The sequence below is a fragment of the Macellibacteroides fermentans genome (assembly GCF_013409575.1).
In the GTDB taxonomy this organism is placed as follows: Bacteria; Bacteroidota; Bacteroidia; order Bacteroidales; family Tannerellaceae; genus Macellibacteroides; species Macellibacteroides fermentans.
In genome coordinates this window covers 519,045-576,715 of sequence record NZ_JACCCY010000001.1, presented here as the reverse complement: position 1 = coordinate 576,715, position 57,671 = coordinate 519,045, and the positions used below count along the sequence as shown (strand labels likewise).

44 protein-coding genes (2 of these 44 cut by a window edge) are annotated in these 57,671 nt (G+C 43.6%); 23 read left to right on the top strand and 21 right to left on the bottom strand.

Annotation, left to right across the window (positions count from 1 at the left end; genetic code table 11):
* Window positions 1-784 carry the beginning of a TonB-dependent receptor gene (locus F5613_RS02375; protein ID WP_179398538.1) on the bottom strand. 1,529 nt of this gene lie to the left of the window's left edge, so 784 of the gene's 2,313 nt are visible here — the first part of the coding sequence; the start codon lies at window positions 782-784; the stop codon falls past the left edge of the window.
* A 278-nt stretch (window positions 785-1,062) separates the two neighbouring features.
* Window positions 1,063-1,422, bottom strand: a complete 360-nt coding sequence (locus F5613_RS02370; RefSeq protein ID WP_179398202.1) for a hypothetical protein — start codon at window positions 1,420-1,422, stop codon at window positions 1,063-1,065.
* A 158-nt stretch (window positions 1,423-1,580) separates the two neighbouring features.
* Here F5613_RS02370 and F5613_RS02365 point away from each other — a divergent pair, with 158 nt between their 5' ends.
* Window positions 1,581-2,069, top strand: coding sequence for a glutathione peroxidase (locus tag F5613_RS02365; protein WP_179398537.1), 489 nt, complete (start codon window positions 1,581-1,583; stop codon window positions 2,067-2,069).
* Between the two features lie 21 nt (window positions 2,070-2,090).
* Here F5613_RS02365 and F5613_RS02360 read toward each other — a convergent pair whose 3' ends face one another.
* The 13 genes from F5613_RS02360 to F5613_RS02300 all read right to left on the bottom strand — a co-directional run bounded on the left by F5613_RS02360 (window position 2,091) and on the right by F5613_RS02300 (window position 16,451).
* Window positions 2,091-3,080, bottom strand: coding sequence for an isoaspartyl peptidase/L-asparaginase family protein (locus F5613_RS02360; protein ID WP_179398536.1), 990 nt, complete (start codon window positions 3,078-3,080; stop codon window positions 2,091-2,093).
* Window positions 3,081-3,093: 13 nt separating this feature from the next.
* Entirely contained in the window at window positions 3,094-3,357 is a 264-nt protein-coding gene (locus tag F5613_RS02355; protein ID WP_179398535.1) for a DUF456 family protein, read from the bottom strand.
* Between the two features lie 422 nt (window positions 3,358-3,779).
* The gene (locus tag F5613_RS02350) at window positions 3,780-3,968 is read right to left on the bottom strand and encodes a hypothetical protein (RefSeq protein ID WP_179398534.1); all 189 of its coding nucleotides are present in this window, start codon (window positions 3,966-3,968) and stop codon (window positions 3,780-3,782) included.
* Window positions 3,969-4,088: 120 nt separating this feature from the next.
* Window positions 4,089-5,267, bottom strand: coding sequence for a mannonate dehydratase (gene uxuA / locus F5613_RS02345; protein WP_179398533.1), 1,179 nt, complete (start codon window positions 5,265-5,267; stop codon window positions 4,089-4,091).
* Window positions 5,268-5,295: 28 nt separating this feature from the next.
* Window positions 5,296-6,108, bottom strand: coding sequence for an SDR family oxidoreductase (locus F5613_RS02340; protein WP_179398532.1), 813 nt, complete (start codon window positions 6,106-6,108; stop codon window positions 5,296-5,298).
* Window positions 6,109-6,112: 4 nt separating this feature from the next.
* Window positions 6,113-7,177, bottom strand: coding sequence for a LacI family DNA-binding transcriptional regulator (locus tag F5613_RS02335; protein ID WP_179398531.1), 1,065 nt, complete (start codon window positions 7,175-7,177; stop codon window positions 6,113-6,115).
* A 176-nt stretch (window positions 7,178-7,353) separates the two neighbouring features.
* Window positions 7,354-8,019 carry a DUF975 family protein gene (locus F5613_RS02330; protein ID WP_179398530.1) on the bottom strand — a complete coding sequence of 222 codons (666 nt, stop codon included), beginning with the start codon at window positions 8,017-8,019 and terminating at the stop codon, window positions 7,354-7,356.
* Window positions 8,020-8,166: 147 nt separating this feature from the next.
* The gene (locus tag F5613_RS02325) at window positions 8,167-11,238 is read right to left on the bottom strand and encodes a T9SS type A sorting domain-containing protein (RefSeq protein ID WP_179398529.1); all 3,072 of its coding nucleotides are present in this window, start codon (window positions 11,236-11,238) and stop codon (window positions 8,167-8,169) included.
* Between the two features lie 134 nt (window positions 11,239-11,372).
* Entirely contained in the window at window positions 11,373-12,146 is a 774-nt protein-coding gene (locus tag F5613_RS02320) for a prephenate dehydrogenase (protein WP_079684341.1), read from the bottom strand.
* A complete protein-coding gene (locus F5613_RS02315; RefSeq protein WP_179398528.1) occupies window positions 12,143-13,216 on the bottom strand; it encodes a bifunctional 3-deoxy-7-phosphoheptulonate synthase/chorismate mutase type II in 1,074 nt (357 codons plus the stop codon). Before F5613_RS02315 ends, F5613_RS02320 begins: the two co-directional genes overlap by 4 nt.
* 17 nt (window positions 13,217-13,233) lie before the next feature.
* Window positions 13,234-14,418, bottom strand: coding sequence for a pyridoxal phosphate-dependent aminotransferase (locus F5613_RS02310; RefSeq protein WP_179398527.1), 1,185 nt, complete (start codon window positions 14,416-14,418; stop codon window positions 13,234-13,236).
* Window positions 14,393-15,235: a prephenate dehydratase gene (locus tag F5613_RS02305; protein WP_079684338.1), complete on the bottom strand. Its 843-nt coding sequence runs from the start codon at window positions 15,233-15,235 to the stop codon at window positions 14,393-14,395. Before F5613_RS02305 ends, F5613_RS02310 begins: the two co-directional genes overlap by 26 nt.
* 289 nt (window positions 15,236-15,524) lie before the next feature.
* Window positions 15,525-16,451, bottom strand: coding sequence for a hydrogen peroxide-inducible genes activator (locus F5613_RS02300; protein WP_179398526.1), 927 nt, complete (start codon window positions 16,449-16,451; stop codon window positions 15,525-15,527).
* A 126-nt stretch (window positions 16,452-16,577) separates the two neighbouring features.
* On the opposite strand from F5613_RS02300, the gene F5613_RS02295 reads away from it, so the two are divergent.
* Complete coding sequence (locus F5613_RS02295) at window positions 16,578-17,060, top strand: Dps family protein (protein WP_179398525.1); 483 nt, start codon at window positions 16,578-16,580, stop codon at window positions 17,058-17,060.
* Window positions 17,061-17,148: 88 nt separating this feature from the next.
* Here the strand turns inward: F5613_RS02295 and F5613_RS02290 are convergent, their stop codons facing one another.
* Window positions 17,149-18,036, bottom strand: a complete 888-nt coding sequence (locus F5613_RS02290) for an AraC family transcriptional regulator (protein WP_179398524.1) — start codon at window positions 18,034-18,036, stop codon at window positions 17,149-17,151.
* Window positions 18,037-18,132: 96 nt separating this feature from the next.
* Here F5613_RS02290 and F5613_RS02285 point away from each other — a divergent pair, with 96 nt between their 5' ends.
* The 10 genes from F5613_RS02285 (at window position 18,133) to F5613_RS02240 (ending at window position 31,986) form a co-directional block, all read left to right on the top strand.
* Window positions 18,133-19,608, top strand: coding sequence for a rhamnulokinase (locus F5613_RS02285; RefSeq protein ID WP_179398523.1), 1,476 nt, complete (start codon window positions 18,133-18,135; stop codon window positions 19,606-19,608).
* Between the two features lie 7 nt (window positions 19,609-19,615).
* A complete protein-coding gene (locus F5613_RS02280) occupies window positions 19,616-20,872 on the top strand; it encodes an L-rhamnose isomerase (protein WP_179398522.1) in 1,257 nt (418 codons plus the stop codon).
* Between the two features lie 4 nt (window positions 20,873-20,876).
* A complete protein-coding gene (gene rhaT / locus F5613_RS02275; protein ID WP_179398521.1) occupies window positions 20,877-21,899 on the top strand; it encodes an L-rhamnose/proton symporter RhaT in 1,023 nt (340 codons plus the stop codon).
* Window positions 21,900-21,918: 19 nt separating this feature from the next.
* The gene (gene rhaD, locus F5613_RS02270) at window positions 21,919-22,728 is read left to right on the top strand and encodes a rhamnulose-1-phosphate aldolase (RefSeq protein ID WP_179398939.1); all 810 of its coding nucleotides are present in this window, start codon (window positions 21,919-21,921) and stop codon (window positions 22,726-22,728) included.
* 58 nt (window positions 22,729-22,786) lie between these two features.
* The gene (locus tag F5613_RS02265) at window positions 22,787-24,553 is read left to right on the top strand and encodes an alpha-L-rhamnosidase-related protein (protein ID WP_179398520.1); all 1,767 of its coding nucleotides are present in this window, start codon (window positions 22,787-22,789) and stop codon (window positions 24,551-24,553) included.
* A gap of 32 nt (window positions 24,554-24,585) precedes the next feature.
* On the top strand, window positions 24,586-27,237 hold the full coding sequence (locus tag F5613_RS02260) for a family 78 glycoside hydrolase catalytic domain (RefSeq protein ID WP_179398519.1): 2,652 nt from the start codon (window positions 24,586-24,588) through the stop codon (window positions 27,235-27,237).
* A gap of 169 nt (window positions 27,238-27,406) precedes the next feature.
* Window positions 27,407-28,078 carry a hypothetical protein gene (locus F5613_RS02255; RefSeq protein ID WP_179398518.1) on the top strand — a complete coding sequence of 224 codons (672 nt, stop codon included), beginning with the start codon at window positions 27,407-27,409 and terminating at the stop codon, window positions 28,076-28,078.
* A 153-nt stretch (window positions 28,079-28,231) separates the two neighbouring features.
* Window positions 28,232-28,513 carry a hypothetical protein gene (locus tag F5613_RS02250; protein WP_179398517.1) on the top strand — a complete coding sequence of 94 codons (282 nt, stop codon included), beginning with the start codon at window positions 28,232-28,234 and terminating at the stop codon, window positions 28,511-28,513.
* 43 nt (window positions 28,514-28,556) lie between these two features.
* The gene (locus tag F5613_RS02245; RefSeq protein WP_179398516.1) at window positions 28,557-30,857 is read left to right on the top strand and encodes a hypothetical protein; all 2,301 of its coding nucleotides are present in this window, start codon (window positions 28,557-28,559) and stop codon (window positions 30,855-30,857) included.
* Between the two features lie 43 nt (window positions 30,858-30,900).
* On the top strand, window positions 30,901-31,986 hold the full coding sequence (locus tag F5613_RS02240; protein ID WP_179398515.1) for a 6-bladed beta-propeller: 1,086 nt from the start codon (window positions 30,901-30,903) through the stop codon (window positions 31,984-31,986).
* A gap of 24 nt (window positions 31,987-32,010) precedes the next feature.
* Here F5613_RS02240 and F5613_RS02235 read toward each other — a convergent pair whose 3' ends face one another.
* The gene (locus F5613_RS02235) at window positions 32,011-33,174 is read right to left on the bottom strand and encodes an IS4 family transposase (RefSeq protein ID WP_179398514.1); all 1,164 of its coding nucleotides are present in this window, start codon (window positions 33,172-33,174) and stop codon (window positions 32,011-32,013) included.
* A gap of 119 nt (window positions 33,175-33,293) precedes the next feature.
* On the opposite strand from F5613_RS02235, the gene F5613_RS16595 reads away from it, so the two are divergent.
* From F5613_RS16595 to F5613_RS02220, 4 genes are all read left to right on the top strand, one after another.
* Window positions 33,294-33,428, top strand: a complete 135-nt coding sequence (locus F5613_RS16595) for a hypothetical protein (protein WP_262890343.1) — start codon at window positions 33,294-33,296, stop codon at window positions 33,426-33,428.
* Window positions 33,429-34,165: 737 nt separating this feature from the next.
* The gene (locus F5613_RS02230; protein WP_179398513.1) at window positions 34,166-36,646 is read left to right on the top strand and encodes a TonB-dependent receptor domain-containing protein; all 2,481 of its coding nucleotides are present in this window, start codon (window positions 34,166-34,168) and stop codon (window positions 36,644-36,646) included.
* A gap of 45 nt (window positions 36,647-36,691) precedes the next feature.
* Window positions 36,692-37,714 carry a sensor histidine kinase gene (locus F5613_RS02225; RefSeq protein WP_179398512.1) on the top strand — a complete coding sequence of 341 codons (1,023 nt, stop codon included), beginning with the start codon at window positions 36,692-36,694 and terminating at the stop codon, window positions 37,712-37,714.
* Window positions 37,711-38,472, top strand: coding sequence for a LytR/AlgR family response regulator transcription factor (locus F5613_RS02220; protein ID WP_179398511.1), 762 nt, complete (start codon window positions 37,711-37,713; stop codon window positions 38,470-38,472). Before F5613_RS02225 ends, F5613_RS02220 begins: the two co-directional genes overlap by 4 nt.
* A gap of 326 nt (window positions 38,473-38,798) precedes the next feature.
* Here F5613_RS02220 and F5613_RS02215 read toward each other — a convergent pair whose 3' ends face one another.
* Window positions 38,799-41,936: a GH92 family glycosyl hydrolase gene (locus F5613_RS02215; protein WP_394353426.1), complete on the bottom strand. Its 3,138-nt coding sequence runs from the start codon at window positions 41,934-41,936 to the stop codon at window positions 38,799-38,801.
* Between the two features lie 10 nt (window positions 41,937-41,946).
* Window positions 41,947-42,855 (bottom strand): AraC family transcriptional regulator, encoded by a 909-nt coding sequence (locus F5613_RS02210; RefSeq protein ID WP_179398510.1) that lies wholly within the window; start codon window positions 42,853-42,855, stop codon window positions 41,947-41,949.
* 99 nt (window positions 42,856-42,954) lie between these two features.
* Between F5613_RS02210 and F5613_RS02205 the strand changes: the two genes are divergently transcribed.
* The 4 genes from F5613_RS02205 (at window position 42,955) to F5613_RS02190 (ending at window position 50,546) form a co-directional block, all read left to right on the top strand.
* Complete coding sequence (locus F5613_RS02205) at window positions 42,955-44,700, top strand: class I mannose-6-phosphate isomerase (protein ID WP_179398509.1); 1,746 nt, start codon at window positions 42,955-42,957, stop codon at window positions 44,698-44,700.
* Window positions 44,701-44,717: 17 nt separating this feature from the next.
* Window positions 44,718-45,818: an ROK family protein gene (locus F5613_RS02200; protein WP_179398508.1), complete on the top strand. Its 1,101-nt coding sequence runs from the start codon at window positions 44,718-44,720 to the stop codon at window positions 45,816-45,818.
* 24 nt (window positions 45,819-45,842) lie between these two features.
* Window positions 45,843-48,218, top strand: a complete 2,376-nt coding sequence (locus F5613_RS02195) for a GH92 family glycosyl hydrolase (RefSeq protein ID WP_179398507.1) — start codon at window positions 45,843-45,845, stop codon at window positions 48,216-48,218.
* 126 nt (window positions 48,219-48,344) lie between these two features.
* Window positions 48,345-50,546, top strand: coding sequence for an alpha-L-rhamnosidase-related protein (locus F5613_RS02190; protein WP_179398506.1), 2,202 nt, complete (start codon window positions 48,345-48,347; stop codon window positions 50,544-50,546).
* A gap of 43 nt (window positions 50,547-50,589) precedes the next feature.
* Here the strand turns inward: F5613_RS02190 and F5613_RS02185 are convergent, their stop codons facing one another.
* Complete coding sequence (locus F5613_RS02185; RefSeq protein WP_179398505.1) at window positions 50,590-51,384, bottom strand: formate/nitrite transporter family protein; 795 nt, start codon at window positions 51,382-51,384, stop codon at window positions 50,590-50,592.
* A 74-nt stretch (window positions 51,385-51,458) separates the two neighbouring features.
* Here F5613_RS02185 and F5613_RS02180 point away from each other — a divergent pair, with 74 nt between their 5' ends.
* Complete coding sequence (locus F5613_RS02180) at window positions 51,459-52,457, top strand: DNA/RNA non-specific endonuclease (protein ID WP_179398504.1); 999 nt, start codon at window positions 51,459-51,461, stop codon at window positions 52,455-52,457.
* A gap of 315 nt (window positions 52,458-52,772) precedes the next feature.
* Here F5613_RS02180 and F5613_RS02175 read toward each other — a convergent pair whose 3' ends face one another.
* Window positions 52,773-54,146 carry an aminopeptidase P family protein gene (locus tag F5613_RS02175; protein WP_179398503.1) on the bottom strand — a complete coding sequence of 458 codons (1,374 nt, stop codon included), beginning with the start codon at window positions 54,144-54,146 and terminating at the stop codon, window positions 52,773-52,775.
* 172 nt (window positions 54,147-54,318) lie between these two features.
* Between F5613_RS02175 and F5613_RS02170 the strand changes: the two genes are divergently transcribed.
* Window positions 54,319-57,432 (top strand): glycoside hydrolase family 2 TIM barrel-domain containing protein, encoded by a 3,114-nt coding sequence (locus tag F5613_RS02170; RefSeq protein WP_179398502.1) that lies wholly within the window; start codon window positions 54,319-54,321, stop codon window positions 57,430-57,432.
* Window positions 57,433-57,575: 143 nt separating this feature from the next.
* Window positions 57,576-57,671, top strand: partial view of an IS1182 family transposase gene (locus tag F5613_RS02165; RefSeq protein ID WP_246303316.1) — the 5' portion only. The gene runs 1,566 nt beyond the window's last position; the window shows 96 of its 1,662 coding nt (coding positions 1-96); it begins with the start codon at window positions 57,576-57,578; its stop codon lies off the right edge, out of view.

Here is a 57,671-nt window from a genome sequence, read left to right as displayed (position 1 = left end):
TCGAAGAACTCCCGCCAATCGATTGAATTGTATGATTTATTTCTCCACTGTTACGTAAAGGCTCCTTTGTAATAATATTAATTGTACCTGCAATTGCAGATGATCCAAACAGAGCAGAACCTCCTCCGCGCATTACCTCTACGCGTTCAATCATGTTTGCTGGTACCTGTTCCAATCCATAAACCCCGGATAGGGCACTAAATACAGGTCTGGAATCAATCAGTATCTGCGAATAAGCTCCATCTAATCCATTTATTCGTACTTGGGTAAATCCACAATTCTGGCAATTATTTTCGACACGTAGCCCTGGTTGAAAATTAAGCCCTTGTGCTAATGTGGGAGAGTTTGTTACAGTAAAGGCTTTCCCATCTAATATATTCACCAATGATGGTGCCGTTCGTCTGGATGTTTCACTTCTGTTTGCAGAAACAACTACACCATCTAAAGCAATGTGATCTTCTTCAATTTCGAAATTTACTTCCATGGTTTTACCTTTTTTCAGTGCAATCTCTTTCGAAACCGCTTTATAACCTAAAGCTTTAACCTCCAATGTAAATTCTCCTTCCGGCAAATTTTTCAAAAGATAATGCCCTGAAGCGTCTGTCGTTGTTCCAATGGTTGTGCCTTTTATAACAATATTGATATATGGTATGTGCTCGTTGGTCTTTTTATCTACCACATGTCCGAATATGTTTGCATCCGACTTATTATATTCCGGATCAATGTTTTTAGCATTTATGTGTGTAATTATGATGCAAAATAATATAACTATATAATGTTTCATATGAATTGTATTTAGTTTATGGGATATAACTTCTTGCACGAGATTGCCTCTTACTTAGCGGATTCTCTATGCCCGTTACAAACCATTAATATTCTATTAAATTTGAATATTGTTTGAATACCTGTTGTAAATAATTGATAAGTCGTCTTGTTTGTAAAACCAATACACCAATCAACTTAATCATATAAGAACATATATGATATGTTCAATATGCATTCGACAAGTTTAATCTGTCTGAATAATTATACTTTCAGAAACAGGGTGATCGGCAAAACTAGTTATAAATTAGAGGGAGGGGCTCTCAGATTAAATGCATCCGTAGGAGAAAGAATAAACATATTGTTTACGGAAGGAAACAATAGTATAGTTTCATTTACATAGGTAGGTGTAAGCTGAATTGAACAATAAATATCTCCTTCAGCCTGGATGGATGAAAACTGTTGATAAAGCTGCAACTGCTGACCTGTATGTTGGTGATCAGAAGGAGGATTGGTTTGTTTATTATAGGGATGTGAATGGACTATAGTTACTCCATTTACAATGTGTACATGGGTAAAAGATATGATGCATGCAAGATACCCGATAAATAATATCGGTAACACAATCTTAAGATATTTAATCCATGTTGCTTGTTTCATCTCTTTTGTCCTTGATCCTTTAACCAAAAATGTAAGGGTTAAGTTTGTTATTTTGCGTGTTGTTAGCATAAATTGTGTTTTGTAAATCTTTTTTTGCTTAATAATGATCGCATGCGATATGTTTATTTGCATATTTGTATTGTAAGCGATATGTAAGTATGGAAAAGATATTTTATTCATTTAGTGCTCTCTCTTTAAAGGGTAAAGAGATTTGCATGGATCTGTACAAGAATAAGGTTGTTGTAGTTGTAAATACAGCTAGTAAATGTGGTTTTACCCCTCAGTATGCTCAGTTAGAGGAGCTATACAAAAAATACAAAGAAGATGGCCTGGTTATTTTAGGATTTCCTTGTAATCAATTCGGCCAGCAGGAACCTGGTACGGATAAAGATATTTCAGAAGGGTGTCTTGTTAATTATGGAGTAAGCTTTCCAATGTTTTCAAAAATAGAGGTTAATGGTCCCAATGCACACTCGTTGTTTAATTATCTAAAAGACGCACTTCCTGGTTTCATTACAAATAAAATCAAATGGAATTTTTCAAAATTTGTAATAGACAGACATGGTAAACCTGTAAAAAGATTTGCACCAATCACATCTCCTTTAAAAATGGAAGCACTTATTGTTTCTCTACTAAAAGATGAATAAGATCAACCATCTTATCTAATCTTATTTTAGAACTTTACCGATTCCGATCTTCTTAATGATATTGCTATTCCCTGTTTCTTTTTTAATAAAACCTCGAAACATGCCGTTACTGTTGAATGACATGGCAATATTCCCATTCCGGTCGACGGCGATTAGCCCTCCGTTACCCTCTTTTTCATTCAACTCTTCAAAAATTATATGATCGGCTGCTTCTTGAATAGATTCCTTTAGCAGTTTAACCCGCAAACATAAATTATATGCAACAATATGGCGGATAAAGTATTCACCATGTCCTGTACAGGATACGGCAGAACTGGCATTATCAGCATAGGTTCCCGCTCCAATTAATGGAGAATCACCAATTCTACCCCATTGTTTTTTAAACATACCACCCGTGCTCGTCCCAGCTGTAAGGTTGCCCTTGCTGTCAAGAACGACACAACCCACAGTACCGTTTTTTTTGCTTTCTTGCTTTAGTTTATCAATCCATTGCATTGTTTTTGGGGTGGCAAAATACATATTATCATCAACCATCTCAAGGCCATGTTCCAAAGCAAAGCGATCAGCTCCGGCGCCGCTTAACATTACATGCTGAGTTTGAGTCATCACTGCATGTGCCGCCTTGATCGGATGCTTGGTAAGTTTCACCCCAGCCACGGCTCCAGCCATTAAATCTTTTCCACGCATTATTGATGCATCTAATTCAAATTGACCGTCGGCTGTACATGTTGCACCAATACCTGCATTGAAAAGTGGATTTTGTTCGAAATAACTAACCACTGACAACACAGCCAATTCGCCATCACCTCCTTTGGCAAGGATTTCATTTCCTATTTCTAAAGCAGAATCAAGAGCTGCATAATATGCTGCTGCATGAATTGAATCTTTTTCAAGATCCTTCATGTTTCCCGCACCTCCATGGACTACCAATACATAATCAACTTTTTGAGCCTTGACTTGAATGGATAAAGACGTTAATAAGGCAGCTAGTAAAAAATAATTACGCAGCATATGCAATTATGATTTAAAGTGAACGATTCATTTTTAAAATTTTTCTACTTCCAAATACCGGAAGCACTGTATCAATTAAAGTTACAATAACGACAAGTGCACCCCATAACAAGACCTCCCTCCAAGAAAGTACCTCAGTAAAAGAGGAGGAAAACTTCAGAACAACCAAGCCCAACCAGCTTAAAGGTGGTCCGGGTAAGATTGGCAGCAGACAGCCTGCCAGTCCGACCAAAAGCATTAACGATCCAATAATAATTAGTAAAATATCCAGAGTCATTTCAATACTATTTACACATAATAGACGGTTTTAGAGTTGAGACAAGATATCTTCGAAAGATTGTTTTTGACAGAATCTCACCAATTATCCATTTCGTTGCTTTCGGAGATAGTGTAAGTGTCAAGTAGATAACATGTTAGTATTTTACGGATACTATTGGAAATACCTAACGGATTTTTAAATTCGCATTCTTTGTTTAAAACGTACCATTCCAGGTTGTATAATGCCTTATTCTCAAAAGAATAGAGCGATACATCACTGATGGTAACCCTATATTTTCCATCTTTAATATCTATTCTAACTTTGTAACTTACAGCTTCACTAATGTATTCCCTATAATTACACCGACCTCCCAGTACAGATATTTTAGATACTTCGCCTAATAAGGTCTTGTCATCGAATTCTTTAAAATTAGTAATATTTTAAAGTTCTATAGCCTTCTTTATTTCTTTTGCAGATAAATTGGTCTCGAATATATTAATCCACGTTACCTTACAATTGGAAATACGGTAATTATCTAAATCATAAGTATCAATTTTGCCTTTGGTCATATTCTGCGACGATAGAACTGTTGATATAAACAGCGTCAAAAAGAGAATCATGTATTTCATAGCGTATCAGTATTAATTTAAAATACAAATATATTGATTGTTGCTTATATTATGATTTAGTTTTGATTTATTATAAAAAAATATCGGGCAAATCAATAGTTTAAGATTTGCCCGATAATTTTACCTTGTTTTAGTCAATGATTTGGCTATACCTAATTCGAGTCCCCGGAGTTCGGCCAAACCTCTAAGTCGGCCAATACAAGAATAACCAGGATTGGTTTTCTTCTTCAGGTCGTCAATCATTTGGTGTCCATGGTCCGGTCGCATTGCGATAGAGCATTTTCTTCGTTGCTGAAGTTCAAAAAGAGCTTTCATAACTCCGTACATATCCACATCACCTTCTAAATGGTTTGCTTCGTAAAAATTACCTTCTTCGTCACGTTGAGTACTGCGGAAGTGAACAAAATCAATTCGGTCACCATAACGTTCCATAATTCCAGCAAGGTCGTTGTCACTTCTTACACCGAATGATCCCGTACATAAACATAGTCCGTTACTCTGATTAGGAACAGCTTCGATAAGTTTTTTGAAATCATCTTCAGTACTTAAAATACGAGGCAAGCCCAAAATAGAGTAGGGGGGGTCGTCGGGATGAATAACCAGACGAACGCCTGATTGATCAGCAACAGGTGCTATCTCGCTGAGAAAGTAAATAAGATTTGCACGCAGACGATCTGCATTTACCTCTTTATAGCGGTCAAGAGCCTGTTGAAATTGTTCTACAGTAAAGCTCTCTTCCGAACCGGGTAAGCCTGCAATCATGTTGCGGGTAAGAAGAGCCTTATCCGCTTCGCTCATTTCCGCAAAGCGCGTTTTCGCTTTTTCTTTTTCAGCTTCTGTATAATCAGCTTCTGCACCAGGACGCTTCAGAATAAATAGATCAAAAGCCACAAAAGCAGCACGCTCAAAGCGTAATGCCTTGGATCCATCTGGCAATGTATAGGCCAAGTCGGTGCGTGTCCAATCTAATACAGGCATAAAATTATAGGTGACAACCCTGATATTACAAGCCCCCAGATTACGTATACTTTCTTTATAATTGTCAATATATTGTTGAAAATCGCCAGTCTGGGTTTTGATGTGTTCGTGCACAGGGACACTTTCAACAACAGACCATCGTAATCCTACGGATTCAATCAATTCTTTTCTTTTCATAATCTCGTCTACACTCCACACCTCACCGTTAGGGATATGGTGTAAAGCTGTTACGATGCCGGTAGCTCCCGCCTGTTTAATGTCCCAAAGGCTAACGGGATCATTGGGTCCGTACCACCTCCAAGTTTGTTCGCAAAGATACATGTTACAAGTTTTTTTAAGTTCGTATTTATTAGATCGAAAATGCATCGAAACCGCCGTCAACAGGAATCACAACACCCGTAACAAATGCAGAAGCGTCACTCACAAGCCATTGCAAAGTGCCTAACAACTCCTCGGGTTCACCAAAACGGTTAAACGGAGTATGTGCCAGAATAGTTTTACTGCGGTCAGTATAAGATCCATCGGGATTTAATAGTAAGTCCCGGTTTTGTTCAGTAATAAAAAAACCCGGAGCAATAGCATTCACTCGTAAACCCGGACCGAATTTGGTGGCAAGTTCACCAGCCATGTATTTAGTGAAATTGCTAACAGCTGCTTTTGCTGCTCCGTATCCGGCTACGCGAGTAAGAGGACGAAGCGCCGATTCGGAAGAAATGTTTATAATACATCCTTTTTTACTATTTACCATAGGTTCTGCAATAACCATTGTAGGAAGTACGGTCCCAAAAAGATTCAGGTCCACCACCTTTTTAAATGCATCTATCTGAAGATCAAAGATAGTTTTATCGGGAGCAATGGTTGCACCAGGCATATTTCCTCCGGCAGCATTGATCAATACATCGATGCGTCCATATTTTTGCATGATATTCAACTTGTTTTGCTCCAAAATCTCCTTGTTAAGAACATCTGTTTCAAGAAAAAGAGCATCGTATCCTTTGGCAATCATTGAGTCTACCAATTCGTTTCCTAGCTTGGCATTTCTATCCAGAATTACAACTTTGGCTCCTTCGGATGCCAGATGGTTGGCCATGCTTGTGCCTAACACACCACATCCGCCGGTAATGATCACCACACGATCTTTAATGGAAAAAAGATTACTCATAGTTTTAGATATAATTATTGTAGTAACTGATATTTTCTTTTATTAAAATGTCGATAGGCATGAAGTTCATCTTCTTTACCTTTTCTTTCAAAATAAGATGTCTGAATAGATCTCTGACACAATTAACGCCTTGTACTTCTGGGCGTTGGGCAATAAGGTGTGTTACTAATCCGTTGTTAAGATAGGCCACATTTTCATCCAGAATATCGTATCCGATTAGCTTAAAGTCTTTTTTCTTCCGCGCTTTAAAGTAGTCCCCCAATACATGGACTCTCGAATTGAAAATAATACCAGCCTTCACATCACCGTGCAGCAGGAAAAATGAATCCAGGATATTTCGGTTGCCTTCGTTGTCGTCTGCATGGATATGAACCGGATAGATAGTGCCCCGGAAATGATTTTCATCCAGATAGGTCCTGAATCCTTCTTCCCTTTTAAGCACCTGAGTTGAACAACTATCTCCTTTGCGAATAAAGCGGAAAACAGCTAGTTTATCGTCCGGACCGATCTGCTGATACATCAATTTAGCTGCAATATAACCCGAATTGAAAGAATTTGTACCGTAATACGCAAGACAATGCGTATTTTCTATAAAGGCATCAATCAGTACGTATGGAATTTGCATTTTATCCAAGCGGGTTGTGAACCGGAGTACACTTTCCTTAAACAGTGTGGCTATTACGATACCGTGAAATTCCATACCTTCAAGTATCTCCATTTGTTTGTCAAAACTATCTTTATCATATTGATCGAAAAATACTCTTTCAATCTCAATGTGATAACCAGAAAGCTCCTCTTCTGCTCGCTCAATTCCCTGATTAACAATTTCCCAGTAGTCTCCTTTGGAAAATGCAGGAATAAGCATGACGAACTTGTAAGTTTTTTTTGAAGCAAGAGCACTTGCCACTATATTTGGTCTGTAATCTACTTTTTTTAGAACCTCTTCAACTTTAACCCTTGCTTCTTCCGAAACCTTGCCACGATTATGAATAATCCGATCTACCGTACCTGTGGAAACGCCAGACATAATGGCTATATCTTTGATTCTGTAACTTCCTTTTTTTCTCATGCAGTTTTATCTTCTATATAAATTAAAGTTAACTTATATTGCCATGTGTTCGTACACATGGCAAATATAAAGCAAAATATTAGTATCACAAATTAAATGAAAGAATATTAGCTGTATTCATAAAAAAAGCTCCTGCCAACGTCGTAGCAGGAGCTTTTGGATAAATTAGAACTTATTTATTCTTCTATCTTAACTGCATCAAAAACATCGGCAGCCATTGGTGCTGATAATACTCTATAAGAAGCAGCATACATCATATATATCAATGGGTAGGCAACAAATATACCTACTACGAATAAGAGTATTCCTAAAATGGCTATTCCAAAGAAGGTAAGCCCCAGTAAGAAGAGTGGCCAGAAATTTCCTTTGGTAATCTCCCAGCTTCTTTTCAAGCTGCTAATTATTCCACCATTATCTTCCACAATTACAGCAGTGAAATACTGTAGCCGAACTGCTAAATATATACCAGGAAGAATTAAAAGGCAAAATCCGATACATACAATAATTGACATTATAATGCTGGCAATAAAATAGGTAAGTATTTTGCGGGCCTGTTGGCCATAAGCCGAAAACTGTGGTTCGTCTCCATCAAGGGCCTGAAATATATTTTTTAGGTAACCTAAATTGAAGATACATCCTATGAGAGCAAATACAATATTCATAAGAATAATGCCCAGGGTGTAACCAGACAGTCCCTGACTAGGATCAGGAGTGCTGAATATACTTAATGTAAACGTAATGATAGTCCACCCGATCAACAATCCTGCTAATACCCATATTTGGGCACGGGTCTGTTTCCAGGAAATTTTAAATAAGTCCGAAATTTTTAAAATAGGTTTCATAGCCAATAGATTTTTATCTTTTAAGACTGTAAATGTAAACTTTATTGTTTAATAATCAAATATTAACTATTCTTTTATAACGAAATATTCCGGTTTTCCTGATCAGGAAAACCGGAATATTCATTTTAGGGCAGTATTTACTCCATTTTATCGCTTGATAGCTTTAACAACGGTTATTTTGTTGTTTTGATAAAGTCGGATGATATAATATCCCGGCACTAAGCTTTCCGTATTAATAACCGTTCCAGGCTTTGCTAGGTTTCGGACTAATTTACCCTCGGCCGAGACGATTTCAATCCGATCTATAGTATGTCCATTATCTATATTGAGCTGGTTGTAGAAGGGAGAAGGGTACACTTTCGGATCACTGGCTTGAGGTGTTTCAACTCCTGTATATACAATAGTGATGGATTGGTTGGCTGGATCGCTTTCAATTGCATTATATAATGTATTTACACTATAATAATGACTTCCTTGTCCCACTAATAGATCCTTATAGCTGTTGCCTGTAAGTGCCGAACTGTTTAATCTGATATTGTTTCTATAAAGGTTATACCCTGTAATAACAGGAAAACTCAGAGGAGCATAGGCACGCACATCATATTCTGTAGCCAATGGAGTCGCTTCGGAAATTTTTAAGGTACGTAAATCTGTAGATGTTGCCAATTCTTTAACCAGATTTGCCTCATCCAGACTTTGGGTGATTACCCCCTCTTCCGAACTTACCAACGCCCTTACGATGAAGTTATAGTTATAATCGGCAGGAAGTTTTGTCCAGATGGTAGAATCAGTCGTAAAGATATTTCCCCTGTTATCAACAGCAGGTCCTTCATCGCTAGCTGCAGGATAATCTGCACCCTGATAATTGAATGCTTTAATTGTTACATATAATTGATTATTCCCGTCAATCACAAACGGAGTAGTAAGATAAACGGTTTGAAGCTTATTTACCTGTTCAGACGTAACACTACCGATATGCTGGTAATATTTGCGCGCTCCCTGAGCAATATAGATGGCATATACTGGTGTAATCCCGGTTGGAACATAACTTACAGCCTTTATTAGTTTCTTGTTTAACGGAGCAATATCGGTTTTACCCCAAGTCTGACCAAAAAAGAAGGGAGCAGCGTTATTTGCTTCAATTCCCCAGGCGTATTTAGTCGTTCCCCATTGGATAGTCTGCTCATATAAAGGAGCATTCCATGTTAAGTTAACGTCCTTAACTTCTTGCTGAGCAGTAAAGTCTACGGGCGATTTAAAACCAAAAACATACAATTTCTTACCAATTTCCTTTGATGAACTGCCATCATTGTATGTTGTAGTAATTGTATAGGTTTGGAATCCTTCGCCTGGATTGATGTCTGTATGATTGGTGCCTGTTTTGCTGGCTAATAAATTGCCGTTTCTGTAAATCTTGTATCCAGTTACATTAGAGGTGACAGATGGAGCTGTCCAGGAAATAGTAACGTTATAACCGGATTGTACAGCAGTTATACTTGATGGAGGCATATGCGTTATTATATCTACACTGTTTCCAACCGGAAACGATTCGAATCCTCCGGTATAGGTGGCAGTTACGCTGTAAAACACATTTCCCTGAGGTAAACTGTTGTCGGTATAGGTTAGCACAGAAGAGGATGTAGTGGCTAATACATTGTTATTCCTGTATATCTTATATCCAGTAAGTCCAGATGCAGACAAAGGTGCCGACCAGTTGATTGTTACAGTAGAGGCTACATTGTTATAATTAACGGACACATTTTCTGGACCAGCTTTAGGCGTAGACCGGTATCTGCCATTCAATGTATTAACATCTTGATTGTTTGGATTTAAGTAGATGTCCATCCGTGCAGTGTCGGCTGTGCTGAAGCCATTCCAGTGAACGGATAATTTACCATAAAGATTCAAACCGGTCAGATCCGTGCATGAAGAATTCCCTCCGGTCAATGTCCCCACAATCCTACTTTCTTGATTAAATAGCGGTGATCCGGAAGATCCACCTTCGGTAATGCCATGTCCATTGGCTGTTTGAGCAAAAACTACATTCCAGTGGGCGTTAGTCATTCCCTTTGTCGTGTCCGATCCATTCCATGTATAACCCGATGCAGGCTTGGTGAAGGTGGATATTTTCATTGCATCACCTGCAGGATGATGAATGCCAACACCCGACGTGGCAGCAGTTACGCCTTTATCCCAACCGTTGTAATACACATTATAATTGTCTGGGATCTCATTGTTAATCAATAACAGCATACCGTCGGATCCACCATCAATAGGGGTGGTTGCTTTTTTAGTACAACCTACCATTGATTTACGTATGAGGGTTGCACCGGATGCATTATTACATCCAGCCTCTTCGTAATGAAAATAAAAAATCCACTGGTTAAGATCCGATACGCTTGCCTCTTTGTCGTTGGGAATCAGGCAGTGATAAGCCGAAAGGATGTAAGGCTTAAAATCGACTGCCGTATTATTAACCAATGCTCCAGAGCAGATGTAAGTGGAAGAGCCATTTTTCATCACAAGCTGACAAACTCCATTTTTCTCATCTTGCCAGTCATTACCTTCAGAACAATTAATGTTGACGTTGCAGCTGCCAGAAGCCCCTTCTCCGGTAGCTCTCGGAGTAAGTACAACACTCAGGTGATTATATCCATATCCCACTTCTTCAATGCTGATACGGGCCTTTTCTCCCGAATCAGGAGCCAGGTATTCCAGAATAATATCGTCGCCAGCTACAAATTCGGTCGCAAACCTTCCCCCTTTGGGATGGGTTTCGTGTGTATAAGCACCTATAATTTGAGTATGATCTGCATTGTATATAAACAGCTTGCCTCCTTCAGGAATATAAAAATCATTGTAATAAAGATTTATAGCAATGGCGTCTTTTGCTTGTATCTTTAACTGCCATATTTGTTCACCTCCGGGTAATGAGATCCAATTCCCGGAATTTTCGATTGATAGTTGAACCGGAATGAGCGTAGCTACTTTCAAAGGAGCTCCTTGCGATACATTCCATGCATCCACTGTTTTAAGGTCTTCCACACTAAAGGTTACAGGTATATCCACGGCAGACGAACCGCTTTTAAGCAGATTGGTGTAACCAAAACTTGGCGGTAAGCCTCCTTCACTAATTTGCGCAGTTGCGGAAGAAGGGAACAGACAAATCAAACTTACGGCAAGAATGATATAAATGAGTGCAGAGCTTTTTTTGAACATGTGGAATTTTATTAAGTATGGATGCAAATCTAAGAAAAAAACTTACAATCAAAAGAAAACGTACGAGCTTTCAATCAGGTAATTATATAAAAAATGCCGGTCCTTTAGGCAACCGGCATTTTTCAGGTAAATATCTATTCAATATTTTTGCGGACTCTGGTCAGGAATTCTTTCATCGCTGCAGCATCTTTGCGATTTATAATATCGAGCAAGATAGTCAGCTGCTCCTGTATCCGTTCAATCTGGTTGGGGGTTCGCGGGTTAAATAAAATCTCAGTTAAGAGATAATCGTCTTCCGACAATAAGCCGTGAGCAATTTTCATATGCCGTTTGAACGTTGTACCCGGAGCATCCTGATGCTTCATGATAGATGCAAATACAAGAGTAGAAGCAAAGGGTATTCCCAGCGAATAGGCTACCACCTTGTCGTGTTCTTCAAAAGTGTATTCGCAGATGTTCAGCTTCAACATGGTATACAGATCCTTGAAAAAGACCTTTCCCAAGTGATCACTCTCGGCAATGATAATTGTATTTTCCTTGCTTAAATTTCCCAGATTTGCAAAAGTCGGTCCAAACATGGGGTGTGTAGATACATAAGGGAAACCACAGGTCTGGTAAAACTCCTGCAGACCAGTCTTCACCGAAGCAATATCTGAAATAATACAGTAAGGCTGCAGGTAAGGAAGCACCGCTTTAAAGGCATCAATGGTGTAATTTAATGAAACACAGTTGATAACCAGTTCCGGAGCAAACTCACGGATCTCTTCAGGCGAACTCATCCGTACCGCATTGTAAATAAAACGCATTCGTTTTGGGTCCTTTTCCAATACGGCCACATCATGGTCGAAACTAAGCAGGTCGGTGAAGAAAGATCCCATCTTTCCAGCACCCAATATTAGTATTTTCATGCTTGTTCGTTCATTATAATCATCTGTTGTCGAACAGATTCTTCGTGAATTTCAGTTAAAATCTCCTTTACAAATTCCGGACTCAGCTCCAATGTCTTACCCATAGCCGAACGTTTTTCCAGAATTTCACTGTATCGGGGAGACTGCAAAATAGGCATATTGTGTTCCTTTTTATAGACACCTATTTCTTTCGAAATACGCATCCGTTTTGCCAGAAGTTCAAGCAGTTGTTCATCAATCGTATCAATCTGACTACGTAAAGCTGCCAGGTTTTCGGTTGTCTGTGTTACGTCACGTATAACCAACAGGTTTATAACGTAATCAAGCACATCCGGGGTTACCTGCTGTGACGCATCGCTCCATGCACAATCCGGATTACAATGCGATTCAACAATCAAACCGTCAAAACTTAAGTCCATCGCCTGCTGACATAGCGGGGCGATCAGTTCCCTCTTCCCTCCGATATGGCTGGGATCACAAATGATTGGGAGATCCGGCATCCTGCGACGCAGTTCGATGGGGATGTGCCACAAAGGAAGGTTGCGGTAGATTTTCTTATCGTACGAGCTGAATCCACGGTGAATGGCTCCAATCTTACGTATACCGGCTCCGTAGATCCGTTCGATAGCTCCAATCCATAACTCTAAATCCGGATTTACAGGGTTTTTTATCAATACCGGAATATCCACTCCCTTCAGAGCGTCGGCAATTTCTTGAACTGCAAAAGGATTAACAGTAGTACGTGCGCCAATCCAAAGCATATCGATTCCTGCTTTCAGAGCCTCGAACACGTGCTGTTGGGTTGCAACCTCAGTTGCTACATACATCCCGGTTTCTTTTTTAACGCGTTTCAGCCAGGCCAGCCCTTCTACGCCAACCCCTTCGAAACCTCCGGGTTTAGTACGAGGCTTCCATATCCCTGCACGAAATATCTTTACTCCCTTGGATGCCAGTAATCTGGCAGTTTCCATTACCTGTTCTTCGGTTTCCGCACTACACGGCCCCGCAATTACCAACGGACGTTCATCGTTTACCCCCGGAAGCAAGATTGATTCTAGTTTCATTTCCATATATTTGTTTTTTTATATTATGCTTGTAATTTGTTGATTCTGTTTAAAGCCTCCTGCAACATCTCCTCTTTGCAGCAAAGCGAAATTCGGATGTGGCGATTCCCGCCGCTGCCAAAAATAAAGCCTGGGGTAATAAATACATTTGCTTCGTAAAGCACTTTATCTGCCATGGCCTCGCTCCCAAGGGAGTTTGTAGGAATCTTACCCCATAGAAACAGACCTACTTGCTTTTCGTCGTAGCTACAATTCAGTGCCTGCATTATCTTTCCTGCCAGATCACGGCGTTTGCGATAGGTTCGATTCATTGTGTCGTACCATTCTTTAGGAGCTTTCAACGCTTCAACTGCAGCCAGCTGCATCGGTTTGAACTGCCCCGAATCGATATTACTTTTTACTTTCAGAATCCAGTTTACAAATTGGGCATTACTTGCCAGCATCGCCATACGCCATCCCGGCATATTATGAGCCTTACTCATCGAATTCATCTCGATACAGATATCTTTTGCTCCCGGAATACTCAAAATACTCAACGGCGATTCATTCAATACAAAACTGTAAGGATTGTCGTTGCAGATAATAATATTGTGACGTTTGCCAAAATCAACGATTTTTTGATAAAGCTCTACTGTCGCATCAGCTCCGGTTGGCATGTTGGGGTAATTTATCCACATCAGCTTAACCCGGCTTAAATCCATTTTCTCCAGAGCATCGAAATCGGGATACCAGCCGTTTTCTTCCTTTAGTTCGTAAGGAACTATGGTTGCATCCACCAGATTACTGACCGACGTATAAGTAGGGTAACCCGGATTGGGAACCAGTACTCCGTCGCCCGGATTTAAAAAAGCCAGCGAGATATGGAGTATTCCCTCTTTGGACCCGATCAAAGGCTGAATTTCGGTCTGCGGATCCAATGTAACGTTAAACCATGTCTTATACCATGAAGCAAATCCTTTACGCAGCTCCGGAATGCCAACATATGGCTGATATCCGTGGGTGTCGGGTTTATGCGCTTCGTCGCACAATACATTAATCGCTTGCTGTGAAGGAGGAAGATCCGGACTTCCCACACCAAGATTAATTACGTTTTTACCTTCGGCATTCATTTGAGCCACCTCCTTCAGTTTTTTGGAGAAGTAGTATTCGCTTACACTATGAACCCGGTTTGCCGGTGTTATATTACACACTTTGTTTTCCTTCTGCATATTCTCCTAATATTCTAAAGTCTTTTGTTAATGGAATGATGGCATCTAATGCCTGTTTGTATCTTGTATAATCTGTAAAAGTAAGATCAATGTAGAAAAGATATTCCCATTCGCGCCCGATGATCGGCAAGGATTGTATTTTGGAAAGATTCATGTCGTAGAAAGAGAGGACTGAGAGAACTTTGGACAGACTGCCGGAAGTGTGAGGAAGAGCGAAAACGATGGACGATTTATTTTTTTGGACACCGCGTAGCAGATCATCCACATTCCACCTGTCGGCCAATACAAGGAAGCGGGTGAAATTTCGTTTATTTGTCTCGATTCCTTCGGCCAGTATCTCCATGTGGTAGATCTCTGCGGCCAGTTTTCCGCAAATGGCGGCGTGACCTGTCAGCTTGTTTTCCGAAATCCACCGGGCACTCATAGCCGTGTCTCCCTTTTCAACCACCTTTACATTGGGTAGTGTATCCAAAAAATCGGCACACTGCATCAAGGCGATCGGGTGTGAGTTTATCTCTACAATATCTTCCAGCTTACTTCCCGGCAAGGCAACCAGCGAATGGGAGATACGCAGTTTGTATTCTCCTACAATGCTCAGTCCGCCTTCACGGATCAGTTCATGGTTTTGAAGTAAACTTCCCGCGATGGTGTTTTCTATGGCCATAAGCCCAATGATATCCGGGTCATTTTTGATGGCCGAAATTACATCGCGGAAGGTTTTACATCCGATAATTTCGATCTCTTCACCTTCAAAGTAATTACGGGCGGCTATGTCATGATAGGATCCGTCTATTCCTTGTATTGCAACTTTCCTCATTTTCTACCTGTGTGTTAATAACAAAAAAAAGTCCCACCAAATCGGCAGGACTCTCTATGTTTTATTGATATATTTTTCTTTTCAATGCTTTACATATAAATTCCTGCCTTCACCTACTAAAGTAAAAGTAATAAAAGGAATATGTAAAGCTAAAACTATTCATCTGTTTCATTTCGTTTTTTATACGCCACAAAAGTAATACTTTTTTAGAATCTGCAAATAATTAATTACATTTTTTTGAGTCCCCTGCAAAAAAAAATCTGATTTCATTCCATAGTCCGTCTTTTCATTATACAATTCGCTGTATTGCCTGTAGTGTATGCATCTGTTTGGGTACATTATCCCGGATGCTTTCGATGATGATGGAAAGCAGCTTGCTACGGATAAAATCTGTACGGGTAGCCAGAATGATTTGTCGTGCCGGTTTCGGAATGGCAAAGGGGCGCACCAACTCTTTTTGTTCGGAGCTCAATTGATGTACAGCCAACTCCGGAATAAACGTAATTCCGTTGCCGCTCTCCACCATACGCATAAAAGTCTCCATACTTCCCAACCGATAGGCAGCCTGGTTTATTTTTACACTTTCCATCTGGCAGTACCGCATCAACTGATCGCGGAAGCAGTGCCCTTCATCCAACAACCATAGTTTTTCCTCGTTTATATCGGCAGTCCTTATCAAGTCATTTTTAAAGAGAGTTTCGTTTCTTGAAACATAACCAAAAAACTCCTCGTAATATAAAGTATCATATTGAAGCTGCTTGTCACCCGGGAGCGAAGCAATAATTGCTGCATCTATTTCTCCGTTGATAAGTGCATTGATGGATGGCTGTGTTTTCATCTCCAGAATCCGGATATCCATTTCGGGGTGACTACCTGTCAGCTTATGAAAAAAGCGGGGGAGCAGGTAAGGGGCGATGGTGGGCAATACGGCCAGACGAAATGTTCCTTTAAGTGATTGTTCAGCTTCATTTACGATGTCCTTGATGAGTGAAGTCTGATACAGGATTTTGCGAGCCTGTTCAATAACCTTCCTTCCGGTAGGCGTAACCTTTACAGGTTGCATACTTCTATCAAAAATCTTTACGCCAATCTCGTCTTCCAGTTTAAGAATCATCATGCTCAGGGTAGGTTGCGTTACATTGCAATGTTCGGCCGCTTTGGCAAAATGGCGGAAAGTATCTACCGCAAGAATGTATTCCAATTGTTGTATATTCATCTGTTGCTGCTTATAATAGATTTCATCTATGCAAAGATAGAAATTATCAGTTTGACAAGTGACATTTAAGCTAGTATCTTTGTAGTACAAAAAAGAAATAGTATTTAATTTAAATAATAAAAGAATATGAAAACATTAGATTTTATCAAATTAAACGCAGGTTCAGCAGAAAAAGTAGTTGGTTCATTGCAACAGTTGTTGGCGGATTATCAAGTGTTTTATGCAAACCTGAGAGGTTTTCACTGGAACATCAAAGGATCACAATTCTTTGTCTTGCACAAACAATTTGAGGAGATGTATGATGATGTAGCCGAAAAGGTGGATGAATTGGCAGAACGTATCCTTATGTTGGGAGGAGTACCCGTAAATAACTTCAGCCAATATCTGAAAGTCTCTAAGGTGAAAGAGGTAAGCGGCGTATCATCTGCTTCCGAATCACTGAAACATGTACTTGATACTTACAGCTACCTGATTGGTGAAGAACGCGCGTTGTTGTCGTTAGCTTCCGAATCTGGAGACGAGGTAACGGTTGCCTTGATGAGCGATTATCTCAAAGAACAGGAAAAACTTGTGTGGATGCTTGTAGCATACGCTTCAGAAAGTAAATAACATATCCCAAAACCAAAGCTGTGTTAGACGCCATGGAGAGCGAAAGTTCTCTGTGGCGTTACGTTTTTATACATATTGAAGAATAACGTCAATGGACTCTTTCCCGAAACTCAGAAGGAGTCACCCCCTCTTTTTTGCGGAAAAAGGTAGAGAACTGTCCCGGATTCTCAAAGTTCAGTACAAACGCAATCTCAGAGATACTTTTGCCCGAGGTGGTAAGCAGCTCCTTGGCACGCAATAGCTTTTGTTGTAGTTGATACTGGGCAGGCGAAGTGCCTGTATATTCCTTGAACATCCGCCGGAACCAAGAGTAACCCACCCCGATCTCGGCTGCAACCTGTTCCGGTGAGGGAGATTTCTCCACCATGTTTTTCATCAGGATACGTGCCTCGTTTATTTTTTCTACGGCGTAGGAGTCGGTAAAAGAGTTATTTCTTTCCTTATAATAAACACTTCCTAAAATATGAAGCACAATACTCGAAATCATGGGCTGATAACCCGCCTTCTCCTGACTGGCAAAGCGTAATATATCTTGATACAAGCCTACAATTGTGGCACTTATCCCTATCGAATGCAACGGCTCTTCTTTGGTGAAGAACCTTTTCTCCACCCGTTTATCTATATGAACTCCCCGGAATCCTACCCAGTACTCATCCCACCCAGTCTGCTTGTCGGGATAATAGCTGTGCCATTCGCCCGGAAAGAGCAAAATCATCGTACCGGCGGAAATCCGTTGTTTCCTGACCGACTGCGACGAAAAGTATCCATTACCCTTTATGATATAAACCAGCTGATATTCATTTAATATTCTGCCGGTCTGAGGTTTGAAATTGTACGACTCCGGATGGGCTGATTGAGGATACTGCCCCTCCGGTGGTATAAACTGATACCCTACGGTGGTCACCACAATTCCCCAGTCTTCATCCTGCGAATTGATAGATAAATATTTTAGCTGATCAGCCGAAGATTCTTTCATGTCAAAATTGAAAGGTTTAAGGTCACTTTCGAAAGCAAAAGTAATAACATAAGCTCTATTTTTGCACCATTACAACTAAAAAACTTTGTTCTTTTTATGAAGAAACACACCTTTTTAGCGATTGATCTGGGTGCAACCAGCGGACGAAGCGTATTGATCACCCTGTCTCATGGCAAAATTGAAATGCAGGAACTTACCCGCTTTCCTAACAATATGCTCGAACTGCATGGAAAATATTACTGGAACATCTATGCTCTCTATCAATATATAAAGGAAGCCCTTACCCTTTGTGCCGAAAGAAAATTCCCGCTCGAATCGATGGGTGTGGACACCTGGGGTGTGGATTTTGGATATATTGCACCAGACGGAACCTTGTTGGGATTACCAAGGGCATATCGTGATCCCTACACCGATGGCGTACCCGACGAATTTTTCAAAAAGATATCCCGGGATGAGGTATACCGGCTGACAGGTATTCAGGTTCTAAATTTCAACAGTCTTTATCAACTGTATGCCGCATCACGCGAACAGTTTGCTCCATTAAAAAGTGCCGCGCGGATCTTATTCATGCCGGACCTTATATCCTACCTGCTTACCGGTGTGGAGGTATGCGAATATACTGCTGCCTCTACCTCTCAAATACTTAATCCTGTAACCGGATGTTTTGAACCTTCATTGCTTGAGGCGGTAGGAATTCCGCCAACCTTGTTTGCGAATCCCGTATCCTCTGGCACCAAGGTGGGTTGTCTTACTCCGGCACTTGCTATGGAAGCCGGGTTGCCACAGCTGCCGGTAATTGCTGTTGCAGGTCATGATACGGCATCGGCTGTTGTAGCGGTGCCGGCTTCTAATCCAAACTTCGCCTATCTTAGTTCCGGTACCTGGTCGCTTATGGGGATTGAGACGGAACATCCGATAATAAATGATAAATCCTGCCTGTTTAATTTTACCAACGAAGGAGGTATCGAAGGTACCACCCGTTTCCTTAAAAACATCACCGGTATGTGGCTTGTAGAGCAATGCCGAAAAGAGTGGGAACATCAGGGGCATACCTATACCTATCCACAACTTGTGGAGATGGCTACGGATGCCCCCTCCTTTATTTCACTTGTAAACCCGGACGATTCCCGGTTTGCCAATCCGCGAAGTATGACACTTGCGATTGCAGATTATTGTCGTGATACCGGCCAGCCAATCCCCCAAAGTCATTCCCAATACCTGCGCTGTATCTTTGAAAGTCTGGCGTTGCGTTACCGGGAAGTGCTGGACATGTTGAGAGAGCTGGCTCCATTTCCCATCCTACAGCTACATGTAATAGGTGGCGGATCACAAAACCGACTGCTTAATCAGTTTACAGCCAACGCAACGGGCATACCTCTGATAGCCGGACCTGCCGAGGCGACGGCGATGGGTAACGGACTGGTGCAGGCAAAGGCCTGCGGACTGGTTGCCGATCGTTGGGAGATGCGCCGCATGGTGGCAGCCTCGGTAGACCTGACAGACTATACCCCCTGCGACACTGCTTTGTGGCAGGATGCGTATGAAAAATATCAACGTGTAATCTTAAAATAATACGTATATGACAAACGAGAATCATGTGCTTCAGTCATTTCAACTGGCAACCGAACGCTATGCATCATTGGGCGTGGATACAACCCAAGTGCTTGAAAAAATGAACAAAATATCCATGTCGCTGCACTGCTGGCAGGCCGACGATGTAACGGGATTCGAGAATCAGGGCGGTTCGCTTACCGGAGGTATACAGGTTACCGGAAACTATCCGGGCAAGGCTCGCACGATAGACGAACTTAGGTTGGATGTGCTCTGTGCCAAATCCTATATTCCGGGTACGCACCGACTAAACCTACATGAAATCTATGGCGATTTCGAAGGGAAGGTGGTAGACCGTAACGAGGTGGAACCTTCACACTTTCAAAGCTGGATGGAGTGGGGCAAGGAACATAATATGAAGCTGGACTTTAACAGTACCTCATTCTCTCACCCAAAAAGTGGCGATCTTACCTTGGCCAATCCCAACGATGATATCCGTAATTTCTGGATCGAACATACAAAACGCTGTCGTTGGATTAGTGAAGAAATGGGCAAATATCAGGCAGATCCATGTATGATGAACCTTTGGATTCACGACGGGAGCAAGGAGGTGCCTGCAAGTCGCATAAAGTACAGACGTATTCTGGAACAGTCGCTGGACGAAATATTTTCTACCGAATATGCAAACATGAAAGATTGTATCGAAGCCAAATTGTTTGGAATCGGATTAGAAAGCTATACAGTGGGATCTTATGATTTCTATCTGGGATACGGAGCAAAGAAGGGCAAGATAGTAACACTTGATACAGGTCACTTCCATCTTACGGAAAGTATTGCCGATAAGATTTCTTCTATGTTATTATTCACTCCTGAAATCATGTTGCATGTAAGCCGCCCCATTCGCTGGGACAGCGACCATGTAGTTATATTGAACGATGATCTTCAGGACTTGGCCCGCGAAATTATCCGCTGCGACGCATTGGACCGTGTACATATCGGACTGGATTATTTTGATGCAACTATCAACCGTATCGGTGCCTATGTAATTGGATGCCGTGCAACGCAGAAAGCTTTTATTCAGGCCTTGCTTGAACCTTCAGCATTATTGAATTCATACGAAGAAAACGGACAATATTTTGAACGTCTTGCACTACAGGAAGAGCTTAAAAGTATGCCCTGGCAGGCGGTCTGGGATTACTACTGCTTCCTTAATGATGTCCCTGTGGGAGAAAACTATATTTCCGAAATACATAGGTACGAACAAACAGTAACATCCAAACGTTAGAGGTATGAACGTCATAATCGGCTTGTTGATTATTGCCATCGGAAGTATGGGGCAATCCAGTTCATATGTGCCAATAAAGAAGGTAAAACAATGGAGTTGGGAAAGCTTCTGGCTGATACAGGGCATATTTGCCTGGCTAATCTTTCCTTATTTAGGAGCACAGCTGGCAGTTCCAGAAAGTTCAAGTCTGATTGAATTGTGGCAGGCAGGCGGTGCACTAAAGGCTTGCTTTTATGGAATGCTTTGGGGGATTGGAGGATTAACCTTTGGTTTAAGCATGCGTTACCTGGGAGTAGCTTTAGGACAATCCATAGCTCTGGGTACATGTGCTGGATTTGGAACATTACTACCTGCTGTTTTCGGCGGAACAGACCTGTTTTCAGGCGAGGGTTTGATTCTTTTACTTGGTGTTTGCATCACATTGGCCGGAATAGCAGTAATTGGCTATGCAGGTAGTTTGCGTGCGCAGCGAATGAGTGAAGAGGAGAAACTCGCTGCAGTAAAGGAGTTTGCTCTTACCAAAGGATTATTGGTTGCTTTACTGGCCGGAGTAATGAGCGCCTGCTTTAATTTAGGACTTGAAGCGGGAACACCTGTTCTGGAAAAAGCAAAGGAGTTGGGAGCCATCGAATTATTTGCCCTCAACCCGGTAATCATATTGGTTACTATGGGCGGATTTATTACAAATGCAGTTTATTGCCTTTTCCAGAATGTAAAAAATAATACGGGGTATGATTATTTTAAGGTATCGGGTCCGATCCTGTTAAATAATATTTTATTTTGTGCATTGGCCGGAATCCTATGGTACTCACAGTTCTTCGGATTGGGTATGGGTAAGAGTTTCTTTTCGGAACATCCGGTAATGCTGGCTTTTTCGTGGAGTATTTTGATGTCTTTAAACGTAATTTTCAGTAATGTGTGGGGAATTATTCTGAAAGAGTGGAAAGGAGCCGGAAACAAAACACTGGTAGTATTGTTTACTGGAATGCTTATTCTAATCTTTTCGCTGGTTTTTCCTAACTTGTAATGATGATATAATTTATTAAATATATATGATTCGAAACAATCAGGCCTTAATGGCCGAAATAGACCGGATATGTGAAGTTGCCGGCTATCTTTGGGAGAAGGGATGGGCAGAGCGAAACGGTGGAAATATCTCTGTCAATATAACCGAACTTCTTACCGAAGCAGAAAAGAATTTACCGGCTTTGGCTCCGGCAACCCAATTGCAGGAAGTAATGGGAGAGTTGGGCGGACATATTTTTTATGTGACAGGAACAGGTAAGAGAATGCGCTACATTTCTCTTAAGCCCTTCGAAAACGGATCAATTATTCGTATCACACCCGATGGCAGTGCTTACGAAATAATTGCAGAACAACCTATTTCTCCTACTTCAGAGTTGCCTTCGCACTTGTTAATGCATAATTTTCTGCTATCCAAAGGGCGTAATAATAAAGTGGTTTTACATACGCATCCTACCAATCTGATTGCCCTGTCTCATAGTCCCCGCTGGCTTAATTCGGCCTATATAACCCATACGCTTTGGTCTATGATACCCGAAAGCCGGGTAATCGTACCAAGAGGTATCGGAATTGTACCTTACGAATTGCCAGGCTCCATGAAACTGGCATATGCAACTATCAAACAACTGGAGAAACACGACGTGGTTCTTTGGGAAAAACATGGATTGCTGGCAGTGGGAGAAGATATCATCGAATGTTTCGATGCTATAGACACCATGGCCAAATCGGCACAGATTTACCTTGACGCCCGCACTGCAGGCTTCGAACCGGTGGGGATGACAGACAAACAGCTGGATGAATTGGCGGTAGCCTTTAATCTGCCGTTAGAGTAGTCCAAATAATCATACCGAACGATGCAATCTTAAATTTAATGTTGAAAGTGTAATTGGAATGAATTTCAAAAAGATACTGATATATAATTTTTTGTTGGCAGCTACGATGCAGCTTCACGGTCAGTCGGCTCTGCCTCCGGCATGGAACGGCATACATTCGGAGCAGCTTCAGCGAGATCAGCGCACAAGAGTATACCCACCTCCAACACGTATTGTATGGAAAGAGGAGGGGGGAGGCGCTTCCATTCAGGGAGAGGCTAACCTGCTTCGTCCGGGAAACGGACAGACCGACCTTGCCAATACATCGATCTGTGTAATGAAAAGTTCGGTAAACGGACATCCTTCACTTTTACTTGATTTCGGCAAAGAGCTGCAAGGCGGCTTGCAGTTGGTAACCGGCATGCCCGGGTCACAAAAACCGGTCAACATCCGTATCCGCTTTGGCGAATCGGTGAGCGAAGCCATGAGTACTACAGGTATACGTGGGGCTACCAACGATCATGCTATGCGCGATTTTACCTTATCTTTGCCCTGGTTGGGAGTAGCTGAAGTGGGAAATACCGGATTCCGGTTTGTACGTATAGATCTGCTGGATCCGGCAAGTGAATTACAACTTAAAGAGGTGCGGGCAATTTTTACCGCCCGGGATATACCTTACAAAGGCAGTTTTAGCTGTAACGACGAGCAACTCAATAAAATATGGCTTACCGGTGCCTATACGGTGCACCTCAACATGCAGGAATATCTGTGGGACGGTATTAAGCGCGACCGCCTGGTGTGGGTGGGCGATATGCATCCGGAGGTGATGACTATCAACACGGTTTTTGGGTACAACGAAGTAGTGCCTAAAAGTCTGGACCTGATACGTGATATTACTCCGCTCCCCCAATGGATGAACGGGATAAGTTCGTATTCCATCTGGTGGCTGCTGATACATCGCGACTGGTATTTGTACCAGGGGGATTTAGGTTACCTGATGCAGCAGAAAACCTATATGGAAGGGTTACTTAAGTATCTGCTGACTAAAGTGGATGCCAATGGAAGGGAGAAGCTAGACGGCAACAGGTTTCTTGACTGGCCATCCAGCGAAAACCAGCCTGGAGTGGATGCAGGCCTGCAGGCATTACTTACCATGGCGATGGATGCCGGAAGCGAACTGTGCCATTTACTTAAAAATGATTCATTGGCTGCACAGTGTGCTGAGGCAGCCGGCCGTATGAAAAAACAGGTGCCGGATGCAAATCATTCTAAACAGGCAGCGGCCTTGATGGCGTTGGCTGGACTGATGGATCCGGTAACTGCAGACAAAGAGGTGATTAGTGTAGGTGGGGCAAAAAACTTTTCCACTTTTTATGGATACTATATGCTGCAAGCCATGGGCAAGGCTCAAAATGTGCAGGGCGGTCTGGATATAATCCGTACCTACTGGGGGGCAATGCTTGATTTGGGAGCTACTACATTTTGGGAAGATTTCAATATGGAATGGTTGCCCAATGCCGCACCCATCGATAACCTGGTGCCCGAAGGGAAAAAAGATATTCATGGCGATTATGGCGATTACTGTTACAAAGGTTTCAGACATAGTCTTTGTCACGGCTGGGCATCGGGCCCTACCTCCTGGCTAACTCAACATGTGCTGGGATTTAAGGTCCTTGAACCCGGATGCAAAGTGGTTAAAATCGAACCATCTCTGGGCGATCTGCTTTGGGCGGAAGGTACTTTGCCAACACCTCAGGGATCCATATTTGTCAGACACGAGAAATTGTCCGATGGATCTGTCAAGACTACAGTCAAGGCGCCCAAAGGCATTCGTATAATTAAATAAAACGTTGTGTATACTATAAATTAAAGAGAGAAATGAAGAAAAAAAACTGTATCAAGGGTTTTATCGTATGGCTGTTGGCTGCAGGCATGTTCTGCAGCTGTCAGACCATAAACAAAGAGGTAGTCCCCGGCGAACTACGAACCGAGTACCTGTCAGGACCCATCGGTCTGGATACCCCGTCGCCCCGCTTTACCTGGAACTTCAGCCCCTCCCAGAAAGAATTCAGCCAATCGTATTATCAAATCCATGTTGCCACTTCGGCCGGATTGTTGGAAGAGGGAAAAGTCGATGTGTGGAATTCTGACAAACAGGAAGGTACGCTGCCTTTTGCCCGATATACTGGAACAACTCCTCTCGAGTCCCATCGAATGTACTACTGGAACGTTACGGTTTGGGATGCAAGCGGTAAGAAAACAAGCACTTCCCAAACGGCCACATTCGAGATGGCAAAGATCAACCCATCCGATTGGCAGGCCAAATGGATAACCGACAAACAGGATAAGGAATTTGAACCCGCTCCTCTGTTTCGTAAAACCTTTTCGGCAAAAAAGCCAATTGCTTCTGCCCGTGCCTATGTAAGTGCTGCCGGCTATGCAGAACTTTTTATAAACGGAAAGCGTGTGGGCGAGAACTTCCTTGATCCGGGATATACCCATTTCGACAAACGTCTTCTTTTCGTAACGCACGACATCACTCCGTTGCTCACGCTGGGTGAAAACGCCGTGGGAGCCGTATTGGGCAACGGATGGTACAACATCCAGAGCAAGGCTGTATGGGATTTCGAAAAAGCATGCTGGCGTGATCGTCCCCGGTTCCTTTGCGAACTTCGGATTACGTATGCCGACGGAAGCACGGAGGTAGTAGCTACAGACGATAGCTGGCGCACATCTACCGGCCCTTATACCTACAATAACCTTTACAGTGGAGATATGTATGACGCCCGTCTTGAACAAGAGGGATGGAATACCCCCACATTCAGCGATGCTTCGTGGACGGATGCCGTAATCACTTCGCAACCGGCTCCGTTATTGGTTGCCCAGACTATGCCGGGTATCCGTATCACCGAAGAGGTGAAAGCCTCTGCCTTCAAGACTTTCAGCAACAAACTGTATGTCTACTCATTCCCGAAGAATATGGCAGGTGTTACCCGTTTAAAGGTAAAAGGTAAACCCGGCACCCGGATTACCGTAAAGCATGGAGAGCTGCTAAAGAAAGACGGACGGTTGGAACAGGGTAATATCAACGTTTACTATCATCCCGAAAAGGCGAAAGAGGTTTTCCAGATGGATGTATACACGTTGAAAGGTACAGGCGAAGAGGAAGTTTTTATGCCACACTTTTGTTATCACGGTTTTCAGTATGCCGAAGTGGAAAGCTCCGAACCGGTGGAGTTGACCGACCAAAGTCTGACTGCCCTGTTCATGCATACTTCGTTGGATCAGGTTGGCGAGTTCAGTTCTTCCAACGAACTGCTTAATAAAATATGGACTGCCACAAATCAGGCCTACCGAAGTAATATTCACAGCATTCCGACCGACTGCCCTCAGCGCGAAAAGAATGGCTGGACTGCCGATGCTCATGTTGCAATAGACCTGGCTTTACTTAACTTCGATGGAATTACTTTGTACGAAAAATGGATGAACGACTTTATCGACAATCAGCGAGATTCCATTGGCGACATTTCAGGAATCATACCTTCCAGCAGCTGGGGATACGGCGAATGGATCGGACCGGTTTGGGATGCAGCACTCTTTATCATACCCAATGCCCTTTGTAATTATTATGGCGATACCCGTTCCATCGAAAAACTGTATCCAACTATGGAACGTTATCTTAAGTATTTAAGTACACGCGAAAAGGATGGTTATTTGGCCTATGGCCTGGGAGACTGGGTATTTTACAAAACGCAGACTCCCAACGAGTATACTTCTACGGCTTATTATTATCTTGATTATACATTAATGACCCGCTTTGCCAGCCTGTTGGGAAAAGACGCAACCCATTTCCAGCAGAAGGCAGACCAGTTGAAAACGCTGATCAATACGAAGTATTTCAATGCTGAAACCGGTGTATATGCCAACGGATCGCAGACAGCCCAGGCGTTGGCGCTGTATTTAGGTCTGGTGCCCGAAGGTAAAGAACAGCTTGTAGCCGATAAACTGTTGGATGCCGTAAAGGCAACCGATCATTTCCTCGACTTCGGACTTCTCGGCAGCAAGACCGTTCCTGCCATGCTTACACGTTATGGTTATGTGGAAGATGCCTATCGTATGATAACTAAAACCGAGGCACCTTCGTGGGGGTATTTTGTACAGACTATGGGATACACCACCTTGCCTGAAACCTGGACCATGAGTCCGGAGTTTCGTGATGCATCTTTAAACCATGTATTTATGGGTGATGTTAGCGCATGGATGTATAATTGTCTGACTGGTATAAACTACGATGCCGATCAGCCCGGATTTGCACATGTGGTGATTCGTCCTTACTTTGTAAAGGACCTTCAATGGGTAAAAGGTTCATACAAATCTGTAAAGGGGCTTATCCGTAGTGAGTGGAAAAGAGAAGACGGAAACGTAAAGCTGACTGTGGAAATCCCCGCCGGAACAACGGCTACCGTGTACGCAGATAAGGAGTATCGCATTGGCTCGGGTATCCACTCCTTTGTAATAAAGAAGAACTAAGTTTATCCGATAGATTTCTAAATATCCATAGAGTAGACCCTCGGTTGTTTACTCTATGGATATTTAATTTTGATTAATTTATTAAATATCTTGTGTTATTAATAAATTAATTGATATATTTGGAGCAAATAGTATTAGTTAACTTGCTCCCACCTTTAATCTCAATGTGATGAAAAATAACAGATTATCTAAAATATATCAGCTATTTTGTTCTATACAATGGATAATTATTCTACTAATCCTGCTTTTTTTTCCTGCATGCAGTCATGGAGATATATCACATAAAGACTTGAATCATCTGTTTATTCTTCTTTTAGTTCTTTTCATCGCCTGTATATTTATATTGTTAATTCAAGGAAATAAAAGACTACAACAGATGTCTTCTATCAAGCAAGAACTTGATTCCAAATCAAAAGAACTTATTCAAGCGCGTGCAGAATTATTGGAAAAGGAGAATGTTCGTATTATAAATCTTTCTAATGAAGATGATTTGCGTAAGATGAGCTTTTTTCAAACTGAAATCTATTTGAAAATTAAAGATATAAGTAACGACGAAGAGGGAAAAAAGATGACCCGGGAAGACTGGATCGCATTGGAAAAGGAACTGAATAATATATACGACAACTTTGCAGTACGCTTAAAAAGTTGTTGTGAACAAATTTCCGAAACAGAACTCCACGTCTGTTACCTTCTTAAAGCAGGCTTTTCAGTAACTTCCATCTCAAAAATTATAGGTAGAACCAAATCGGCTGTCTCCATGTGCAGAAGAAGGTTACTTGAAAAAATAAACGGATGCGATTGCCCCGCAGCAGATTTAGATGACTTTATATCAACTATTTAGTGTGAAAAGTCATTTGTGAACAAAAAGTGAACAACTATTTCGTTATAGATTGGAGCCTATTGATTAGTTTTGACAAATACAATTTATTATTAATGCGAATCAGCAAGTGATTTCAACTACTGATTCGCATTAATAATTAAAACCAGAAATCCTATGGATATTGTACAGTCTTCCGATGTGTTGCCACCGGGATTGGTTAGTTACAAACCGGAGGGGTATTGTGTGCGTAAAGAGTTTTATGTACCCGCTTATGATGATCCGAAAATCAAAGGAAGTTCTACTCCCGATTTAAGGACAACAATTTATTGGAACCCGGTTGTTAAAACCGACAGCGAAGGTAAAGCTACGGTTGAGTTTTATTCTGCTGATGCGGTTACCTCTTACTCCTACATAATGGAGGGAATGGGTGAGAACCGAATTGGATATGCGCGGTGAGGTTTATTTGCTATCTATTTTAAAGAATAATATTGTTTTAGCCATGAAAAAACTACTGATTTGCCTATTTTTAGTGTCTTGCTTTAAGCTTTGTTATACGCAGGAAGTGAATGGCCTGATTCATTCGTTTAATGAGTATGCCGGCTCTTATCCTGTGGAAAAAATCTATCTTCACCTTGATAAGCCTTACTATGCGGAAGGAGAGATTATATACCTCAGGGCTTACTTAACGAATATGCATCTGAAAAAGGATATGGATGGTAGTCGTATTATATATGTGGAACTTACGGATCAAAAGAAGCATACGGTCCGCCGCATTGTATTACACTCGGATAATAATGAGTTTGCCGGACAAATTGAACTTCCGGATTCCCTTCCACCAGCAAATTATCATTTAAGGGCATATACCAACTGGATGCGTAATGCGGGGGAAGCGTATTTTTATCACCGGGATATTACTGTTGGAAGCTCGTCATTAAAGGCACAAAATCTCTCAGTAGATTCAGATTTCGTGGTTGATTTCTTTCCCGAAGGAGGCGTTCTTCTTAAGGGTATGGAAAATAAAATCGCATTTAAAGTATTGGGCAGCGACGGATTCGGAAAGGATGCCCGGGGCATTTTGCGGGATGATACAGGGAAGGAGTTGCTCCAGTTTCAAAGCGAGCATTTGGGGATGGGGAGTTTCGTTTTTCTGCCCGAACAGGATCGCACTTACACGGCTTCGGTTGAATCGGGAGGCAAAACGAAATTGTTTCACCTGCCTTTAGCGGAAGAGGGGTTGACAGTTTCGGCTACCCAATCGACCGATTCAATCTGCTTAGTAATCAGATCAACCCAGATTCAGCCTGAACAGATCAGTATTATCGGCCAGTCCCGGCATTCGGTATGTTATGCGTTGGACGGTATACGAAGGAAAGAAATGGAACAGGTTGTTATACCGAAGAATAAATTTCCTACGGGAATTGCCGTGTTTACCCTTTTCAAAGAAGGTACTCCAGTAAGTGAGCGGCTTATTTTTATAGACCGGAAGGATGGTTTGAAAATAGAGATGGTTCCGGATAAAAACGAATATGGTGACAGGGAAAAGATCCGTCTGGCAATGAAGGTTACGGATGAAACGGGTAAGCCGGTGGAAGGGAGCTTTTCGTTGTCGGTGACAGATGATAAAGTTGTTTCTCCTTCGATTGATGTGCATAACATAAAAGGCTCTCTTCTGCTGGAGGCCGATTTAAAAGGCTATATAGAAAATGCAGGGTGGTATTTTGCGGGTGATGAGGCGGAACGGATGGAGGCTCTGGATTTGTTACTCAGTACCCAGGGCTGGCGGCGCTTCTCTTGGCAGGGGATTGCCACTACACAACAAAAACCGGTTTATCCGGTGGAAAAGGAGTTTCAACTCACCGGAAAACTTATAAATATGCTTGGTAAACCAATCAAAGAGGGATCGGTAATTCTATTCAGCAACAACAAAAGTATGATTCCCGATGCCGCGAAAACCGATGCCGGTGGTCGTTTTGGTTTTATAGGTTTTGATTGTCCGGATACAGCATTCTTTGTTTTACAGGGAAGAAACAAGCGTAACAACCGTACGTTTCTGGATGTGAAGATTGATTCAACCGACAATCATGCGCAGCTGAATGTTATTCCTTTGTCGCCGGTCTCTCATTCGGCAGCCTTGCCTCATTCGTACATTAAACAGGCCGGACAACATCGAAAGTTTGAGAAAAGTATGTGGACCATCAATCTGCCGGATGTTGAGATTAAAGGAAAGAAGATGGAGGCTGAGAAAGAGGATAAGATCCGGCAGGGAATGTTTAGTTATAAAGTAGGCAGAAACGAATTAAATAATAAAATGCCCCTGAAGCATGAGTTAAGTAGACTTCCGGGAAGCGGTGCCATTTGGATCGTTGATGGCGTAGAAACTGATAAGGAAAGTATAAAAGATATGATGGAAGCTCCGGCTTTATATATCGAATCGATTGAATTGGTTTCGCGTACAGGACTTTCTCTTTGGGGAGCCAGGGGAGCAAATGGAGTGGTTATAATTAAAACCAGAAATCCCATGGATATTATCCTGTCTTCCGAGATAGCGCCTCCGGGATTGGTTAGTTACAAACCGGAGGGGTATTGTGTGCGTAAAGAGTTTTATGTACCCGCTTATGATGATCCGAAAATCAAAGGGAGTTCTACACCCGATTTAAGGACAACTATTTATTGGAACCCGGTTGTTACAACCGACAGCGAAGGTAAAGCTACAGTTGAGTTTTATTCGGCTGATGCGGTTACCTCTTATTCCTACATAATGGAGGGAATGGGTGAGAACCGAATTGGATATGCACGGTGAAGTTTATTTGTTATCTATTTTAAAGAATAATATTGTTTTAGCCATGAAAAAACTACTTTTCTTTTTATCCTGTATTTCGGCCCTATTTTCTTGTGGAGAAACGACGAAACAAGAAGTCAAATCATTCTGGGATCAATGTGATGTTATCGCAAAGCGAGAAGTTATCAATGGTGACACCGTAATTGTATGTGATTCTAAATTAGTCAAGCAAAAAAAGAATATCCCTTTGAATTTATTGGTTGATAGTATTGAGGTTATCAAAATGGATAATAAAAATGAAGAAGCACTAATTAGCAAACGGTTTGTTCATACCTATTTTACAGAAAATTATATAGGAGTAACTGCCTATAGCTATTTTCCAATGAAATTATTCCGTAAAGACGGAACTTTTTTGCGCCATATCGGAGCCATAGGACAAGGTCCGGGTGAATATACCGTAATAGATGCTATAGACATGGATGAAAAAAACGACCGGATCTATATATTACCTTTTAGTACCGATTACATATTGGTTTATGATTTTAAAGGGAATATATATCCCCGCATAAAATTAGCTGAAAGTCTGCTTTATGGTTCAACTATAAAGGTTTACGGAGACAAAAAACAGGTGTTGGTTACCAAACCGATTAGTCCGGATACTAATTATTGTGTATGGATTCAGGATTTTGAAGGAAATCTGATTCAAGGGGCTAAAATGTCTGACTACTATAAAGATGTAACCTCGTTCAGTGAATCAACCATCACCCGTCTTCGTACAGATGCAGTCGAATTGTTCAGATTGGGAATTCCTAATGGAAACGAGTTTTTGTATCATTATGATATTCCTAAAAATCGTTTAGAGCCGAAGTTTATGGTAAATGGGGATGATTTTGATTGGAATATTATACATGAACTACCGCATCAATATATTGTTCAAAAATGTCAGAGAATTGGGGCTGATGATGATGAGCTATTTACACAAAAAATAATAGTCGATAAGAAAACATTAAGAGGTTGTTATTTTGACGGATTTGAAACATCATTCGGGCTTATATATGGTCAATATAGTATTTTATATGCGATGAATGGTCCTTCCTTTAGTATAATAGATTTTAGTAGTAAAGTAAGTGAATATATTCAAAAACACTAGTGTCCCATTAAAAATGGGACGTTATTAATAATTAAATAAACTTGGTCCATTTGGTCCAAATCGTTCTTTGTCATTTTGAAATTTAGTTTTATCAAAGAGGTCTCGAAGAAGAGTTTTATCAGTCAATGAAATGCTTAATATTTGAAGAACTTCGTATGTACTTCTATCCAGTTGCATATCGTGTTGAACGATTGCCACCAGGCAGTATGTACATATGGCTGAATAGATTTGAACCCGGACAGCATTTTCGGTAGTACCCCAAAACTTCTTGATTTTGAGGTGCTGCTTCAGCCATTTGAAAAACAACTCTACTTGCCAGCGGTTCTTGTAAAGTTCAGCCACCTGAAGAGCAGAAATGTGCATCGCATTGGTTAGAAATACAAACTCTCGTTTTTGTTCTTCATCCCAGTATCTTACAAGCCGGAACTGCTCGGGATAGTATTGCTTGGGATAAAAACCAATCAATTCGATTGTCACATCTGAAAGTACATTCTTGGGAAGTCTGCGTTTCCATTTGATGGATTTGTATTGCAGGTTTTTCTTTGCCCTGACAACGAAGAATGCGTCAATCTGATGAACTTTATACAACATCTTAAAATTGTTATAAGCCCGGTCAAAGATGTAGTAAGAGCCAGATTCATAAGGGATTTCTTTCATTGCCTTTGAATCGTGTACTGCCGCTTCAGTGATATGAATGAATGCAGGTATCTGTGTTTCCACATCGTATAATGTATGTACTTTAATACCACCTTTTTTCTTGCGGAATTTTGCCCACCAGAATACGGCCAGACACAAATCAATGGTTGTCGAATCGAAGGCATAGATGTTCCCTCCGAGTTTAAAGATTTCCGTGGCTCGCTTTTGTCTTGCTTCGTTTATCAGGTAGTAGGCATACTCTTCAAAGATGTGATAGTCTCTATCTTGATTGGCTCTTGCCAGAGATGATCTTGATACATTCCTTCCTATTCCCAAGTGATAACATTTAGAGTGATGGGCATCAAGAGCGATAATCAAATCTCTCAAACTTTCACGATTGGAGAGTTGTCCGAACATCAAAGATAGAAGTTGATTCCAACAAGTGAAATGCTTGATGTAACGATTCCCTTGGAACTTGTTGACAATACGTCGGAACTTATCTTCATTCAGAAATGAGATCAACTGGGCAAACACATATTTCTCTTTATTCATTGCAGCCTTTATTATGGGCTGCAAAGTTATCAATTGAAATCGTCTCGCTCGAAAAACCTCTATAACTAACTAAATTTCAGATATTTCAAAGAACTATTTTAGATTTTAATGGGACAGCAATGATTCAAAAAATTAAAGAAGAATCCCTCACTTCAACACAAAAACAAGAATTACAGAAGCTGAAATCTATTATCGCAGAAAACGATGCTAACGATGAATGCAGTATTCTTTTTAGAGGAAAATTTAAGAACTAAAAATGGAGGGAATGGGTGAGAATAGAATTGGAAATGCGCGGTGAAGACTAAGTATTTATCCTGTAGTGTCTTATTACTTTCTAAACGAAGATCTAATTTTTTCATAACTATGATTTATTCGTTTGACAATTGTTGATCTTGCGTTTGACATATGTTGAACGCAAAGTCAACAATTGGATAACTTGCATTCAACATATGTCAAACGAATAATTGTTCGTTGAGCCGGGATTAGTTTGTCGTATGCATTGGAATAGTTCCCAATAGGGAAAGGATTAGTTGCCGGTTGTTGAAATATGCAGAAGAGGCATGGGGATTATGCTGGAGTTGTTTCCCGGGGGGCCGACTCCTGTTTAGTATTGGTCAGGGGGCGAGGGGTGAATGCGGGAGCGCTTACGACTTAATTGCCCGTTATCGCCAGATGTTCCTATAATGAAGATTTTCATACTTTGTGTATTGTCCATATCCCAGTACAGAACCAAAATTTTAATTTTCATTACAATATTCTATAGATTAAGAATTGTCAACACTATTTAAAAAAATGAGCTGTTAAATCTTGATTAAGCTCCGGTATGTTAGCTAAAAGACGTAATATTTCTTCAAAAATTGATTTGATAAGTACCACAATTTATCGAGAAATTGCGTGTTGTTCATCGCACTCTGTGCAGGTGTTCGTCTAAAAAACACTTGAATATAGATGTGCAAACAGTAAGTTTGTTCTATTATTAAAATAGCAGAAGATGAAAAATAAAGTTGTTTTTGTATTTATAGCCTTGCTTGCTGTATTTTTTTTTCCTGTTACTGCGAATGCGCAGATAACATTACTTCGAGGTGTATTATTGGATTCACTCACCCATGAGGGAGAACCTTACGCAACTGTCCGGATTACCAATAAACACAAACCGGACAATCCGGTGGCGATGACGGTAACTGATATGGACGGCAGATTTGAACAATCACTGACCGGTAAAGGAGAATTCACTATTTTGTTCAGTTCTGTCGGGAAAAGTAATGTAAACGTGCCCTTCACCTTAAAAGGCGACTCGGTGGTCAATCTTGATACACTTTTTATCGCAGAGGATGTAAAACAGTTGAAAAACGTCGAGATCGTGGCCCAGAAACCATTAATCAAGATGGAAGTAGACAAAATGAGTTATAGTATTGCCGATGATGCCGATGCAAAATCGAATTCATTACTTGACATGCTCCGCAAGGTACCCATGGTTGCGGTTGATGGTAACGACAACATAACAGTAAACGGCAGCAGTAATTTTAAAGTCTTCGTTGATGGAAAACCAAGCGTGATGCTTAGCAGCAATCCTTCGGTTGTACTTAAAAACATGCCTGCGACCAGCGTAAAGAATATTGAGGTTATCACCAATCCGGGAGCTAAGTACGATGCAGAAGGAGTTGGAGGTGTACTTAACCTGATTACAAATAAAGTATCCGGAACAACCAATCCGATGAATGGCTATAACGCAACTCTACGAGGTATGGCAAATACCAAGGGCATAGCCGGGGGTATTTATGCAAGCATTCAGCAGGGTAAACTTACAATGACTGTTAATGGGAATGTAGCCGACAGCAAGATCAAGAACACAAAGACCGAAATAAGCAGGGAGCAGTTCGACTCTTCGGGTAATTCGTTTATGGATAACTCTCAGTTGGGCAACACCAATTTTAAAATAAAGATGGGCAATCTGACCCTTGGCTATGAGATAGATTCTATGAATTTACTTTCCGCGTCATTTGGTCTAATGGGATTCGGTACTTATGTGAACTCTTTCACACAAACCAACATGAGTGGAGGAAATTATGGGACAGGCTTTGGCTATATGGGTAGCTCTGACTCAAGGGGAGATCGTTATTCCATTAACGGGAACATCGATTTTCAGCATTCTTTTGCAGGGAACAAAGACAGGATGCTGACTTTATCTTATTTAGTCTCATCCACGCCCGACAAAACAAATACGTACAGTTTGTTTGATGCGACTGATGAAAACAGTTTCCTGAATTTAACCGACCGTTATACAGATGCACACAAAAACACATTAGAAAATACGTTTCAGCTGGATTATTCTACGCCTTTAGGTATTGGTCAGATTTTAGATATGGGGATTAAATATATTATGCGTAACAATTCTTCCGATTCCAAATATTATGTAAATAAAGAGGACGCCTTTGAGTATGTAGCCGACAATAGCCTCAACTACAAGCATTATAACGACATAGTGGCCGGGTATGCCGAATACAGTGTGAAGGTGAACCGCTGGAAGTTTAACGGTGGATTGCGTTATGAGTATACCTGGCAGGATGTGGAATATAAAACAGGTCAGGGTACCGACTTTAAGGTAAAATACGGTAATTTGGTTCCGTCTGCCAATCTTTCGTACAAAATGAACGAGAGTCAGAATTATGGGTTGACCTATAACATGCGAATCAGCAGACCGGGTATTGGCTTCTTGAATCCTTACGTGGACAAATCCGATCCTACTAGTATATCGGATGGTAACACAAACCTGAAAAGTGAAAAGGCTCACAATCTGAGTTTAGTCTACAACTTGACAACACCGGTTTGGATGGTGAATCTAACCTTACGACAGAGCTTATGTAACAATGCCATTGAAAAGTACAGTTTTTTCAAAGACAATCTTCTGAATACGACTTACGATAATATTGTGGAAAACCGTCAGACCGGACTAAACACTTTTGTTAACTGGAATGCAGGCAGACAAACCCGTTTCACACTGAATGGAAGTGCATCGTATGTAGATTTGAACAGCATGGAATTGGGTATTTCGAACAGTGGCTGGCAAGGCAACCTAATGTTGGGCTTTCAGCAAACCCTTCCCTGGGATATTCGTTTGAGCATGAACCTGATCAGCTCGACGAAGCAATACAACCTGCAAGGATGGTCTACTGGCTTTAATGCCATGATGGGAAGTTTGTCGCGCACTTTCTTGAAAAACAAACTGAGCGTTAGTCTGTCGGGTATGACCAGCCTGTCGAGCAATGGTCTCGAACTAAAGTTGTACGCCAAAGGAAAAGAATATATCAACCGCTCGATTGTTACCCTACCATTGCGTAACCTCGGTGTAAGCATCAGCTACACGTTGGGTAAGCAACAATCCAATAAGAAGACAAAACGTACAATCAGCAACAACGACGTTAAGAATGATGATTCTCAGACTGAGAGTATTGGAAATATGTTGATTTATTGATATGGATTCAAAGTAAATGAGTATTTTTGACAAAACTTCGTAACAATGACATACTCGGAAAAATATATACATCTTATCATTATACAGATTCTTATCTGGTTGTCGTTGTTAATAACTCCTGCATGTATTGAATTTGTATCTAATCAGGACATTGGAAAGGCGTTGAATGCAATCACGGTAACAGGCAAGTTTGTTTTACCTTCGGCCGTTCTCTATTTTATCAATTTCTATGGATTTGTGCCCTATTTGCTGTTCCGGAAACGGGCAATCCTGTTTTATCTGGTTAATTTTCTGGCTATTTCGGGTATTCACCTGTGGCTGTTCACCCCCACCTTTCAGTTACAGGAAAACTGGAAGGTAGCTTTCTGGTCGCTGGCCGCAGCCTCCTTTATTATCAACATCGTGTTTGTGGGGTGTGCAACAGGTCTGCGTTATATTGTTCGTTGGAACGACCTCAATGTAAGACTAAAAGAGGAGAAGCAAAAGAGCGCTGAGGCAGAACTTGCCTTTTTAAAGAATCAGCTGAATCCGCACTTTTTGTTCAATACGCTGAATAACATTTCCAGTCTTGTTCAAATTGACGCAGACACAGCACAGGATAGCATAGGGCAATTGAGTGACTTGCTACGGTACACCCTTTATGATTCGAATCAGACACAGGTTCCTACTGAAGGAGAGGTCGAATTCATGAATAATTATATCAATCTGATGAAATTACGATGTAACGAAAAGACAACAGTGGATGTAGAGTTGCAACAGCCGCCCAAGTCGGGACAGATTGCCCCGCTCCTCTTTATCTCTTTGATAGAAAATGCGTTCAAGCACGGAGTAAACAGCAGAAAAGAATCGATTATCCGCATCCGCTTCGGCGCTCAGGGTGAACAACTTGTTTTTACCTGCGAGAACAGCTATTATCCTAAAACGCAAATGGACCGTATAGGTTCGGGCATAGGTCTGGAGAATCTGAAGCGTCGTCTTGAATTAACCTATCCCGATTGCTATCAGTATGTACAGGAACTACGGGGCGATATTTATTTTGTACAAATAACCCTTCAAAATTGCTTATGATACATCTTACATGCATGGTTGTAGACGATGAGCCGCTTGCCATCAAATTGCTGGAAAATTACATTATTCGCACCCCATATCTCAGGCTGACAGCTTCTTTCAGCGATCCAGTACAGGCTCTCTCTTCTTTGCTGGAAACACCTGTGAATATCCTTTTCTTAGACGTTCAGATGCCGGACCTAGACGGGCTCAACCTGTCTGCTATGGCGCCCCATGCAACGAAAACAATCTTTACTACAGCTTTCAAGCAATACGCTTTTGAAAGTTACGAGGTGAATGCGCTGGACTTTTTGTTGAAACCCATCAGATACAATAAATTTCTGAATGCAACGGAAAAAGCAAAACAATGGTTCGAACTTGTTTACGGAAAAGAGCAAGGGATCTCTGCTACATCGTCTGTTACTCTTGTACCCGGGCAAATCTCCGAACAAAACAGCATCTATGTCCGTACCAACAACCATCTAAGGCAGATTGACTTCTCTCAAATAGTGTATGTTAAAGGATTGAAGGATTACGTATACATCTATTTGGAAAACGAAAAAAGAGCCCTGATTACTCATCTCACCATGAAAGCAATGGAAGAAATGTTGCCTTCTAACCACTTTATGCGTGTCCATCGCTCATACATTGTAGCTCTTGACAAGATAAAGTCGGTAGATCGCAATAACTGCATATACCTTAGTAATGAAGTAATCCATGTGACAGAAACGTATAAAGAAGCATTTATCGCGTACTTGAAGGCTAAAATTCCGTGCTAAGGTCCGCTTACCCAACAATATATTTACTTTTGGGTAGTAAGGATATAGCTTTATCACCTAATAAGACAACAAAAACATACAAATGGCGATAAGGGGTATCTGCAATAATGGATTGAACCGATTTGATTTTTTTTACAAAGTGAACCGTCTATAAACAATTAAAGGATGTCATCCCGACATCCCCTAACCAAACTTTGTTAACCTTAAATCTAATACTATTATGAAAAAACCACGATGCAAAGATACAGCCATCCAAGGTGTTTGTCAAGTCTTTTATCTATAAAACATGTTAAACAACATAGATGGCTGTTAATTTTAGCGGAAATTTATTCAATTCCCCACATTTTATTGGGTTGAGGTCCCATTTCGAGGATTAAAGAACCTCCCTTTAGCAGCTCGGCGGCAGGGAAGTGGAACGTTTGCAACGGCTGACCGTTTAAGGAGGCACGCTGTACGTAGATGTTTTTGCGGGAAACACCCCGTGCCTGAATGGTGAATTGCTTCCCTCTTCCGAATTGTTCTCCCAGATGAATCACACACTTTTCGTAAAGGGGACTGGCAATTTCGTATACCGGGTTGGTACTACATCCGCCGTCTGTCTGGAAAAGTCCCAGCGATGCCATTACAAGCCAGGCACTCATCTGCCCCTGATCTTCGTCGCCCAGATAGGCATTGGCCTGCCCAACTCCGTAGTAACGCTCTATGATGGAACGACTCCACTTCTGCGTGAGCCAGGGTTTGCCTGCCCAGTTGAAAAGAAAGGCAAAGTGCATGGATTGCTGGTTGCCTTGCACAACGGGGTAGTCCCAGTACTGGTCGTTGGGGGCATTGTAACGCCAGGGTTCGCTGGCCTGAAATCCCCATTCGAGTCGTTCTACAAAACGATCTTTTCCTACAGCGTTTACCAGAGCGGGTACATCCTGCGGCACAAAGTAGGTTAGCTGCCAGGCATTGCCTTCCACATATTGTTCGTTGGCTCCGGAGCGGAACGGATCGAAGTCAGGCACCCAGTTCCCGTCGCTGTTGCGCAATTGGGCATAACCGGTTTCCGGATGGATGGCATTGCGCCACCACGAACCTCTTTGGGAGAATGTTTTGTAATCGTCTTCTTTACCCAAAGCTTTAGCAAACTGGGCTACTGTCCAGTCGTCGTAAGCATACTCGAGGGTGTTGGAAAACCTTCCTTTGTCGGCCGGCACAAATTGGTGTTGAAGATAGGGAAGCAGGTCGCGGTTGCCGGCATAGCCTCCGCATACAGGCTGACTGGGGGTTGTCTGCATCTTCTTAACTGCTTCGAAGGCTTTATCGGCATCGTAGCCTCGTATTCCCATTTGGTAAGCTCCTACAATGAGGGGGATCTCGTGTTCGGCCACCATTACAGGTATGTATTCCATCCCTGCAGGTCCTTTAGCCAGCCATCCGTTGGCATCGTACATGGCGAGTTGCGATTTCACCCACCGGTTGCTCCATTCGGGTGTTACCAGATTCCAGAACTGATTGAGGTTCCAGAAAGTATTCCAGAATGCATCGCAGCCCAGCGCCCGGTCGTCGGGATTGGTGAAGCGTCTTACCTGCTCGTCGGCCGAAACCCACTCGCCGTTAACGTCGCTCCATGTATTTCTACTGCACAATGCCCGGTACATATTGGTGTAAAAGCGTACCTTTTCCATCCGGTTGTCTGTGCTTATCTCGACGCGCCCCAGCAGATTATTCCATACCTGTTGCTGGTTGTTACGTACCGCCTGGAAGTTCCATCCAAAGGGTTTGCTTATTTCCGTTTCGAGGTTCAGTGAGGCATTGGCGATGCTTACCAGCGATATACCCGAACGTGCCTGCACTACAGGATTGCTGCGTGTGTCGAACTGAAGCCATACGCCCCCATCACGTATCTCTTTAGCCGAAAGATGATCCGTTATCCGGTGCTGTCCGTCTGCCCAGCCTCCCATGGATTGGATGGGTTGGTCGAACTCTATTACAAAGTGAACAATGTAGGCCTGATCGGCATCGTGGCTCCATACATTTTTGGATAGCTGGTTGCTGTATCCTTCGATGCGGGTGTCGCTTACCTTGCGTATATCTATCTCGCACAACTGATAATCGTATTCGGTGGGGATATGTAGGTCCACCAATACCCGCGAACTGTCACGCTTGGAAGGAAAGGTGTATCGTTGAAATCCGCAGTGGGTGGTTGCGGTAAGCTCGGCCAGGATATCGTAATCGGTCAGCTTCACCTTGTAGTATCCCAGCGGAGCCTCTTCGGTTGTTTTGTCTATGCGCGAGCGATACCCCGAATCGGGATCCATCTCGTCTCCCATAACCGTCTGCAGTTTCCCGTTGGTGGGCAACATACCCAGTCCCCCCATGGTCCATTCGTGAATGTGACTAAAACAGCCGATACTCTCGAAGGTGGGCTGATAGCCTGCCTGCCAACCGGCATTCTGGTTGTCCGGACTGAGCTTTACCATTCCGAAGGGCATCCACGGACCGGGAGCGATCATCCAGCGCGAATGTGCCGTACCGATGCGGGTATCTACATATCCGGCCAGAGTTTGCAATGGTTGGGGCGAGCGGTTTACTTTTCCTTGCTGTAAGACCTTTCCATTGCACATCAGCTGGTAGTTGCTTGTTAAGGCTTTCTTCACAGCGGGCATGGGGATTTCGAGCAGATACCGGGCGGTGTCCAGCAGCTGACTGTAGATCTCTTTCCCGTCCAGCCGGAACGAAATGCGAGGAGTTCCCTCCAGATGCTCCAAATCTGCCAGAAAAGGTTGAAAATTCTTGCCGTCGCGGTGTATCTCATAGTCGGCAACCTCCGTATTACGTATAAAAACCGGTTCAGGACGGGTTAATCTGGTTCCGGCAGGAGCCTCCAGACGGATGTGGTCAAACAAAATCCACGACCCTTCCAGTACAGATAATGTGATGCTGTTACCCCCTTTTTTTAGGGTTTCGCCCGGGATAGGGATCTCGAGTGTGCGGCCGGATGTGCTCTGCAGCTTGCCTGCAATCGATAGGTCGCTTGCTCCGGCGGGTAGCTGGAACTTTTGTGACTGGTTGTTGATGCTTACCTTCAACAGGGGCGGTTTCTTTACGGCATTGTCGGCCACAACGATTATCAGCTTCCAGGTTCCCTGTGCCGGTATATTGTCCAATCCGAAAAGGATGTTGGATTCGTGTGTACGCCAGCCTGCAGTGCTCCAGGTGCCACCCCATTCGTCGGCCGGTCCCGGTATTACATAGGGAAAGGATCTGGAGGCGGTATCTTTTTCGATCAGGAAATAGCGGTCTTCGAACCCGAAGTCGGCTTCCAGGTAACTTTTATATTTGTCGGGACCCAAAGCCAGATCGGCCGTGGAATGGTCGGCTTTCCCAATACTCCAGAGGATATGACCGCCATCGGCAGCCTGGCAAAAAGTACAGGGAAGCATGGTCGACAGCAAAACGGATAAGAAGATGTGTTTCATCGTTGTATTATTATTCTGTTTGACTTGCACTATGTTCCGATTCTTTTGCACGGTATGCCGAGGGAGAGATACCCATAACCTTGGTGAAAAGCCTCGAGAAGTAGGCCGGCTCTTCAAAGCCCAGCCGTAAAGCGATCTCATTCAGCTTCAGATTGGTAAGCTCGATGTATTGGCAGGCCTTCTGTATTTTAAGCCGGATAAAGTAGTTGATGGGCGACGAGCCGGTCTCCTTCTGAAACAGCATGGAGAAGTGAGACGGCGAATACTTGAAGTAGGCCGCCAGTTGCTCGAGGGTAAGGTTGTGGTCGATGTTCTCCTGCATGTAATGGATTACCCGCGACGAGAACGGATATTCACGGTGGCTCGGTATCTTGTAGTGCCGGAATTGTTCCAGCCACAGGAAAGATCCCATGAAAAGATACAGGCACATGGAAGAGTAGCTCATGTATTCTTTGATATAGCCCATGGAGAAACAGCTGTAAATCTCTTCGAATAGTTGGGTGCGGTCCTGCAACCTCGAGTATTCTCCCGGCAGGATGGATACCGGATTGGGATGCTGCGGATAGAAGCTGGCACTCATCTTTCCCCTGAAATGGAGCCAGTAGATAGTCCACGGATCTTTCTCGTCGGCCCCGAAAGCATAGGGTTCGTTGGCCGGGATGATGATGTACTGGTTTTGTTCGATCCGGTACTCCTTTCCTTTTATCCTGTACCATCCTTTGCCGTCTGTACAGTAGATCAGCATACTATAGTTGCATCCTTTGTCTTTTTGTACAAAATGGTACTTCACCTTCGGAAAAAATCCTATCTTTCGTACGTACAGGTTGCCTATAAGCGGATCCTTACTGTATTGAGTAAGCAGCTCCTCGGGCAGGGAGATGGAACGTTCGCCTTTAAATCCTTCTTTGATCTTTATCATTATAGTATCGTAAGATTGTATAAGTAAATCGGAACAAATGTACTTCCCCGGGTTGGATTTACGAAATACCTTTGCAAAAAAAAATGATATACGTGTAAAATGAGAAAAAGTGATTATGATAAATATCCGTCCACTTCGGTTAACGGATCTCTTTGGGAGGGATGGGATGCCATCCTGAACCAGATAAAGATGGATTTGTCCCTTCAAAACGGAAGGCATGTGCTGGTGGTGGAATGCTATCAGGGGGTGCATCACAAAGAGCTGCTTGAACAGCTGGCTCTTTTGCCGGTGGACGAACGGGTGGATACGCGCGATCTTTTCCGCTCCGAAGAGGAGATAGAGGAGATGACGCGTCCGTTTCTGACCGACGACCGGTTGTTTGGAAGGCGTTCTTCTTTTTCGTACGCCGATTTTCTGGATAACAGCAAGGTAGAGGCTTTTCGCCGCCGACTGAAACAGTTACAGGGGGTGGTGCTTGTGTATGGACACGGTGCTGCCTGGGTGGCGGACCAGCCTGATACGTTGGTATATGCGGATATGGCGCGATGGGAGATTCAGCTTCGTTCGCGCAGGCACGAGGTTGAAGGTCTGGGCGTACGTAATAGTGAGGAGTCGCCTTCGCTTCATTACAAACGTGGCTATTTTGTGGATTGGATTGTATGTGATAATTTTAAGAAGCAATTGATTCCGCGGGTGGATTATTGGCTGGATACGCAGATTCCGTATCTTCCTAAGATGGTGGATGCATCTACCTGGCGGGAGGGGCTGACTAAAACAGTGCAGGGTCCTTTCCGGGTGGTGCCGTTCTTTGATCCTGCTCCCTGGGGTGGACAATGGATGAAGGAGGTGTGCGACCTTGATAAGGAACAGGCCAACTTTGGTTGGTGTTTTGATTGTGTGCCCGAAGAAAACAGTCTTTCACTGCTTGTAAACGGTGTACGTTTTGAAATGCCGGCAAATAATCTGGTGTTCTATAAGACGCAGGAGTTGCTGGGCGGACCGGTGGAAGCGCGTTTCGGTGCCGATTTCCCCATTCGTTTTGATTTTCTGGATACGATGGAGGGCGGTAACCTGAGTCTGCAGGTGCATCCTACCACCCAGTATATACGGGATACATTCGGTCAGTATTATACGCAGGACGAGAGTTATTATCTGCTGGATGCCACAGAAGAGGCTTCGGTCTACCTGGGATTGAAAGAGGGAGTGGATCCTGCTGAGATGGTTGAAGCGCTGCGTGCGGCTCAACAGGCAGGAGGTGATTTGGATGTGGATCGCTTTGTAAATAAATGGCCGGCGCGCAAGCACGATCATTTCCTTATTCCGGGCGGAACGGTTCACTGTTCGGGTGCCGGTGCAATGGTGCTGGAGATTAGCGCCACTCCAAGCTTGTTTACTTTTAAATTGTGGGATTGGGGAAGACTGGGACTGGATGGCTTGCCCCGTCCGATCAACATCGAACATGGAAAGAATGTAATAAAGTGGGAACGTACTACCGGTTTTGCCCGTAGGGAGCTTGTAAACCGGGTGGAACCGATTGCCAGCGGAGAGGGATGGACCGAAGAGCGTACCGGTTTGCATGAGAATGAATTTATAGAAACCCGCCGCCATTGGTTTACCGGCAAGGTGCTGCATCATACAGGTGGTGGTGTGAATGTGCTGAATGTGATTGAGGGCGACGAGCTTCTGGTGGAAAGTCCCCAACAGGCATTCGAACCTTTTGTGGTGCACTATGCCGAGACCTTTATAGTGCCTGCATCGGCAGAGAGTTATACGATCCGCCCCATCGGGTTATCAGAGGGTAAACGCTGTGGTACGATCAAGGCTTTTGTCCGTTTTCGCGAATAACTTTATAAATGGACAGTATGTATACTACAGATAAACGTATTGTAATGACACTGGATGCGGGGGGTACCAACCTGGTATTTTCTGCCATGCAGGGAGGAGTGGAGGTGGTGGAACCGGTAACCCTTCCTGCCGCTTCGCATAACCTGAATGATTGTCTCCGTAACATTACCGAAGGTTTCGAAACCATTCGCAAGGCGCTTCCGGAACCTCCGGCAGCCATTAGTTTTGCTTTTCCGGGTCCGGCCGATTACGAGGCTGGCATCATCGGCGACTTACCTAATTTCCCCTCCTTCAGAGGAGGGGTGGCACTGGGTCCCTACCTGAAAGAGGTGTTTGGTATTCCGGTTTTTATCAACAACGACGGAAATCTGTTTGCCTACGGTGAGGCACTTGCCGGAGCTCTGCCGCAATTGAATAAACGTTTGGCCGGGGCGGGGAGCATTCGCAGATACAGAAACCTGCTGGGTATCACCCTCGGCACCGGATTCGGGGCGGGTGTGGTGCTGGACGGCAGATTGCTTTTGGGCGACAACGGCGCCGGGGGTGATGTGTGGTGCCTGCGGAATAAAAAGTATCCCCATTGCATTGCAGAAGAAAGTGTAAGTATCCGTGCCGTTAAAAGGGTGTATCAGGAACTTGCCGGGGAGTGGAATGAGGAGTCGGCCCACCTTACTCCCAAAGAGCTGTTTGAAATTGCAGAGGGTGTTCGTCCGGGTAACAGAGAGGCGGCCATCCGTTCTTTTGCACAACTGGGGGAGATGGCTGGGGATGCCATTGCTCAGGCTATTACCCTGATTGACGGGGTGGTGGTCATTGGCGGAGGATTGGCCGGTGCTTCCAGATACATTTTGCCTTCCCTGATAGCTGAGCTTAACAGTTCCTTGCAAATGATGGATGGAACAACCGTGAACCGGTTGCAGATGAAGGCGTTTAACTTGGAAGAAGAGGATCAGTTTGCCGTGTTTGCTAAAGGAGAGGCGGTAAAAATAAGGGTTCCGGGTACGGATCGCCAGATTGATTACGATCCTTTTAAACGGTTCGGAGTGATGATTAGCAAACAGGGCACCAGCCGTTCGGTTGCCTTGGGTGCCTATGTCTATGCCCTGGATCAGTTGTAATACTATCAGATAAATAAACTAATTATGAAATACAATCGTCTTTTTCTTGTTTCCTTTTTAGCAGCTGCTTCAAGCTGGCTTTTACCTTTTACTGCCGGTGCCGGCAGTCCTGCTAACAGTTTGAAGGTTGATGCCCGTTCTCTTGCACAATACGTTGATCCGCTGATCGGGACTGCCCATTGCCGCTGGTTTCATTTTACTCCCGGTGCCCGACCGTTTGGAATGGCCAAGCCGGCTCCGTCCACCAATGGTCACCTTGGTAATAAGTGGGGATGGGAGGCAACGGGTTGCGATTACCGGGATCAGTCCATCGAAGGTTTTCCCTGTTTACATGAATTCCAGGTGGGCGGAATTGTTTTAATGCCTGCTGTTGGAAAGCTGGTGACTGTTCCGGGCCCGCTGGAGATGAATGCTCCGGGGTATCGTTCCCGCTTCGACCGCAAGGACGAGTTTGCTACTGCCGGATATTATTCGGTGTTGCTGAAGGATCACGGAGTGAAAGCCGAACTTACGGCTACTCCACGGGTTGCATTTCAGCGTTACACCTTTCCTGCCGGAAAGGAGAGCCGTATCCTGTTTGATATCGGGAACCGTCAGGGTGAGAGCGGGGCTGTAGAGGATGCGGAAGTGAAGCTTACCGCCGACGGCCGCATTGAGGGTTGGGTGCGTACCTTGCCCGAATATGTGAAAAAATACCAGCCGGATGCATCGGTCACTATGTATTTCTCTGCTGTAACAGATGCAAAGCCTACGGGTTACGGTACCTTTAAAGGTGCGGTTGTGAGCAGCGGCAGCAGGGAGTCGGCCGGAGTGGGTGCCGGTCTGTATCTTACATTCCAGACCAAAGAGCAGGAGGCTGTTACGGTTAAGGTAGGTCTTTCCTTTACGTCGGTCGCCAATGCCCGACTGAATTTGCAGACGGAAGCGGCTTCGCTTTCCTTCGATAAGGCGAAACAGGAGGCTGCTGATCAATGGGAGGAGTATCTGGGCAGAATCAGGGTGGAAACCCCCAACCGCCAGGATAAGGTGAAGTTTTATACCGGTCTGTATCATGTGTTGCTGGGACGTGGATTGGCAAGCGACGTGAATGGGGCTTATCCCCGTAACGATGGGTCGGTGGGACAGATTCCATTGCTTAAGGGAAAGCCGAAGCACAATTTTTACAACACGGATGCAGCTTGGGGTGCACAGTGGAATCTGGCTCAGGTATGGGCATTGGCTTATCCGGAGTATTATTCGGATTACATCAGCAGTCACCTGCTGGTTTACAAAGATACCGGATGGCTGGCCGATGGAATTGCCTGCAGCCGTTTTGTTTCCGGAGTGGGAACCAATCTGCTGAGTGCCATTCTTTCCGGTGCATATCAGTGCGGCATCCGCGATTTCGATGTGAACCTGGCCTACGAGGCTTCGCTGAAGAATGAGCTGGATGGCGTTGACCGCCCGCTTGGTGCGGGTAAGGTGGATACGGATCTGTTTGTAAAGTATGGCTATGTTCCCCACCAGGAAAAAGGTGATGGTCCGGATGAGGCTTTTATGTTCTCGGCTTCACATACCCTGGAGTATGCCTACAGTGCGTGGACAGTGGCTCAGTGGGCCGGACAGTTGGGCAAGACGGATGATTACGCTAAACTGATGGATCTTTCTAAAGGATGGGAGCGGATTTACGACGACTCACTCAACTTTGTCAGACCCAGAAAAGCGAACGGAGCCTTTGTGGATGACTTCGATCCTATGCAGGTGTGGAGAGGCTTTCAGGAGGGAAATGCCTGGCAGTATACTTTTTATGTGCCTCACGATGTAAAGGGACTGGTATCCAAAGTGGGTGCGGATGTCTTTAACCAGCGTCTGGACAGTATCTTTACTGTTTCGCGGAAGTTGATTTTCAGCGGAGGTAAAGAAGTTGGTGCTTTTGCCGGACTACAAACGCTTTACAATCATGGAAATCAGCCGTGTCTGCATATCTCCTGGTTGTTTAACGAAGCGGGGCGTCCTTCGCTTACCCAGAAGTGGGTGAGGGCTATCCTGGATGAGTTTTACGGCGTGGAGGGGATTCACGGATATGGATATGGACAGGATGAAGATCAGGGTCAGCTGGGTGCCTGGTATGTAATTGCTTCGCTGGGACTGTTTGATGTAAAGGGGCTGACTGATACCGAGCCTTCGTTTGCGCTGGGCAGTACGTTGTTCGACAAGGTTACCATTAAGCTGAACAAGAAGTATTATAAAGGTGATGAGTTTGTAATAAAGGCTGCTAATAACAATAAACAAAATCTGTACGTTAAGCAGTTCCGGTTAAATGGGAAACCCTGTAAGGACACTCGTATCCCGTTCAGTAAAATTGTTTCGGGCGGATTGCTTGAGGTGGAAATGCAGGATACGCCTGTGGATCGTTATTGATGATACAAAACAGAAATACGCTTTAATTATCATAAAGGAAAAGGAGTAGGTCAGATTTCATACTTGGTTTTTCTACTTATTTCATTAGTTTTGCGCTTACAAAGTGTTAATCTAATTTCTATAAGTATGAATAAACTGTTTGGAATGCTTTTGTTATTGTGCTTCGGGTTGTCTGCTATGGCTTACGACTGGAAAGGACAATGGATAAGCACAGAACGTAGTCAGAGTCAGACTAACGAATGGCTGGCTTACCGAAAAACCTTTACTTTAAGTGATGTGCCCGCAGCACTGACGGCCCGTATTGCTGCGGATTCAAAATATTGGATGTGGATTAACGACAGCCTTGTCGTGTTTGAAGGCGGACTGAAACGCGGACCTGCTCCCGGTGCCACCTACTTTGATGAGGTGGAGATTGCTCCCTGGCTGAAACCGGGACAGAATACGGTGGCTGTGTTGGTCTGGCATTTCGGGAAAAGCGGTTTCAGTCATGCCAGCACCGGAAGGGCGGGGTTGTTGTTTGATGCGCAATCACCTGCTTTCTCGTTGGTATCCGATGCTTCCTGGCGTTGTACACTTTATACTGCTTATGAAAATACATCGGCTCCGCATCCCAACTTCCGCCTACCGGAAAGTAACATACGTTTCGATGCTCAAAAGGAGATAAAAGACTGGCACCTTTCTTCATTTAAAGGAAATCTGCCCCAGGCGCTTGTCTTAGCCCGGGCGGAGGCTTACCCTTTTGGTAAATTGGTGGCACGCCCCATTCCTTTGTGGAAAGATTACGGATTGCGCGGGTACGAAGCAATCCGGAAGTCGGCCAACGGCGATACCTTGTTTTGCCGGTTGCCCTACAATTGCCACGTTACCCCTTATTTACATGTGGAGGCCGAAGCCGGTAAAACCATAGGTATGCTGACCGATAACTATGAAGGGGGAAGCGAGAAAAACGTTCGTGGCGAATATGTTACCCGTGCCGGAGAACAGACCTACGAGAGTCTGGGCTGGATGAATGGTCACGAAGTGATATACATTATTCCGGACGGAGTGGTTGTTAAGGATGTAAAGTACCGCGAAACAGGCTATAATGCCGATTTTGCCGGTTCTTTCTCGTCGGATGACCCCTTCCTGAACGAGTTGTGGAAGCGTTCTGCACGTACCCTGTATGTTACCATGCGTGATACCTATATGGATTGTCCGGACCGCGAACGGGCTCAATGGTGGGGAGATGAGGTGAACGAACTGGGCGAGGCCTTTTACGCACTGGATCCCCGTGGACAGAAACTTGCTCTTAAAGGAATATACGAACTGATGAACTGGCAAAGGGAGGACGGGGTGATCTTCTCGCCGGTGCCTTCGGTCAACTGGGGACGGGAACTGCCGTTGCAGATGTTGGCTTCGGTGGGTTACTATGGCTTTTATACCCAGTATTTTTATAGCGGCGACAGTACCTTTGTGCCTGTTATTTACGACCGCCTGCACCGTTACCTGCACGAGGTTTGGCAACCCGAAGCGAATGGTCTGGTTACGGAACGTTCTGGCGATTGGAATTGGGGCGACTGGGGTGAACATGTGGATATGGGAGTGCTTACCAACTGTTGGTATTACCTGGCCCTGAAAGCCGAATTAAATTTTGCTGCCATGCTGGGTAAAGAGGATGATGTGCGTATGCTTACAGGGATGATGAACTCTTTTGTATCTTGCTTCAATACAAAATACTGGAACGGGTTGGCTTATCGTTCGCCCGGTTATAAGGGGGAGACCGACGACCGGGCGCAGGCTATGGCTGTGGTTTCCGGATTGGCTGCGGCCGACAAGTATCCGGCTTTGCTGCAGGTGTTCAAAAAAGAATATCATGCCAGTCCGTATATGGAAAAATATGTGTTGGAGGCGCTGTTCCGTATGGGGGAAGCCGACTTCGCCCTTTCGCGGATGAAAGATCGTTATAGTAAAATGATGGGATATAAGGATTATACCACTTTGTTTGAAGGGTGGGGGATCGGTGCAGATGGTTTTGGCGGTGGTACGATTAACCATGCCTGGAGCGGCGGACCGCTCACCATTCTAAGTCAGCTTTTATGCGGTATCGAACCTACTTCTCCCGGGTTCAAAACGTTTAAGATTGCTCCCCGGATGGGATCGGTAGGAAATGCGTCGGCCAAAGTTTCCACTCATCACGGATTGATCGAGGTTACGATTACCCGCAAAGGAAAAGCGATGACAATCCATGCGGTTGTTCCCCCGGGAACAAAGGCGGAGATACACTTTCCCAACGGTAAACGATTCCACGTAACGGCAGGATCTCATCTTCTGAAAGGACTGGCATTTTAAAATAAAAAAAGCCGCAGGTTTTATTGGTCTGCGGCTTTTTTATTTAGTCTTTTTTCTCCAGCTTTATATAGGTGTACCAATACATTCCTCCTACAAATACGGCCCCACCCACAATATTTCCAAGGGCGGAGGGTATCAGGTTGTTAAAGAAGAAAGCGCTCCAGGTAACGGGGGCTCCTTCGAAAATACCCATAGGGACGTAGAACATGTTGGCAATGCTGTGTTCGTATCCCAGTACCACAAAGGCCATCACCGGCCACCAGATGCCGGCAATCTTCCCAGTAGTGGTATGGGCCGTAAGTCCCAGCCATACAGCCAGACAGACCAGCCAGTTGGCCCCAATCCCTTTCAGGAAGATTACATGCCAGGGTTGCGTCGTTTTTAAAACGGCTGTATGTATGATTGACTCCTGCCACGGAGCGTGACTAAGAATGCCGGTTATGTGTACAAGCAGATAGGCAAAAAAGATTGTCCCGATAAAGTTGCTTCCAAAAACCAATGCCCAGTTTTTAAGAACGGTATGCCATTTTATTTTTCCATTCATAAAACCCGGTATCAGCATGGCATTGTTGCCGGTAAAGAGTTCGGCCCCGGCTATGATAACCAGCATAAGTCCTACCGGGAACATCAATCCGGATAGTAATTTGGGAAATACCGGATTTTGTTCCGAAATTCCCGGGAAACCGTAACCTACAAAAACGGCAAGGGTTGCCCCCATAGCTATGTAGGCACCTGCAAGCATGCCCAATGTTAAGGTTTTCTTCCAACTGTAATTTACTTTGTCGATTCCTGTTTTCTCTGCGATAACAGGAAGTTCTTTAGGTGTGTATATGCTCATCTAAATACTGTTTGGGGCGCAAAAATACAAAATAGTCTTTATATTTGCACTTCGTTTTAAAGAAAGGATGAACAATGGCGAAGAAGAAGACAAGAAAACCCTCTACCAGAAAAGGCAACAAAAAGAAGCAAGTTGTCGATTTTATCAAACAAATTATTGTTACTGCATGTGTTGTTATCGTCTGTTTCATAGCTTTTTGGATAGGATATGAATTTATTTTTCCACAGGATGCCTCCTCAATCGGAAAGAAGCTTGAATCAGTTGAAAAAGGAACCGAAAAGAACAGCGGATATCCCGATGATTTGTATGCAGATACCGAGACGGATCCTGCCAATACGGATGTTCCGGTTATTTCGGAACCCGAAACCATCCCTTTCAGTATGCCCGATGAGGTTGAGATGCCTCGTGTGGAGAGTGATCGTCCCGAAGAAATTATAACCCGCGAAAGCTTTGCCGTTTCTTACAACAGAACGTATCGTATACCCAATTGGGTAGCCTACGAACTGACGGCTCAGGAGGCCGGAAGCAATAAAAGCAAACGGAGCAATAAGTTTGTTCCGGATCCCGAACTGGATGGTACACCGGATACCCGCGATTACAGCCGTTCCGGATACGACAGAGGTCACATGGCTCCGGCAGGGGATATGAAGTGGTCGCATCAAGCGATGAAGGAGTCTTTCTACACCAGTAATATTTGTCCCCAGGACCACTATATGAACCAGGGTATCTGGAATGATCTTGAAAATAAATGCCGCGTGTGGGCTAAGAAACACAAGTCGGTTTGGGTGGTGACCGGGCCGGTTATCAGTAAAAAGATGAAGCGGATAGGGGATACCGGTATCGGAATTCCTGAAGCGTTTTTTAAAGTGCTAATGTATTCTACCGGAACTACGCTGGAAGGTGTAGCGTTTGTTCTCGAGAACCGGAATTACGAAGACAGTGATTTGAAAAAATATGCCATGCCGATTGATGAAGCCGAGAAGCTGACCGGCATTGATTTCTTTCATCAATTACCCGATGCCGTGGAAGATAAGATGGAGTCGGAATTGCACCTCAAGAAATGGGGGTTGTAACGGACTATTCAATCTCTGTTTTGCAAACACAGAATACCAGCATCTAGTGTAGAAGATAATCTGTAAAGGCTGCCGATCGTAAGTTACCTGCACAAACTATAAAGAATAGAATAAAAAGAGAAGGAAGTATCCACTGATAGTGAAACTTCCTTCTCTTTTTATTCTAATTTTCTCTTAATATGGGAATGATGTTTACTTAGGGTGTTCTTTTATGGTAAGAATCCAAAGAACGCCAAGTGAACCTATTTGGTGTTGTATTCAACGATTACATCAATTACCAAGGCTCAAATGGTTATATCAGCATCTTTATCATCTTTACCGCAACGCCTCGATCTCTTCCGTAGTACGAGGAAGTTGTTTTCCCAACAATCGTGATCCGGTGGGTGTAATCAGGTAATCGGCTTCGTTACGTATACCACCGAAATCTTTGTAGGTTACCACCTTTTCGTAGTTGATAAACTCTTCGAATTTACGTTCGCTTCTCCAAAGATCAATCAGTTCGGGAATAAAATAGATACCCGGTTCGATGGTGTGTACAAATCCAGGTTCAAGCATTCTGCCCAGTCGCAATGACTTTCTTCCAAACTGTGTGCTTTTGGGTTGGCCGTTATGTCCAACATAAATCTCACCCAGATTTTCCATATCGTGTACATCAAGTCCCATCATATGTCCCAATCCATGGGGATAGAAAAGAGCATGTGCTCCGGCTTTTACAGCTTCGGCGGCATCTCCGCGCATAAAGCCCAGAGACTTGAGGCCTTCCACAATTACTTTGGCAGAGGTGTCGTAAACCGATTCGAAGGTAACCCCCGGACGAAGTTCTTTGATAGAAGCTTCATGAGAGGCAATCACGATATCGTAAATTTCCTTCTGACGGGTGGTATAGGTGGCATCTGCAGGAATGGTGGATGTCATATCCCCTGCATAACCCATTTCTGTTTCCGCTCCGGCATCCAGCAGGAACAGGTCGCCACTCTTAATCTTATTTCCATGATGATGATTGTGCAGCGTCTGACCGTTGATAGTGGCTATGATGGGGAAGGATAGCTGATAGTTGGCCGCCAGCGCAACCTCGGCCACGGCTGCAGCCACTTCGCTTTCCAGTATGCCCGGACGAACCGTGCGCATGGCTGTAAGATGCATATCGGCTGTAACAATACAAGCCTTTTCTATTTCGGCAACCTCTTCGTCACTCTTATAATTACGTTGGTTGATCACAGCCATGATAAACGGTAGAGAAGCTTGCTGAACGGCCGGATGTTCGCCGGTCCAGGCAAAGAGTTTCAGCTGATGTTCGGGACGGTAAGGAGGCAGATAATGAATTTTCTGCCCTTTCTGAATGGCATCCTTCAAGTATATTTCCGTTGCATTTGAGGGTAGCATATGGGTGATGCCTACCCTTTCGCATTTTTCGCTCAGCGTGGGCTGCTGACCCATCCATACGATGGAATCGATGGTGAGCTCGTCGCCAAAAATAATCTCTTTGTTGTTGTCGATATCGATTACAGCCGACAAGCCGGCATAGGATAAGCCAAAATAGTAAAGGAAAGTTGAATCTTGTCGGAAAGGATACGTGTTATCTGCGTAGTTTACGCCGCATTCTTCGTTACCCAAGAATAATAACAGCCCCGATCCGATGGTTTTTTTGAGTTGTGTACGGCGGGCAATGTAAGTTTCTTTTGAGAACATAATTCTAACATTTTGATTTAATGATACCAAAGATAGGTAATAATTTTAACAAAAAAATGAATAGAGTTGCTAAAATTGCTTTATTTAATTGATTTTATATATATTTGTTGACCATAAAATGGGAACCATAAATTATTACCTAATTATTAATAACTCCATTACTAACAATTTTATGAGAAGAGTAGCTTTCTTTTTTTGTGCGCTATTCGTTTTTGTTTGCATGCAGGGTCAGACCAATTTCTGGGAGAATCCTACGCTGGTAAATGAAAATGTAGAAAAGGCGCGCGCAACTTTTGTTCCTTATCAGAAGTCGGAACTGGCCCTGACGGGTGATAAGTTCAAAACTCCGTTTGTACATTCGCTAAACGGAACATGGCGGTTTAAGTTCAGTGTAAAACCATCCGAACGTCCGTTAGACTTTTATAAAACCACCTATTGTGATAACGATTGGAGCGATATCAAGGTTCCTTCCAACTGGGAGATGGAAGGATTCGGTATTCCGGTATATACCAATGTACCCTATATCTTCCCTCACAATCCTCCTTACCAGGATAACGAAGATGTGCCCGTCGGCTCATACCGTACTACTTTTACCGTGCCTGCCGGATGGAACGGACGCGAAACTATTCTGCACTTTGAATCTATCGCCGGAGCTGCCACTGTATGGGTAAATGGCGAAAGGGTAGGATATTCCAAGGCATCCAAGACAGCTGCCGAATTTAATATTTCGAAGTATCTTAAAACAGGCAAAAATCAGCTTGCCGTAGAGGTGTTCAAATGGAGCGACGCTTCCTATCTTGAAGATCAGGACTTCTGGCGTCTGGCTGGTATCGAACGTGACGTGTATCTGATTTCTCGTCCCAAAGTGTCGTTGGAAGATTTCTTTGCCGTGGGCGATCTGGACAAAAGCTACAAGAATGGTATCTTTTCGATGGATGTAAACGTACGCAACTTTAACGATGCAGCTGCTGCAGGTTATTCGGTTGTAGTAGGTTTAACGGATGCAGCCGGAAAGACGGTTTTCACCAAAACACTTGGTGTTCCTTCTATCGCAGCTAAGGGAGAACAGAAAGTTTCCTTCAAGCAATCGGTTGCTAGTCCCAAGTTATGGAGTGCAGAATACCCCAATTTATACAATCTTACCGTAACCTTAAAGGATGCACAAGGTAAAACGGCCGAGTTTACCGCTGCGAAGACCGGTTTCCGTAAGATAGAGATGAAAAACGGTCAGGTTTGGATCAACGGAACTCCTATTATCATCCGCGGAACAAATATCCACGAACATCATCCTAAAACCGGTCACACAGTGGATCAGGCTACCCGTATCGAAGATATCCGCCTGATGAAGCTGAACAACATCAACGCTATTCGCATGAGTCACTATCCTCAGAGCATTGAGATGTTCAAATTATGTGACCAATACGGACTGTACGTAATTGACGAAGCCAATATTGAAGTACACGGATTGGACGGATTCGACCGTTCACGTCACCCGTCGTTCATAAAAGAATGGTTAGGTCAGCACATGGATCGCACCATCCGCATGGTTGAACGCGATAAAAACCACCCGTCTATCATCGGATGGTCTACCGGTAACGAAAGTGATTTCGGACCTAACTATATTGAAACATACAACTGGATGAAACAACGCGACCCGTCACGTACGGTTCAGTGTGAACGTGCCGATGAAAACCAGTATACTGATATTATTGCCTGGATGTATACTTCACCCCAGCGCTTACAGGCTTATGCCGACCGTAAAGACACCAACCGTCCGTGGATTCTTTGTGAGTATGCGCATGCTATGGGTAACAGTACTGGTAACTTTCAGGAATACTGGGATATTATTCTGAAATCGCCTAATTTGCAGGGTGGTTTTATCTGGGACTGGGTTGATCAGGGTATGGAAGCAACCGATCCTAATGGAAGAAAATACTTCTATTATGGAGGAGATATGGGTGGCGACCGATGGGTACACCAGGAGAATTTCTGTGCGAATGGTTTGATCAGTGCCGACCGTACCCCTCATCCGGGATTGATTGAGGTGAAGAAGACATACCAGGGTATCTACTTTGAGGCAGACGATTTGCTGAAGGGTAAGATCAAGCTGGTGAATCATTTCCAGTTTACCGACCTGAGCAGATACAACTACCAGTGGTCTTTCCAGGTAAATGACAAAGTAGTGGCTACGGGAACATTTAACGCTGCCGGTAAACCCGGTTCGGTTACTCCGGTTACCATCAACTTGCCTTCATACACTCCTAAAGCCGGCGAAGAGTACTTCCTGAATGTTTGTGCTTTGGAGAAAGAGGGAACAGAACTGGTTCCGGTAGGACACGTTGTGGCTTCCGAACAGCTTCAGCTGCCTGCTAGTAACTATTTTGAAGTTAATCGTAAGGCCGACGGCACCTTGAAAATATCTAAAGACGACAAGGATCTGAAGTTTGAAAGTGGATCTGTACAGGGTACAATCAGCTTGCAGCGTGGATTGCTTACTTCATATAAAAAGGATGGCAAGACATTGCTTACTTCTGCACCTGTTCCTAATTTCTGGCGTGCACCGACCGATAACGACTTTGGCGAAAATCTGCAACATCGTACCAATGTTTGGCGTACGGCAGGCGAAATCCGCAACCTTGTTTCGGCAGAGGTAAAAGACCAGACGGCTGATGGAGTAGAGGTGGTTTGCAAATTCAAGATCGCTTACCTGGATGTAGATTATACAATGAGCTACTTTATCCGTAACGACGGAGCTGTTGAGGTAACCGGAAGCATGGATATGGGTACAAAGGAATTGCCGGAACTACCACGCTTCGGTATGAAAATGCAATTGCCCGAGTCGTTCGACCAGGTTTCATATTACGGTCGCGGTCCGTTGGAAAATTACTGGGATCGTAAACGTGCCTCTTTTGTAGGTCGTTACGATGCGAAGGTGAAAGACCTTGGTTTTAATTACATTCGTCCCCAGGAAAACGGTAACCGTGCCGATATTCGCAAGGTAAGCTTCGTGAACCCCGAAGGTGTGGGTGTACAGATTGAAGCTGTTGGTCAGCCCATCAACTTTACAGCCCGTCATAATTTTGACGAAGACTTTGATCCGGGTCTGACTAAAAAGCAGCAGCATATCTCCGATATCGACCGTCGCGATCTTGTTGCCGTAAATATCGACTTGCAGCAACGTGGTTTGGGTGGTGATACCAGCTGGGGTGCCCGCCCGATGGATAAGTACAGATTGATGGATAAGAAGTACAGCTTCTCTTACCTAATTCGTCCGTTTGTTAAGTAACGTACGTTTATAAAATCAATTATAACAGAGGAGGGTGTGTCAAAATAGGCACACCCTCGTTTTATGCACAAAGGTCGAACTTTCCCAAGCTCGGCCTTTGCTATTTCCTAGAGTTTTTGTAACTTTAGGTTTTCAAAATTCATATGACAAAGTTACATTTTCGCCCGTATATATCCAACCAAACGCTTCTTTTTCCGAGCCGGATTGATGAAGATATTGCTGAAGATGACCCTGTCCGG

What these genes read in the sequence shown, in the direction of transcription:
- F5613_RS02370 (WP_179398202.1), bottom strand. Translation starts at nt 1,422, where the DNA reads ATGAAACAAGCAACATGGATTAAATATCTTAAGATTGTGTTACCGATA.
- F5613_RS02365 (WP_179398537.1), top strand. Translation starts at nt 1,581, where the DNA reads ATGGAAAAGATATTTTATTCATTTAGTGCTCTCTCTTTAAAGGGTAAA.
- F5613_RS02360 (WP_179398536.1), bottom strand. Translation starts at nt 3,080, where the DNA reads ATGCTGCGTAATTATTTTTTACTAGCTGCCTTATTAACGTCTTTATCC.
- F5613_RS02355 (WP_179398535.1), bottom strand. Translation starts at nt 3,357, where the DNA reads ATGACTCTGGATATTTTACTAATTATTATTGGATCGTTAATGCTTTTG.
- F5613_RS02350 (WP_179398534.1), bottom strand. Translation starts at nt 3,968, where the DNA reads ATGAAATACATGATTCTCTTTTTGACGCTGTTTATATCAACAGTTCTA.
- uxuA (WP_179398533.1), bottom strand. Translation starts at nt 5,267, where the DNA reads ATGTATCTTTGCGAACAAACTTGGAGGTGGTACGGACCCAATGATCCC.
- F5613_RS02340 (WP_179398532.1), bottom strand. Translation starts at nt 6,108, where the DNA reads ATGAGTAATCTTTTTTCCATTAAAGATCGTGTGGTGATCATTACCGGC.
- F5613_RS02335 (WP_179398531.1), bottom strand. Translation starts at nt 7,177, where the DNA reads ATGAGAAAAAAAGGAAGTTACAGAATCAAAGATATAGCCATTATGTCT.
- F5613_RS02330 (WP_179398530.1), bottom strand. Translation starts at nt 8,019, where the DNA reads ATGAAACCTATTTTAAAAATTTCGGACTTATTTAAAATTTCCTGGAAA.
- F5613_RS02325 (WP_179398529.1), bottom strand. Translation starts at nt 11,238, where the DNA reads ATGTTCAAAAAAAGCTCTGCACTCATTTATATCATTCTTGCCGTAAGT.
- F5613_RS02320 (WP_079684341.1), bottom strand. Translation starts at nt 12,146, where the DNA reads ATGAAAATACTAATATTGGGTGCTGGAAAGATGGGATCTTTCTTCACC.
- F5613_RS02315 (WP_179398528.1), bottom strand. Translation starts at nt 13,216, where the DNA reads ATGGAAATGAAACTAGAATCAATCTTGCTTCCGGGGGTAAACGATGAA.
- F5613_RS02310 (WP_179398527.1), bottom strand. Translation starts at nt 14,418, where the DNA reads ATGCAGAAGGAAAACAAAGTGTGTAATATAACACCGGCAAACCGGGTT.
- F5613_RS02305 (WP_079684338.1), bottom strand. Translation starts at nt 15,235, where the DNA reads ATGAGGAAAGTTGCAATACAAGGAATAGACGGATCCTATCATGACATA.
- F5613_RS02300 (WP_179398526.1), bottom strand. Translation starts at nt 16,451, where the DNA reads ATGAATATACAACAATTGGAATACATTCTTGCGGTAGATACTTTCCGC.
- F5613_RS02295 (WP_179398525.1), top strand. Translation starts at nt 16,578, where the DNA reads ATGAAAACATTAGATTTTATCAAATTAAACGCAGGTTCAGCAGAAAAA.
- F5613_RS02290 (WP_179398524.1), bottom strand. Translation starts at nt 18,036, where the DNA reads ATGAAAGAATCTTCGGCTGATCAGCTAAAATATTTATCTATCAATTCG.
- F5613_RS02285 (WP_179398523.1), top strand. Translation starts at nt 18,133, where the DNA reads ATGAAGAAACACACCTTTTTAGCGATTGATCTGGGTGCAACCAGCGGA.
- F5613_RS02280 (WP_179398522.1), top strand. Translation starts at nt 19,616, where the DNA reads ATGACAAACGAGAATCATGTGCTTCAGTCATTTCAACTGGCAACCGAA.
- rhaT (WP_179398521.1), top strand. Translation starts at nt 20,877, where the DNA reads ATGAACGTCATAATCGGCTTGTTGATTATTGCCATCGGAAGTATGGGG.
- F5613_RS02265 (WP_179398520.1), top strand. Translation starts at nt 22,787, where the DNA reads ATGAATTTCAAAAAGATACTGATATATAATTTTTTGTTGGCAGCTACG.
- F5613_RS02260 (WP_179398519.1), top strand. Translation starts at nt 24,586, where the DNA reads ATGAAGAAAAAAAACTGTATCAAGGGTTTTATCGTATGGCTGTTGGCT.
- F5613_RS02255 (WP_179398518.1), top strand. Translation starts at nt 27,407, where the DNA reads ATGAAAAATAACAGATTATCTAAAATATATCAGCTATTTTGTTCTATA.
- F5613_RS02250 (WP_179398517.1), top strand. Translation starts at nt 28,232, where the DNA reads ATGGATATTGTACAGTCTTCCGATGTGTTGCCACCGGGATTGGTTAGT.
- F5613_RS02245 (WP_179398516.1), top strand. Translation starts at nt 28,557, where the DNA reads ATGAAAAAACTACTGATTTGCCTATTTTTAGTGTCTTGCTTTAAGCTT.
- F5613_RS02240 (WP_179398515.1), top strand. Translation starts at nt 30,901, where the DNA reads ATGAAAAAACTACTTTTCTTTTTATCCTGTATTTCGGCCCTATTTTCT.
- F5613_RS02235 (WP_179398514.1), bottom strand. Translation starts at nt 33,174, where the DNA reads ATGAATAAAGAGAAATATGTGTTTGCCCAGTTGATCTCATTTCTGAAT.
- F5613_RS16595 (WP_262890343.1), top strand. Translation starts at nt 33,294, where the DNA reads ATGATTCAAAAAATTAAAGAAGAATCCCTCACTTCAACACAAAAACAA.
- F5613_RS02230 (WP_179398513.1), top strand. Translation starts at nt 34,166, where the DNA reads ATGAAAAATAAAGTTGTTTTTGTATTTATAGCCTTGCTTGCTGTATTT.
- F5613_RS02225 (WP_179398512.1), top strand. Translation starts at nt 36,692, where the DNA reads ATGACATACTCGGAAAAATATATACATCTTATCATTATACAGATTCTT.
- F5613_RS02220 (WP_179398511.1), top strand. Translation starts at nt 37,711, where the DNA reads ATGATACATCTTACATGCATGGTTGTAGACGATGAGCCGCTTGCCATC.
- F5613_RS02215 (WP_394353426.1), bottom strand. Translation starts at nt 41,936, where the DNA reads ATGAAACACATCTTCTTATCCGTTTTGCTGTCGACCATGCTTCCCTGT.
- F5613_RS02210 (WP_179398510.1), bottom strand. Translation starts at nt 42,855, where the DNA reads ATGATAAAGATCAAAGAAGGATTTAAAGGCGAACGTTCCATCTCCCTG.
- F5613_RS02205 (WP_179398509.1), top strand. Translation starts at nt 42,955, where the DNA reads ATGAGAAAAAGTGATTATGATAAATATCCGTCCACTTCGGTTAACGGA.
- F5613_RS02200 (WP_179398508.1), top strand. Translation starts at nt 44,718, where the DNA reads ATGTATACTACAGATAAACGTATTGTAATGACACTGGATGCGGGGGGT.
- F5613_RS02195 (WP_179398507.1), top strand. Translation starts at nt 45,843, where the DNA reads ATGAAATACAATCGTCTTTTTCTTGTTTCCTTTTTAGCAGCTGCTTCA.
- F5613_RS02190 (WP_179398506.1), top strand. Translation starts at nt 48,345, where the DNA reads ATGAATAAACTGTTTGGAATGCTTTTGTTATTGTGCTTCGGGTTGTCT.
- F5613_RS02185 (WP_179398505.1), bottom strand. Translation starts at nt 51,384, where the DNA reads ATGAGCATATACACACCTAAAGAACTTCCTGTTATCGCAGAGAAAACA.
- F5613_RS02180 (WP_179398504.1), top strand. Translation starts at nt 51,459, where the DNA reads ATGGCGAAGAAGAAGACAAGAAAACCCTCTACCAGAAAAGGCAACAAA.
- F5613_RS02175 (WP_179398503.1), bottom strand. Translation starts at nt 54,146, where the DNA reads ATGTTCTCAAAAGAAACTTACATTGCCCGCCGTACACAACTCAAAAAA.
- F5613_RS02170 (WP_179398502.1), top strand. Translation starts at nt 54,319, where the DNA reads ATGAGAAGAGTAGCTTTCTTTTTTTGTGCGCTATTCGTTTTTGTTTGC.